The sequence below is a fragment of the Centipeda flueggei ATCC 43531 genome (assembly GCF_000160695.1).
In the GTDB taxonomy this organism is placed as follows: Bacteria; Bacillota; Negativicutes; order Selenomonadales; family Selenomonadaceae; genus Centipeda; species Centipeda flueggei.
Genome location: NZ_GG694006.1, coordinates 484,203 through 529,640 on the forward strand (window position 1 = coordinate 484,203; position 45,438 = coordinate 529,640).

Below are 45,438 nucleotides of genomic sequence, written 5' to 3' on the forward strand. Positions count from 1 at the left end.
CTCGGCGAGAGTTTCCTCTGCCTCGTGCCCCTGCATCATATCCTTGTCGGACAAATCTTTTGGTATCTTTGCCACAGCAAACCTCCTCCTGCCGTCCGTGGCACATAACACATCGAGAAAAAGAATGCGCTACTTGATTTTGCTCCACGTATCCTTCAGCCCGACGATGCGGTTGAACACTATATGATCCGGCGTAGTATCCGGGTCAACAACAAAGTAACCGACGCGCAGGAACTGATAGCGCATCCCTGCCGCTGTGAGACGGACGCTCGGCTCCACCTTCGCGTCTGTCAGCACCTCAAGTGAGTGCGGGTTGAGCGCCGCAATGAAGTCTGCCGGCTCCTCCTCGCCCTCCTCTGCCGTACGCAGTAGGCTGTCATAGAGGCGCACCTCCGCTGTGAGTGCATGCTCTGCCGCGACCCACTGGATCGTCCCCTTCACCTTGCGGTTCGCCGCCGTACCGCCGCTCCGCGTCTCTGGATCATAGGTACAGCGCAGCTCCGTGATCTCGCCCGCCGCATCCTTTACGACTTCCTCACAGCGGATAATATAGGCGTGCTTGAGGCGCACCTCGCCGCCCGGCTTCAGGCGGAAGAATTTCTTCGGCGCATCCTCCATAAAGTCTTCGCGGTCGATGTAGAGTTCGCGCCCAAAGGGCACATATCGCCGTCCTCCGTGCGTCGGGCTGTTCTCGGCGAGCAGATACTCCGTCTCGCCCTCAAGATAGTTCGTGATGACAAGTTTCAAGGGACGCAGCACCGCCATAATGCGCGGCGCGTTGTGGTTCAGCTCATCGCGTACACAGTGCTCAAGCATGGCGCTGTCCACCGTGCTGTTACTCTTGGCGACGCCGATCTCCTCGCAAAAGGCACGGATGGCTGCGGGCGGATAGCCGCGCCGCCGCATCCCCGAGATGGTCGGCATACGCGGATCGTCCCACCCGCGCACATGCCCCTCCTCAACGAGCTGGCGCAGCTTGCGCTTGCTCGTGATCGCGCCCGAGAGATTCAGACGTGCGAACTCGATCTGACGCGGCCGCTCCCCCGCAGGGAAGCCCAGTGACGTGAGCAGCCAGTCGTAGAACGGGCGATGCTCCTCGAACTCCAGCGTGCAGAGCGAGTACGTAATGCCCTCAATCGCATCCGAGAGCGGGTGGGCAAAGTCATACATCGGATAGATACACCACGCATCGCCCGTCCGATGATGAGACACATGGGCAATACGGTAGATCACGGGGTCGCGCATGACGAGATTCGGCGACGCCATGTCGATCTTGGCGCGCAAAACGCGTGCTCCGTCCGGAAACTCACCCGCACGCATACGCGTGAAGAGATCCAGATTCTCCTCGATCGAGCGCCCGCGGCACGAACTTTCCTTGCCCGGCTCGGTCAGCGTACCGCGATAGGCCCGGATCTCCTCCGCCGTGAGATCATCCACATAGGCAAGCCCCTTCTTAATCAGCTCGACTGCATATTCATACAGCCGCTCGAAATAGTCCGAGGCATAGAACCGCCGATCGCCCCACGAGAAGCCGAGCCAGCGGATGTCCTCCTGAATGGAGTCCACATACTCGACGTCCTCCTTCGTCGGGTTCGTATCGTCAAAGCGCAGATTGCAGAGACCATTGTAATCCTCAGCAACACCGAAGTTAAGGCAGATGGACTTTGCGTGTCCGATGTGCAGATAGCCGTTCGGCTCGGGCGGAAACCGCGTATGGATCCCCTCCGCATGTCGTCCCGCACGCAGATCTTCGTCGATGATATTTCGGATAAAATTTGATGTCTTTACATCCGCCATGTTCCTATCCCTCTGTCCGTATAATTCCATATCAATCGTTCTGTGCGCAGTACCGATCGATGTAAGCGCGCAGCTTTGCTACGCCCTCGGCAATCCCCGCCTGCGCAGGAAGGCTCGCAATAAAAGTGTCCACATAGCCACGTTCTACAATGCGGCGCAGCGTCCACATAAAGTTGATATCGTAAATCCACATGAGACGTACGATCTTGCGGTCTCCATTCGTACGCAGACGGTAGTAGTCCGCCTGTCGTCCTGCGGCAAAGTCCGCCACGAAATCGGGGCTGACCTCCTGCGCTGCGTCCGACGGGACGAAGTTCGGTGCCTTCTCCGCGCCCTCCGGCGTGAGGAACGGGAGGAGAACGCGATAGATGTCAAGCTTGTCCGCATCACGGATCACCTTGGCAAAAAACAGCTTGCGCTCATCTCTGGTCGGAGCAATTTCCTTTTTGTTGTGATATTTGATCGCAAAACGCACCGCCTCTGCATCCACATCGCTAAGCGGCGCGAGGATATTCTCCTCTGCGAGTACCTTCAGTCCGAGTTCCGCATGATCCTCCGACGCAGCATCGTTGAACGTCCGATAGCGGGCATACTGCCGAAACCGTCCAACATCGTGAAAGAGTCCGATGATCTCAGCAATAGCCATATCGTGCGCATGGCATCCAAGATGCTTGGCAAGTGCGCGGGCATGTGCCGTCACATAGCCGGTATGAATCTCCTTGAGCTGAATGCCGCGCATGACCTCGGGGTCATTCGTTCGGAAGGAACGCATATAGGAGACCATCCAGCGGTGCATCTCCGTCAGCATATCCTGCATCTGCGTTCTTCCTTTCACGTACACACCCCCAATCAGCCCTTTGCCGGTGCAGTATAGGCATCGTCAAAATCCGTTGCGACAAGCGTCGCCTGCACCTTTTCCTCCATATCATCCTGCACAACCAATCCTGCAATGATATTCACGGCAGGATGCGTCTGCGTATGGACATAGTGCACAGCCTCGTCCACATCGCACAGACTCATCTTTGGTCCTCCCGTAAGGTTGAGCACAACACCGCGTGCTCCTGTGATATCACGGTCAATCAAAGGGCTTTCAATGGCACGCTGCACTGCCTTTTGGGGTGTCTCATCCGTGCCGATGGCGAGCAGCGTGTCGCTGGATGTCCCTTGGCGGAATATCGTCATTACATCGGCAAAATCGACATTGATGACGCCTGTCGTCAGAATCAGCTCCGCCACGCAGCCAACGGTCTGGCGCAGGACTTCATCGGCAAGAGCAAAGGCGTCGATAAAAGACATCTTGCGATTCGGTGCGATTTTCAAAAGATTGTCATTGCGGATCGTAATGAACGCATCGGTCAGCTCCTGCATACAGGCAATTCCTGCCTGTGCCGTCTGCATCTTGCGCGGCATTTCAAAGTGAAACGGCGTCGTCACCACGCCGATGGAGAGGATCCCCATATCGTGTGCGATCTCTGCCACGACAGGTGCCGCCCCTGTTCCGAGTCCGCCGCCCATCGTCGCCGTAATAATGACAAGATCCGTTCCATCCAGCATCTTTCGGATGGCTCTTTCCTCATTGCGCGCCGCCTGCTCACCGATCTCGACGCGGCCGCCTGTGCCGCGTCCCTGTGTCAGTCTCTCCCCGATAGGCAGCACCGTAATCCCCTGCTTGCTCAGTGTGTTGAGCTGACGCAAATCAGAATTGATGCTGATGAGCATCATGTCAAGATCATAGTTCTCGCGCACATTGGACAGGATGTTGCCCCCGCCGCCGCCCACACCAACGACCTTGATCGAAATTTTGGGTTTGATGATTCCCTCGGTCGGCATATCACACCTCCTTATTGATCGCACTCTTTCGGTGTTGTCTGTGCCATAAAAGCACCACACAGCAGCAGCATACAGCCAAGCAGCTGTGCCATGCTCATCGCTTCATCGAGCACCGCCCATCCTGCCGCAGCGGCAAAGACAGCCTCCATCGACATGAGAATTGCCGCCTGTGTCGGTTCGACATACGACTGTCCCAGAATCTGACACGTATAGGCAACACCACAGGAAAGAATCCCCGCATAGGCAATCGGGAGTACCGCAGCAAAAAGTGCCTCCCATGTACAGGACTCAAAGAGTACGGCAAGCAGCGCACTGCCAAGCGTACAGATCAGCATCTCCATAAGGCACAGCTCGATGGCATCCACCATCTGCGCAAAACGGTCAATGAGCAGAATCTGCGCCATCCAGAAGAACGCACAGATAAAGACAAGCACATCGCCCCGGTTCAGCGTCGTTTCCCCGTAGGCGGAAAGAAAGTACACCCCTAGAAAAGCAAGCAATGCCCCGCCCCACTGCAGCCGTCCGATACGGCGTCCGAGAAGAACGGCGGCAAGCGGCACGAGTACGATGTAGAGCGTCGTGATAAACGCCGTCTTACCCGCTGTCGTCGAGAGGAGCGCCACCTGCTGCAGCGTCACGCCGACAAACATCGCCAGCCCGACGGGAATCCCGGCGCGAAAGCCCGAATGGAACGTGCCCGCGCGCCGCTGCGCCTTACGCTGTCCGCGATAGAGCAGCCAGAGCGCCGTCATGAACAGGGTCCCGAGGGCAAAGCGCGCTGCTGCATAGGTATAGGGACCAAGCCCCTCCATCCCGAGAATCTGTGCGACGAACGTCGTCCCCCAGAAGAAAGCCGCCGCCAGCAGCATCAAACTCCCACGCAGGCGCATCCTAGAGCACCTTTGACAGGAAGCTGCGCGTACGCTCCTCCTGCGGATGCTCGAACACCTCGCGCGGTGCCCCCGACTCAATGATGCGTCCCTCGTCCACGAAGAGCAGGCGGTCGCCTACCTCACGGGCAAAGCCCATCTCATGTGTCACAATAACCATCGTCATGCCCTCGTTAGCGAGGGCACGCATGACATCGAGCACCTCGCCGACCATCTCGGGATCGAGTGCCGACGTCGGCTCATCGAAGAGCATCACCTTCGGGTGCATCGCGAGAGCACGCGCGATGGCAACACGCTGCTGCTGACCGCCCGAGAGATTGTCGGGATAGGCATCCGCCTTCTCCGCCAGCCCCACGCGTGCCAGCAGCTCACGCGCCGTTTTCTCAGCATCGGCGCGTGCGATATGCTTTACCTTCATCGGGGCGAGCATGATGTTGTCGAGCACCGTCATGTGCGGGAACAGGTTGAACCGCTGGAACACCATGCCGACCTCTTCACGCACTTTATTGATGTTTGCCTCGCCCGAAAGTGTGATGCCGTCGATGGTGACCTCGCCCGCCGTCGGCTCCTCGAGATGATTCATGCAGCGTAAAAGCGTGCTCTTGCCGGAGCCGGACGGACCAATGATGACAACGACCTCCTTCTCCGCAATGGAGAGATCAATGCCCTTCAGCACCTCATCCGCGCCGAACGACTTACGCAGTTCTTTAATCTCAATCATGGACGCGGCACCTCCGTTCCAGATACGCGACAAAGCGCGAGATCGTCAGCGTCATCACGAGGTAGATCACGGCGACGCTCATCCAGATTTCAAACGACCCGTAAGTCTTCGCGATAATGAGCTGCCCGCGCCGCGTCAGCTCCTCAAAGCCGATGACGGAGACAAGGGACGAATCCTTCAGCATCGCAATAAACTCGTTGCCGAGCGGCGGAATGACGCGCTTGAACGCCTGCGGCACAATGATGTAGCGCATGGTCTGCAGCCACGTCATACCAAGTGAGCGCCCAGCCTCCATCTGCCCCTCATCGACCGACTGTATCCCCGCACGAAAAATCTCCGCCACGTACGCGCCGGAGTTGATGCCGCAGGCGGAGATCGCTGCGATGAACGGATCGATGCGCTGCCCCGTGATCACAGGAAGGGCAAAGTAAAAGAGGAAAATCTGCACGAGCAGCGGCGTGCCGCGGAAGAACTCCACATAGACCTCCGCCAGCATCCGCAGCGGGCGCAGATGCGAGATGCGCGCCACGCCCACGATCAGACCGATCACAAAACCGATCGCTGTCGAGAGCACCGTGATCTGAATCGTCACTCCAGCACCGACAAGCAGGAGCGGGAACGAATTAACCACGAGATTCATATCGAAATTCATAAACTCATCCATTCCGTCAATAGTACGACGGCATAAACAGCCGTCTTAAGGAAGCATTGATCAATTCAGCGCCATCATCTTGACGCATCTTGTTTGCCCGCACGTCGGCGAAATATCCTCCACAGAGCACCATTCTGCCTCCGTTTTTCCACCGCGTTCGGACGAAAAACCTGCGCCAATCTGACGACCTTCATTTTATCAGTGATTCCTTAAATATTATATTTCAATCCCCCTGCGCTGTCAATAAATTCACGCTCTTTACAGCTGTTGTATTACGTTAATTCACATTCCCAAATCTCACGGCACATTTCTCTGTTTTTGTCCCATTCATTGTAAGGTTCACTCTTCGTTCGATGAAATCCAAATTTATCATAAAGATGGCGTGCAGGCTTTAAGAGATCGAGTGTCCCCAGAAAGAGCTGGCGGTAGCCTTTTCCGCGGCAAAAAGAAATCGCCTCCGCCAGCAGACGATTTCCAAGCCCATGTCCCTGCACATCCATATCTACGCCGAGCCAACGCAGCTGTGCCCGATTCGCTCCCTTTTTGATGACTGCGATATCACCGACCATCTTCCCATCCAGTTCGGCAATCCACATCTGACTGCCCTCCACGTCATCGTAGAGCTCCGCCATCCCGCGCAGCATCTCCTGTTCATAAAATCCGTTAAAGCCATACTGACGCTTATAGAGCTCATATTGAAAATAACAGACCTTGCTTGGATCTCCCGGCTGATAGGTACGAAGCATGATGTCACTTGCCATCTTCTCATCCCCTTTTTATTTGAATAGATAAACTAAATTTCCCCCATAAGCACACGAAAGATGCTGCTTATGGGGGACTGGGGTCGTTTACAAGTCAATATTGACCCATGGATATATGGTTACAGCTTCTTGGACAATGCCTCGATGTTGTCCGACATAGCCTTTGCCTCCTCAACCGAGGCACTGATCTCCTTCATGTTCGCCGCCTGATTCTCAATCAGTCCGTTGATGGACTTAATGCGCTCGGCGATATGACTTGCGGCCTTCTCCATGGATTCGAGTGCCTCGAAGATCTTGCTTGCGGCATCGCGGCTGCTGTCGGCAAGTTTTCTGACCTCCTCCGCCACAACGGAGAAGCCGCGCCCTGCCTCGCCCGCGCGTGCCGCCTCGATAGAGGCATTCAGTGAGAGAAGGTTCGTCTGTTTTGAGATCGTCATAACGAGCTCGGACATCTTGAGCGTGTTCTCCGTCTGTCCGCGCGTATCCTCTGCAGCCTTCGTGATCTCCTCCTGTACGTTTGAGATCTCCATCGTGCGCTCCATCGTCCGGCTCACGCTCTCCGTGATCGTATCAATCGACGCATACAGGCTGCTGAGCATCGTCTCAAGCTCGCCGTAGAACTTTTCCTTCTTTTGTGCGGTCTGATCCAGCACCTCCGATTTCCGCTTTTCCTCGTCGATATCGACAAAGACACCGATGATCTCCTCCGGATGCCCGCTCTTGTCGCGTACAACATTGCCGGACGCATGGTACCAACGATAGCTGCCGTCATGAACTTTGAGACGATAGTCTGCATTGTACTGCGTATGGCCCGTGAGATCCCGAATGCAGGCGTTGAAGGAGGAAAACGTTCCATCCACATCGTCCGGATGCAGACGCGAGCTCCACGACTCGATTGTGTTTGGGAAGTCCGACGCGTCACGGAAGCCGATCATACGGCGGAACTCATCCGACCAGATTGCATAGGCAATGCTGAAATCTGGATTGATCTTCATGTACCACATACCGGATTTGATTGCCTCGTTGACCGTACGCAGACGAAAGCGCTGATACTCAAGCTCCTCGTTCACACAGTCGATCAGTGCATTCAGCTCTGCGGCGTATGGTTCGCTGTCATGCAGCTTTGAGAACAGCTCATTCTTCTCATGCCCCGCAATAATCCCCTGAATCTTCCCTGCAAAATCCTGTGTATCACCGGCAGCGGCACTATTCTTGTCCAACATTGCATTCCCTCCCAAAAGCATTACGCCCCATATTAGTTTTATTGTACCATACCCCTCCATATATGCAAGCCCTAATGCGTACACATATAAAAATTCCCTCGGACATTTTTTGCCCGAGGGAATTTTCACCAATCGTATGCTGTCAGAACTGATAGCGCACGCCGATTTCGGCATAGCGTGCCGGCTGAGGATAACGAGTCCCGCTGTAGGAGGAGTATGCCTGATTCGTTGCATTGCGTAGACGCGCATAGATCGTCCCACCATCTGCGAAGTCATACCCCGCGTTTAACTCAAATGCTGCATAGCGGCTGCGCCCATAGTACTGCTTGGACAGGCCACTTGCCATCGTGCCGAGGACATTCACGTGCCAGCGGCTATTGTTGTAGTGCACGCCGATGCGCCCGCCATTCGGCTGATTGTTGTTGTTAAGATAGCGTGATGCAGCATCATTGCTGCCTCGGGCTTCAATTCCTGTATAAGAATAACCGAGATCGTAACTCCAGTTCGCATTGACCCTCTTCTTAAAGAGAATCTCCATGCCGCGCTTCTTCTCATGCGCAATATTAGCGACATGACTTGTAAGAGTCAGGGAATCATAGTACCAATGAATCGCATCACTTAGCTTCGACTGGAAGAAGTCCACACTAAGAGAAGTACGCGCATCGAAGTTGTGGGATATGCCAAGCGACTCCGTATGCCCGCTCTCCGGACGAAGGTCTGGATTGCCATACATACTCCACCCAATATTGTTATAAAACAAATCATCTGCCGTCGGAGCCTTGTAGACACGTCCCCATGAGGCGTAGACGCGCGTCTTCTCATCCGCATTGTAGTTCACAGCAACTTTGGGTGAACTGTGTGAGCCGAATCTGCTGTGATGGTCGAGACGTACGCCCGGTACGAGTACCCACTTATCCCCGAGACGGATCGTATCCTGCACATAGACCGCCTTATTCGTGATCTTCTTATTGCTATACCCGCCATTGGCAACATTTGTCGAATGACTCGTACGCCACTCCAGTCCTGCTGCAAGCGTGTGATCCTTGCCCAGCTTCCAGCTGTTCTGATACTCGCCTCCCTGCACGCGTGTATCGTATTTCCCGCTGAAGTCCACGGACTTAAAATTGCCATAGCAGCGCAGATACCCCGGCGTTCCCGTCCCCTCCTTGAAATTATAGGAGGCAGATACCGTATTATAAATTGCATCATGATGCGACGAAGGAAGAAAATTATAATAGGAATTTGCATCAATCGTCCGGTGCAGTACCGAGAGTGTTAGCGATTGACGCGGATCGATCCGATGATCAAGGCGCAGAGAAAGGCTGTTGTTCGCATAGTCGCTGCTTGGCATCCGATGCGTCTTTCCATCCGTCCCCTTATACCTCATGTAGCTGCTGCGGTCAAGCCCCGCTGTGAGCTGCCAGCTGAGCTTCTCTGCGGTTCCCATATGTGAAAGTTCATAGCTGTGCGAGCCCCACGACCCTGTACGCAGGTCCAGCTCTGTCTCGTTCTTCACGGCACGCTTCGTGATGATGTTGACGACCCCGCCGACGGCATCTGAGCCATAGAGCGCCGAGCCGCCGCCCTTGACAACCTCAATGCGCTTGATATCCTTCACCGATGGGATCATACGAAGGTCGACACCGGCACGTCCGTTCACAACGCCCTGATCGTTGTTCAGACGCACACCGTCTACCATGACGACAACACGATCATCACCGTTTAGGCGCACATACTCCTCCCCGCTTGCACGATCAACAACAACGCCGTTGACGTGTTCGAGGGCTTCTGAGGCACTCCGATAGTGGTTCTGCTCGATCTCCTGTGCCGTAATGACCGCAACGTTCGCCGGTGCCTGACGCACGCTCAGCGGTGTCCGCGTCGCGGTGACGACGGTCTCTCCCAGTGAATGCTCATCCGCAGGTTCGCCTGTATCTGAAGCGAACGCATGTGCCCCGCCTAGAGACATCATACCCAAGGTCAGTGCGGCTGTCACAGGCATGCAAAGATGTTTTTTCATTGAAAAATTCCTCCTATAGCGCATGGAAGCACCGGTCATTTCAACAGTATCCCAATGCTCTGCGCTGAACACGCACATTCTGCATAAACGTTTCACGCGAACGATGCAGGAACTCATGTACGAGCCACTGCGGCTGCAGCGTCTCCACGATGCGGCGCACCGCATCCGTACGAAACGGCTCATGCCGATCTACGTGAAGCACGTACGCCATCGCCTCCTCCCAACGCAGTGAGCGGTGCTCTCCCGCATGACTGCGCATCATCTCTCGCGTATATGTCCCCGAAAGGGACTGATGCAGGTGGATGCCATAGATTCGCCGCCCCAATTCCCCTAAATTACGACAGCGTTTCTGCACGTATGCCGCACCATCCGCCTCATCCCGCAGGTTGGGATCCGTATTCATCAGGTGCCCAACATCCAGCATAAATCCCGTATGCGGGTAATCCACCTGCTCGATCAGCCGTACGGCAAGCTGGGGTCGGCAAAAGGTCAGCCCCGGCCACCAGAGATTTTCAAAAAGCAGGGTGCAGTCTGTCGGCATCTCCGCAACAAACTGGTTGACCAGTGCAATTGCAGCTGAAATCACATCCTCATCCGAGGCGGAAAACTGCCGTGTATACATCTCCGAGGTCCGGTTATGGGCAACGTGAAAAACAACGTACTGAGGCTGACAGGCTGCTGCCTGACGCAGATTTGCCTTCCATCCTTCGATCCAATCGGCGACATGCAACGTACCGTAATAGTCACGAATATTCTCCTCACTGCCGAACTCCGCCATGAGTGCAGCACGGTCACCGCGCCAAAAATCCAGCCAGGCAGGCCAGAACATGAGGTGAACCCCCCAGATGAGCTCAGACGGGAACATCGCGCGGTTCCACGGCGCACAGAGCATAAACTCAATGCCGTCAAGATCCAGTTCCTCTATCATGGCAGGAAGGGCATCTGTATCTCCGTGAAGAATATGTTGCACATCGCAGTCCGCATTGGACAGGTTCGTCAATTCAAGCATGATCAGAACCGATAACGGCAGCTCAGGAGATAGTTGATGGGTGCCGTATGGTATTCCGCTCCTGCATGCGAAGTGCTGTCGAACCGATCCAGTACATTGTCGATGCGAAGACTGATCTCGCTGCGCTCGTCGGGTGCATAGCTCGTATTCCAAGTCGTGAGCAGATATGGCTTCGTCCTGTAGGCAGGTTTTGCAGACGGCAGCTGCACGCGTCCCGCCAAATAGGAGGCAGAAAGATCGGATGTCCATTTCCCACGCTGATAGGAAATCCCGCCCGTGAGCTGAATGCGTCCAAGGCTGCGCTCCCAACCGAGATGTTTCTTGGAGTTATTGATCTGCGGATCCTGCAGTGTCACACCCCAGCGATAGGAAAGTCCATGCGTGCCGTGAATATCATCCGAGACCTCCAGCCCAACATTACGAAACTCTTCGTTGGTATACTGGTACCTGTTCGATGGGAGCAGGCGTGCAGAGATATTGTCCCGTACGCGCATATAGAAAATGGCCGTCTTCCAGCTGTGCGTACCCTGCTTTTTCTTCCAGCCAATCTCATAGTTGACACCCTTCTGCGGATGCAGGTCAGGGGCAGCATGCTGCCGCCCATTGTCCGCATACATCTGCGAAAACGTAGGCATGACGAATGACTGCGTGATATTCAGATAGGCACTGCTGCGTGCGCCGATCTTGTGCAGCCATTGTGCAGATGCACTGAGGTTGTGGTAATTCTGATTGCGCGCTGCTCCCGTCGTCCATGTTTCACGCAGTCCGAAGATCCCTGTGTTGCGCGCATCAAAACGCTGCTCCCACTGTCCGAAAAGGGCCCAGTTACTGCGTGCATATCGTGCGGAAAATGCCGAAGCATTTGTTGGCAGTGCCGCATAGATCTCGTGAGCAAGATCCATGCCGACGACAGCGGATGCTTTTGCATGCGGCTTCCATGTGCGCTGCACATCGAGTCCATACATCGTATTCTTTTCGCGCGTATGATAGGGCGCATTCGGCGTATGGATAAATGGATTGTCTCGAAACTGAACGACCCCCGCATAATCCAGCGTCCCTGTATTGAAGAAAAGATTCGCTTTCCACGCACGATCGTGATAATTCAGCTGGGTAATGTACTGTTTTGTCTCATACTTGCGCCGATTGATCGGTGTACCTGCATGAAGCCCATAGGGATTTGAGTGGCCTGTATCGACAAAGGTAACGGTACGGGCATATGTCCCCTCCGTCTCATAACAGCCGAACTGAAAGTCCATGCGCGGGCTGATGTGATAGGTCAGCCCCGTATTGCGCTTGATGATGTCGCTGATATCCGTACGCGCTGTCCCGTGAAAATTGGGAACGGCATAGTCCGTATCAGTAACTCCATCTCTGCGCCCCCATTTGTCTGCATTATAGTAAAATCCAAAACGTTCATCACCGACAGAGATGCCATAGCTGCGCTGACCGTAGTTGCCGAAGCCCGCATGCACCTCATTGGGCAGGGTTTTCTTCGTGATGATGTTGACGACGCCGCTCACTGCATCACTGCCATAGAGCACAGAACCGCTCCCCTTGACCACCTCGACGCGCTCAATGCTGCCCGTGGGGATCTGATCCAGGTTGTACTTGCCGCGCCATGCAATCGGATTGCCGTTCATAAGAACGAGAACACCGCCCTTGAGACCGCGCATGTTCAGCTCATTGGTCATACTTCCCATGGCCGCGCCATTCGGGCCAAAGGATGTATACGCAAACCCATTGACCTTAGCCAGGACATCAGATGCCGTTACCGCCCCGCTCCGTTCGATATCGTCGGCCGTGATCGTCACCGTCGCAGCAGGAACATCAACATCACGTTTTTCTGTCCGCGTCGCCGTCACCACAGTCTCGCCGGCACTGTGCATCGTAACATCCTCAGCAGCAGGAGTCACCACATCCGCCGCATAGACCTGCCCCGCCTGTGCGGAGAACAGTACTGCCGTCACCAGCATTCTCTTGTTCCATATCTGCATCGCCATCCTCCTTTTACCAGGACAGTCACCAATACGAATATTTCCATCTCCTCATCAAGTCAGCCGGAAATGAAAAGTCCACGGAAAAACGCCTCTGCGTCCGTTGTCGCCCGGATTAAACTGGAATCGGTACCCCGCCGCAATCGCCGCTCGATCCATCGCCGTATACCCCGAGGAGGATGTGAGCTGGACAGACTCGACCGAACCGTCGGCAGCAACGAGTATCTTGACACTGACCGAGCCTTCGATATCATCTTCGATAAGCTCAGGGGGGTACTCGGGTTTTGCCTCTGCCCGCAGGCTTGCCGCCACACGCTCGGCCGGCGGGGCGGGCGGTGCAGACGTTCCATTCGTCTCTCCGCCGCCCGCAGTGCCCGCCGCGCTCCCATTCGTTGTTCCTGCAGCATCGCCTTTACCGTTTGAATTGCCTGTCGGTGCGCTGCTGCCGCTTGCCGCCGTTCCATCCGTCCGCAGCGCTGCCGTGGGATTCGTCTGTGCCGCTGTCTCCTGTGTCGTCTCGGGCGGCAGGGTCTTGTCCGCGATCACAACATCGCTCACCGCACTCACCGCCGCAGCGGGCGCAGCATCGCCCGCATCCGCCGCGGCAGGCCCTGCATCATAGAGTGTGACCTCCACCGGTGTCCCTGCATCCTGCGGTGCAGCAATCGAGAACAGCCCCAATGCTCCCGCTGCCAATAGGAGAATCACATGCAGTGCCAGGGACAGGCTGAGTGCCGTATATGTTCCCCTCTTTTCCTCCATTACCGTATCCATTTCACCCCTCCAGTTTCACACGATGCCGCAGCAGATACAAGAAATACGGTGTGCCGATAAACGCCGTCATGATGCCGACGCGAATCTCCATCCCCGTGATGAGAATTCGCCCGACAGAGTCACAAAGCACAAGAAACACTGCCCCCGCGAGAAGGCTCGCAGGAAGCAGACGCCGATGATCGGGTCCGACAATGAGACGCATCATATGCGGCACAACGAGTCCGACAAAGCCGATATTGCCGCTGATACAGACCCCCGTTGCTGTAGTGAGTGCCGCAAGCACGAGAAACAGCAGGCGAAACGGCGTCACGGACATCCCCGCCGTAAGCGCCTCCACATCACCGAATGCAAGGAGGTTCAGATGCCGCGCAAGAAGCAGCATCACCGATGCACCAATTCCAATGGGCGCAATGCCCAAGAGGACGTGATCCCAGCGGCGATAGTCGAGCCCGCCAATCGTCCAGAAGAGATACTGCTGCATCTTCTGCTCATTGACAACCGTGAGAATGGCCGCCGTACACGCGGCAAGGAACATCCCCACCACGACGCCCGAGAGAAGCAGCGTCATAACGGGAATCCGCCCGTGGCGCATGGAGAGTGATACCGTCAGCCCCACCGCGAGCATTGCTCCGACAAAGGCAAAGGCTGGGAGCAGCAGCACACTCGATGCGCTGATCCCGATGCCGATGGCAAGCACGGCACCGACTGATGCACCGCTCGATACGCCAATGATGCCGGGATCGGCGAGCGGATTGCTGAAGATCCCCTGAAGCACTGCACCCGAGATGCCAAGCCCCGCACCGACTAAGAGTCCGACGATGGTGCGCGGCAAACGGATGTGCAGAAGCACTGCCTCCTGCTCCGGTGTGAGGATGACGTGCGGAAGAACTGGAAGCCCAACAGCATGAGCGAAAAACGCGACGACACATTCCACGCTGATGTCATACTGTCCTGAACACAGTGACAGAATAATGACGGCAAGAAGTGCCGCCAAAAGTACGACAAAGACCATACCGTTCTTCACTCTGGCACCTCCCCCTCTGCTGAAGTACCGAGGATGATCTGAAGCAGTGCCGTTTTCTCCGCACTGCTTCCGCCCGCCTCTGTATAAACCTCCGTATGATGCGTCAGCGGGTTCTCGGCAACCCGCACGGGAGCCCTGTACGCTCGTGTCAGGAGGGCATCTGTCAGCACATCACGCGGCGCACCGTCCGCGAGAAGTTCACCGCCTCCGATGAGGAGCAGGCGCGAACAAAACCGCGCCGCGAGACTCAGCTCGTGCGCAACGAGAAGCACCGTCTTTCCTGCCCTGCACAGTTCACGGCAAAAGCGGAAGATCTCCTCCTGATAGATCACATCGAGTCCCGTCGCCGGCTCATCGAGAAAGAGCACGGGCGTCTGCTGGGCAAGCACCTTTGCGAGCAGGACGCGCTGACGCTGCCCGCCCGACATCGCATGGAGCGGCTGATCAGCAAGTGCTGCAACGCCCGTATACGCCATGCACGCTGCTGCGATGGCACGATCTTCCTCCTTTTCCTGCTGCCACCACGAGAGGTAGGGATAACGCCCCGCCAGTACGACATCCTGCGCCGTATAGTCGAAAGTAATTTCTCCGCCCTGCCGAAGATATGCCGCCCGTCGTGCAAAGTCACGCGGTGAGAGCAGACCGATCGGCAGTCCCATCAGTGTCACATCCCCTGCGAGCGGCGGCAGAATGCCGCGCATGGTCTTCAGCAGGGTGCTTTTCCCAGCGCCGTTTGGTCCAATCAGTCCGATGATCTCCCCTGCCCTCACAGAGAAGGATACATCGTCGAGAATCACCTTGCCGCGATACCCGGCATAAAGGTTTTCGACGCGAATGATTTCCTCCAACATCGTTCCCTCGCTGTTCAGTCCACTGCCGAGAGGTGCTCATCTGTGGACTGCTGAAATGCGTCACCGTAGACACGGTATGCAATCTCCTGCACGCCAAAGACGAAGTCCTGCGAACAGTTGTAAATGTATCCCTCGAAGGGCTCCGCAAACGCCTTATTGCGGATTGCCTTCATCGTCTGCAGCGACGGATCATCCAGATACTCTTTGCGAAACGCATCGACATCGTACTTTCCGTTGTCGTTGTAAGTCGGCAAAAAGAGGATATCCGGATTGATCTGCACGAGCTGTTCCTTCGTCATGATGTTAAAATCCCGAATTCCCAGCTCTGCACGTCCATTGATGACCCCCGCATAGTGACACGCCTCATCAAAGCTGCTCCCGAGCCCGCCGTACCCCTTCATGATTGAGATGAGCACCACGCGCTTACGATCTTCCTGCGGAATCCGATCCACCTTCTCCGCAATTGCAGTGAGCTTGTCGTTCATCATGATCTGCAGGCGTGCACCACGCTCCGGAACCCCCGCCGCTGCTGCGAGCAGCGTGATCGTCTCACGGATTTCCGCGAGATTCTTGGCCCCCTTGCAGACGACCACTTTCAGTCCCGCCTCGCGCAGAGACGGCACAATGGAGAGGTCCCCCCAATCCGGTACAACGACGAGATCCGGCTGCAGTGCCATGATCTCCTCCACTGTCGGATTTCCAATACGATTTGGAACGGCTTTTACGAGTTTCGTCACATTCGAGCTCACAGGATCATCGAGCAGCTGGTTCACCGCCGCCATGCGCTCTGGTTCAACCAGGCCGAGCATCACTTCGTCCGTACTCATCGAAAGTGTCAGGATGTGCTGCGGCGGCGCAGGAAAATCAACGGCTGTCCCCTCTGCATCCGTAACTGTGTATGCGGCGTTTTTCTCCGCCGTATTGTTCGGCTCACTGCATGCCGTGAGCAGCACGCTCAATACACATAGGAGAGCAGCCATCAACCTTTTTTGAAACAACAGCGATCTTCCCTTCCATCAATTTCATATGAATTATAGCATAAATATTGTTTGCTATTTATTCTATGAGATTAAATTTTTTCTGTAGAATATGTCCATTCCATAGTGTCTCCTCGATGTGGCGCGCTCCGCGCAGTCCCATAAATGGAGCATCCGAAAGGTGCAGGGCATCCTGCACGGGATAGGCTGCGGGAAAATACGCCGCCGTGCGCGGGTTGATGTGTGCGGACTCGTTGCTGCTGCCGATCAGAAGCCCCCCATCCAACCCGTTGAGGAGCTCCCGGATGCGCACGACATCCGTCTCACCGAGGATCTCATCTGCAATCGGAGCTGCTGTCGGCACGCCCTCAGCGTCCGCCGCAACGGCGAGATGACAGACATCTGCCCACTCCGTACGCAGTGCCTGCGCGATCCCCCAAGCCGTGGAGCGGGGGGCGCGGATGAGTGCCGTCTCATAGCGGAGTTCTCCCCAAAGGCTTTTGCACTCGTTGATGCGCAGGAAGTCCTCGCGTGTAACGCGCGTGATCTCCTCTTCCGCAGCATCGGCACGGGGGGCGGGCAGCACACGTCCGATCTCTGCAAGCCACTTCCGCGTTCCCGCGCGGCCGTAGGGAGGCAGAGGTGCAATGCAGGGCATGCCGCAGATCTCCGCAAGCAGACGGGCGGCACCGCCCCCGAGTTCGTCATGCACTACAATATTCAGCGATGCCTGCGTCAGACCGCTCAGATCTGCAGCGGACATATCACATCCCAGAACGGCATTCACACGGTATCCCGCCAGTGCAAGGAACCGCATGAGTTCGTGCGCGTCGTTCTCCCCGTTGTAGTAGGCACTCGTCATGCCGATGAGATTGACGGCATTCGCCTGCCCCGCACGCTGCTCAGGCAGAAATGCCGAAAGCACGGCACACGCGGCCTTATCCCAACCATCGGCAAAACTCCCTGAGAGACCGCTGCTGTCCAGCACGGCGACCGGACAGGAGAGCCCTGCCCCGCGCGCAATCGCCTCAATATCGTCACCGATGAGACCCGCTGCACAGCTGCTGATGATCGCGAGCAGCGGAGGCGGCTCCGCCGCATAGGGTGCGAGTGCCTCACTCAGATACTCCTCTGCGCCGAATACAATCGCATCATTATCCAGCTGCGTGCAGATCATACGGTGTGAGATCGTGCTTTGGCTGTGCTCAATATGCCGCATCGCAAAGAAATAGCACCAGAGAGGTCCGTTGACGACAATGACAGCATCCCGCAGCCCTGCAAAAAAGGCCGATGCGCCTGCAAGCGCACAGGTATCCGTGCACATACAGACATCGTCGAAGGATTTCTCCCGCTCACCCATAGATCAGCCTTCCTCTGCTCTCATGCCGGTGCAGTATCTGCCGCATATCGTCCAGCAGACGACGCTCCATCGACCATCCGACCGACGGCAGCAGTGCGAGGAAAAGCTGGCGCAGCTTCGCATCAACGAGTTCATGTGTTGTGAGGACGAAGTTTGCCGCATGCAGCATCTCATCCGCTGCCGCATCCCCCTCGTAATAGATGGGGACATCGGTCAGACACCGCAGTGCCTCCTCCATCACTTCACGCCGTGCGGGCATAAAACAGTCCAGCAGCACGATTCCGGACAGCGCAACGCCGGCCTTGTTCAGCAGGCGCAGGATGATTTCCGGCTGAAACCATGTAAGGTCGCGGCCAATCGCAAGCCCGCATCTGCGCCCCGCGAGATCAGCGCGCGCCTTCTCGACAACTGCGGAAAAGGATGCCTCCTCTGATGCGATGGCACGCTCTGCCGCCTCCTCTCGGTGACAGAGCGCGCCGACACGGCGCAGCCAGATCTTTGTCTCCTCCGCGCCGACGGCATAGACATCGGCGAGATACGGTGTGCCGAAACGCTCATGCATATGCTCTGCAAGCTCCGCCAGCTGCCCCTGCTTCTCGTCATCCATCCGGCGTCCGAGGAGAATGATGAGCTCCGCCTCCGGCACCGCCTGCATCTCATCGAGCGCGAGATACGACGGGAACTGCGCCGTCACCTTGAGATCGAGCAGGGCAAGCAGCCGCCGCAGCTCCTTCGCATATTCTCCGTGCATTCCCCCGCAGTCACCGAGGAGGGCAACGGTTCCCGGCTTTCGCTCTGCGGGGTGCATGAAGCGGTCCACGAGCGCACGCGCAGCATCGAGATACCCCGCATAGTACTCCCCATCGAGGAAGCCATGCGCAGACACCGCCATAACGGGAATCCCGAGCTCCGTCTCCATCTCCTCCGCGATCGCCTTCGTATCATCACCGATCACGCCGCTGACGCAGGAGTTTGCGATGAATACGGCCTGCGGGTGATACTTCTCTGCGGCAAAGCGAATGCACTCCCGCAGTCGGTCCTCGCCGCCGAAAATCGCCTCGCTCTCGCCAAGGCCGCTCGTCAGGAGCGGCACGGGAGAGAGACGTACGGAGGTCCCCGCTGCCGTCAGCCGGTGAAAGCTGCTCACATCCATGCCGTGCGCAATATGCGCGCACGGACGCGGGCTGTGAAAGACAACGAGTGCCCCCCGCACGAAGGACAGCGCGCGCCAGACACCCGGCATGCTGCAGCTGCAGTTCGTCCGGCGGACGCCGACCCGCTTGACCTCAATCCCCATAGCGCTCCACCATGTCCTCAAGCTCCTCGAACTCCATCGGCGTCGGAACGGTCAGCATCTCATTCGTATCGATCGCCTGCGCGAGTGCCGTATAGTGCTGCGCCTGCTCCGAATCCGGCGCATAGGCGATGAGCGTCTGCCGATGAATCTCTGCCTCATGCACAGCGCGCGACCGCGGAATGTAGGTAATGAGCTGCGTGCCGATACGCGCAGCAAATGCCTCGAGCAGCTCTCGCTCGCGCAGGACATCCCTGCCGTTGCCGATGATGCCGCCGAGCTTCACCGCACCGCGCTCGGCAAAACGGCGCACGCCCTTTGCTATATTGTTCGCCGCATAGAGCGACATGAGCTCACCCGAGGAAACAATGTATATCTCTGAGGCATAACCCTCACGGATGGGCACGGCAAAGCCGCCGCAGACCACATCGCCGAGGACATCATAGAGAACGACATCGAGGTCATCAAACGCATGCAGTGCCTTGAGGCGCTCGAGCGCCACGATAATCCCGCGCCCCGCGCAGCCGACGCCGGGATCCGGCCCACCGGCCTCAATGCAGCGAATGCCGCTGAATCCCTCATGCACGAGATCTGCGAGCGTCAGCGCCGCTCCCTTTTTCTCCCGCTCCAGATCGAGGATCGTGGAGGGTGCAATACGACCGAGCAGAAGGCGCGTCGAATCATTCTTCGGATCACAGCCGATCTGGCAGACGCGCCGTCCCATGCGGGAGAACGCGGCGGATACATTTGCGGCTGTCGTGGACTTGCCGATGCCGCCCTTGCCGTAGAAGGCAATTTTTTTCATAGGATCACCTTATTCCACAGCCGTAAGAAACTCATGCCGTGACTGTTTGAACTCGTCGCCGTAGAGAATCCACGCCGTCTCCTGAATACCATACACAATGTTCTGCGAGAGATTGTAAACGTAGCGCGCCCACGGATGTCCGATCTGGCGCTCCCGCACGGCAGTCATCTGCGCGAGCGAAGGGTCCTCCAGATACTGACGTCCGTAATTCTCCTCATTGGTCGCGCCATCTTCATAGCTTGGGAAAAAGAGATAGTCTGGATTCGCTGCGACGAGCTGCTCCTTCGTCATCTCCTGCCCCATGCGGTTGCCTGCCGCCGCCTTGGCGTTGATCGAATCCGTACAGCGGCAAAGCTCGTCAAAGGTACAGCCTGCGCCGCCGTAGTTCACCATGATGGAGATGAGTGCAATGCTCCTATGCTTCTTCTCCTCCGGAACCTCTGCCACCTTCGCACGGATCTCGGCGAGCTTTTCCTCCATCATGCCGACGAGTTTCTCCCCGCGCTCCACTTCGCCGATAGCCGCTGCATAGAGTCGGATATTATCGTGAATATCCTCTATTGTCGCAGCGGACTTGCAGACGAGAACCGGCACGTTCAGCTCGCGGATGGCATCGATGTTCTCACGCGGCATCCACGGCGTCACGACGACGAGATCCGGATGCAGCGCCGCAATCTGCTCGGCTGACGGACTGCGGGGGATGACCGTCAGAATCCGGTCACACACCCACGGAATATTCGTATGTTCCCGATCGGCGAGAGATTCATTGATCGCCGCCATGCGCTCCGGCTCCACAAGGCCAAGCATCAGCTCATCCGTACCAGCACTGACGGTCAGGATCCGCTGCGGCTTATGCGCGATCGTGATGACCGTGCCCTCCACATCCGTAACCTGATAACCCCCTCCCTGGTTATTGGAAAGGTCAACGCAGCCCGTGAGAAAGCATACGGTGAGAATCGCTATGAAAAAGGACATGAGTTGATTTTTGCAGCTCATACGGTCCCCTCCGAACGCTCCTCGAGATCGCCCTCAATGGAAAGATAGAGACTGCGCACCTCTGCAAGAGTTTCCTCGGATGTGTTCCACAAGCCGCGCTGCTGTGCCTCGAGCAGTGTCTCCGCCATGCGGTGAAGCGCCCACGGATTGACATCCTGCATCCACTCCTGCATGCCCGCGTCCAGCACATATTTGCGCGCGTAGCCCTCATACATCCAATCCTTCATCACGCCGCTTGTCGCATCCCATTGATAGCTGTGCGCAAGATAGTTCGCGAGATCAGAGGCACCCTTATAGCCGTGCTCCTTCATTCCCTCGATGAACTTCGGATTCATCGCTTCCCCGCGGAAAAGACGCACCGCCTCCTCCTCAACAGTCCGCACGACGATGCGCTGGCGATCACTCGAATCGCCCGTGTAGGAACGTGGAGCCTTGCCCGTCAGTGCCCGCACGGTCGCGATCATGCCGCCGTGGTAGGCGTTGTAGTCATCCGAGCTGAACATATGTGTCTCACGCGTATCCTCGTTCTTGACCGTGACATCGAGCCCCGCCATACGGCGCTGAAATACCTCGGGATCATAACCGCGTGCGAAGCCGTCACCGCCGTATGCGGTTCCCGAGAACCGCGTATAGACCGCCGCCAGATCGTCGAGCGTCTCCCATGCCTTCGATTCGAGCAGGTCACCGATGCCCGCACCATACGCACCCGGCGGGTCGCCAAAGATGCGTACGGAGGCGCGTTCCCATGCACTCTCCCGCGCCTCCCCCTGCTCCTCGAGCCAAGCGGTATCTGCGAGAACGTGCTTGCGCACATAGTTCTCCTCGTCGCTCTCATCGAGATCGCGCACCATGCGCACTGCCTCATCGACCCAATGCACCGCATTCGGAACGGCATCGCGAAACAGTCCGCTGATGCGTGCCGTCACATCGATACGAGGCCGCTTCAGCTCCGCGATGGGGATGACCTCGAGACCGCAGACACGCTGCGAGGGACGCAGCCATATGGGGCGCACCCCCATGAGGTAGAAGAGTTCTGCGATGCACTGCCCGTGGCTGCGCATATTCGAACCCGCCCAGAAGACAATCCCGACCGCCTCCGGATAGCGACCCTCGTCGCTGATATACTGCTCTATGAGGGCATCACCGAGCTGTTTTCCGTACTCCCAAGCAGCAGGCGTCGGCATACAGCGCGGGTCGAGGCCGTAGAAATTCCGCCCCGTCGGAAGCACATCCACGCCGTTTGTCGTCGGTGCGCCTGCAGGGCTTGGCTCAATGTATCTGCCGGTGAGCGCGCGCAGCGTCTCCGTAATTTCCCCCTCTGTACGGCGCAGGCGCGGCACCATATCCTCCACAATCTCGTGCAGCGCATGGGAAAATGATGCACGCGCCTCCGCATAGGCAGCGGCAATCCTGGGAAGTACCATTGCCTGCTCGATAGCCTCCGGTGCATAGTCATGTTCGGCAAGGAAGGAGATGAGCGCTCGCATCTCTGCCTCGACCGCATCCAGCTTCCTGCCATAGGTCATCCCATCTGCCGTCATGCGCTCGCTGTGCGTGAGGAGCTCCTCATAGTCATAGCCTGCCTGCGCGGCGAGCAGGCGAACAAGGGAGTTCTCCCCACCGTGCTCCATGCGCACGAGAGCGCACAGGAAGTCGATCAGCCCCTCGCCCTCAGGCGCACGGCCAAGAATGTGCAGGCCCGTGCGGATCTGCATATTCTTGATGTCTGTCACATAGTTGTGGAGGCGCGCCGTATAATCGTCGAAGTCATCGCCCTCATCAATCTCATCCTCAAAATGACAGGCACCCGCCTTTTCACGGACGATATCCTGCACAGCCTCGATATTGTCCGGCTGCGCCGCACGGAAGTGGACGTACTCATCGAGAGCCTGCTCGAGCTCTTCGAGTTCCTCGAATCCTCCTGCCAGCTGCATCGGCGGGGAGAGATGGCTGATGAGGCACGCCGCACCGCGGCGTTTTGCCTGAATCCCCTCCCCAACGATCGTGATCCAGTAGGGATAGACGTCCGGCAGATCGCCCAGCGACACATCCGGGTAGCAGGTATCGGACAGGCCGGTGCTCTTCCCCGGTAGCCACTCCAGCGATCCGTGTGTTCCGACGTGGATCACGGCATCCGCCTTCCAGATATCGCGCAGCCAGTGATAGTACCCGATGTAGTGATGCGTCGGTGCAGCATCGGGCGAATGCAGGAGCTTCCCCGGATCCTCACCAAACCCGCGCGGCGGCTGCACCGTGATGAACAGATTCCCGTTCAGCGTGCCCGGGATGAGCAGTGTCCCGTCATAGCTCAAAACGTCGCCGGGTTCATCACCCCAGTCTCGCACGAGCTGCGACCGCACCTGCGCGGGCAGCTCCGTGAAAAATGCGCGGTACTGCTCTGCCGTCAGCTGCCCATCGGCAGCTTTTGCCTGTTCCACGCTCATAAAGCGGCGGTCATTTGTCGCGTGATCCGTCAGCAGCTTCATAAACGCCTTGCTGCTCTCCGGAATCTCATCCATGACATAGCCTGCGGCACGCATCGCCATGAGCAGACGGAGCACGCTCTCCGGCGAATCAAGCCCCGCAGCGCTTCCGATGTTTGCATTCGTCGGCGGATAATTGTGGAAAACAATGGCAATCTTCTTCTCCGCGTTCGGCTTATGCCGCAGCGCCGCCCACTTGCGTGCCTTGCACGCGATCCGCTCCATGCGCTCATCGAGGGCTGCATAGCTGACCTCACCGCTTTCGTCGCGCACCTTCGCTGCAATCGGTACGGCATGGATCACGCCGTCAAACTCCGGCATGGCGACGCTCATCGAGACCTCCATAGGATCAAGTCCCGCCGGAGAGCGCTCCCACTCCTCCTTTTCTGCAAGCACCGTATACGCCTCAAGAATGGGCACGCCGAGTTCATAGAGGTCCTCAATGCACGTGCCGCCTGCCTTGATGGAGAACTTCATCGTACTGATGATCACGTCGACAAGGGGCTCTCCATCCCTGCAGAAATACTTGCGGATCGCATCCATCAGCGTCGGCGACTCTACGCGTTCGTCACGATAGGAATTGGAAAACACAGCGACCGCGTTCATCCCCTCCGCCTCGATTGCACGAACGAGCGCAGTATGGTACGTGAAGTCCCCCGTAATCCATTCCGAACGGTAAAAGATCATCCCGACCGTCGGACGCCCTTCCTCGTAATGCGAGGCGAGATATCCCGCGATGTCCTCGGGATCCCCCGTCCAGTCCGGATGATAGACGCCGTTCCACGCGAGCGGACGCGGCGGCTCTGCTGTGCAGGCAAGCCCTCCGAACTCTCTGCCGAGCCAGTAAAAAAGATTGCGCATATTCTCCTCGCCGTCATAGCGAAAATATGCCCATGCCGTCTGAATCTGCTCCTCCGAGAATCCATATGTCACCTTATCATGATTGGCATTGTCCACGACGATCAGGTGCGGCGTCCGATTCCTCTGCAAATTGCGTGACGCCTTTTTCAAGAAGTCATTGTCCAGCCCTGTGCCCATCCAGAGAAAGAGATGAAGATCCGCATCTGCGCGCACCTCAGACCAGTCTGCCGCAGCATCTGCAGGACGGATACATACTGCAGGGTCTTCAAGAGCACTTATGCAGCGCCGAGCCAGTACACGGACACGCAGAATATTTGTATAGAGTGCAATCTTCATCTATTCTGACTCCTTGTCTTTGCAGATGCTACCTCTGCATGCTGCGGGATGCGCGGACAATCTCGAGAACCCCCTCGGCTGAGAGCTGTTCCAACGTATAATAACGCGCCTCCATACGGCGGGCGATCTCCGGTGCAGCTCCAACCCGCGGCACGCCGCGCTCTGTATCAAGAACAAGCGTGAGCGCCTGCGTGCCTGCGATCTCTTCCGCTGCACGCAGGGCACGCTGTACGCCGTCATCTCCGTCCCGCGCCGTATTCGTTCGCCCGTCCGTAATCAGGATGAGTACCGTTTTCTCGCTGCCTCTGCGTTCCAGTTCACGCAGCGTTTGCACAGCGCAGGCGAGCCCCTCGGCAAGCGGCGTCCGTCCGCCCGTCGGCAGGTCGCGCAGCTGCTTTTCCGCCAGCTCCACACTGCGCGTCATCGGCAGGAGCGTCTCCGCACGATCCCGCCGAAAGGCAATCAGCCCCACACAGTCGCGCTTTTGATATGCCTCCTGCAGGAGGGCAAGGATTGCACCCTTCACCATCCTCATGCGTTCGCGTGCTCCCATCGAACCGCTCGCATCGACGAGAAAAAGAATATTTGCCGCCGCGCGTTTCGCACGCACCCAAACGCGCACATCCTCAGGACGGATCACAACCGTCTGCGTCCGCTGGCGCGCGCGCTGATACGGGGCTGCCGCACGCAGCGTAGCAGAGAGTGCGAGATCGAGACGGGCACCTGAATGCGGCAGTTCCGTGCGCAGGCAGCGGCCGTCCGCCGTATGCGTCTGAACGATGTCGCGCTTTCCGCTCTTTCTGCCCTGGGCACGCATCGTCATGGAGAGGAGCGAGAGCCGCGCCATGACGTTCTCAAGCGGGGCTGCGACACGATCGTCTCCATCCTCATGCGCTTCCTCCGGCGGGGACGGATCGTCCGCCCCGTCCTGAGGCGCATTCTGGGATTCGTTCTCCGACGAGGCTCCATGAGGACTCTCCGCTCCTCCGTCATCCTGCGGAGGAGGTGCTTCCTGCGGCTCATCCGGCATGTCATTCCCGCCCTGCTCCGGGGCATTCCCAGCATCGGGCGGCGGCTGCTGTTCCTCCTGCGGGCGGCTCATCCGATGCACGAGCACGAACTCCGCAGCTTCCTCCACATCCGCAGGCATGACGAACGATCTTCCTGCGAGCGCTGCAGTCGCACACGCCGCCTCGATGAGATAAATCTCCGCATGGTTGCCGACACAACATGCGCGCGCAGCACAGGCTGCCGCAAAGCGGAGAATGGCAGACGGGACCTCTACGCGCGGCAGCAATGCGCGGGCACGGCTGATCATCGCTCCGAATGCCTCCTCCTGCGCAGCATAGGAAGCACGAAAGGATGCCGGATCGCGCTCGTATGCGAGTACACGTGCGGCGATCTCGCTCCGCTGCGCCGCATCCCCCTCCTCCTCCATCGTCACAAACATGCCGAAAGAATCCAGCAGAGCGGGGCGAAGCGTACCCTCTGCAGGATCCATCGTACCGACAGGCGTATAGGAAACCTCCTCGATGAACGACAGCCCGTCCCGTTCGAGGCGAAAAGAACCATCTCCCGCACATTTCAGGACCGTGGACAGAATATCCTCACGCAGGAGGTTGGCCTCGTCCATATAGAGAAATGTATTGCGTGCACGGTGCAGCAGGCCGTGCCGCAGGCGCCGCTTGCCTTTTTGCAGGGCCGTCTCCATGTCGATTGTGCCGAAGATCATATCCTCCGACGCTCCGAGCGGCAGTTCCGTAATTTTTCCGGCTGGTGTAAACGGTGCTGCCGCACGGACGAGAACGGATTTTGCCGTGCCCCGCGTGCCGGAGATCAGGAGGCCTCCCGCTCGCGGGTTGATGAGCGCGATCGAAAGTGCGCGCCGTGCGTGCTCCTGCCCGACAACGGCAGTCAGCGGATAACGCGGAGTATCCAAGTTTTTCCTCCGAAAAGCTATTTATGCACGTTCTCCCAAGATCGCATCCACCGCACTCCAGTCGACCGCCCCCTCCTCGAACGGGCGGCGGCGCATACGGTGTGCGAGGACGAGGCGGCTGACGCACTGCAGATCCTCTGCCGTCACCGCCATGTGTCCTGCAAGCGCTGCATGAGCAATGCCTGCCTTGATCAGCGTAATATCCGCACGGTGTCCGTCGACGCCGAGCGTCAGCGAGATCTGAGCTGCATAGCCGAGGATTTCATCCGGCACCGCCACGTGGGCGACACGCGCACGCGCCGCAGTGATCTGTTCGCGCAGCTCCTGCTGGGCGCCTGCATAGGTCTCAGCAAAGGCATCGGGATCGCGCTCATAGGCAATCCTGCGGCGAATCACCTCAACGCGCGTCTCGGCTTCACATTCGCCTGCAACGGTCACGGAGAGCGCAAAACGATCGAGGAGCTGCGGGCGGATGTCCCCCTCCTCCGGATTCATCGTCCCAACGAGAACGAAGCGCGCCGGATGGGCATAGGAGATGCCCTCACGCTCCACGGTATTGACGCCCATCGCCGCAGAGTCGAGCAGAATGTCGACGATATGATCCTCGAGCAGATTGATCTCATCTACATAGAGGATATTGCGGTTTGCCGCCGCCAAAATGCCCGGCTCGAACTCCTTGCGCCCGTGCTGAATCGCTGCCTCCATGTCGAGCGTTCCGACCACACGATCCTCCGTCGCGCTGACGGGCAGTTCCACCACGCGCATCGGAATTTCCTCTGCCGTGAGCTCTTCTCCAAATTCCCGCCTTGCACGGCAGGCATCACAGTACAGATCCGGCAGCGACGGATCACAGTGACAGGCACAGCCAGTCACCGCCCGCAAATCCGGCAGGAGTGCCGCAGCAGCACGGACAGCAGTGGATTTCGCCGTCCCTTTCTCGCCCTTGATCAGCACACCGCCAAGCGACGGCATAACAATGCTGAGAAGGAGTGCTGTCTTCATCTCCTCCTGTCCGACGATCGCAGCAAAAGGATAGGCTGCCCTCTTCTCCATTCACATGTCCTTTCTGGAAATGGCACTGCCCCAACAATGCTCTTATGGTATCCGCTCCGTCTCTCCATGATATGTCATGAGGCCGCTGTATCACACCGGCCATTTCCCTCATGCTGCTCACTGTCCGGCATTCTGCTCCTATGCCATGCTCTTCATCAAACGATCTTTCATCCTCCTGACGCCATCATAGCAGATCGTTTCAGTGCACAATCTGCTGCAGCAGCGGCAGAACGAGGAGAGGCTATCCGCCCGAGGATTGCAGGATAAATGGCAGACCGCCTGCACGAGCAAGATCAATGGCACGTCGCGCTGTCTCCCATGTCATTGTGTGTTGTTCCTGTCCTGCAGCACAGCAGTATCGGCAGGCCATGTTACACGCTCCTGTAAGGCTCAGCACAAGCATCTGCAAGGGCATCACTCCCATTTTCCTAGTGATTCACGTCTGCAAAACGTTCAGGATAAACGGCACGTGCCAGCGCATAGACGCCGTTTACGGCATTCTGGGACGCACTGTAACGGTAGTAGTCCGGCACGACATAGAGATGATTTTCCTGCACCGCCTTCACATGGAGAAACAACGGATCACGGTGAAGTTTGTCGCGAAACTCCTCTGTCGTTTTCCCCTCCGCACTCCACGTTGGAAGGAGGAATACATCGGGGTTGAGCGCGACCACCTGCTCCATTGAGACGGACGTCTCTGCCGTCAGCCCGACCATCGCAGCGCCGTTGCGCAGGGACGCATGACGGCACATATCGTCAAACAGCCCATCCTTGCGCCCAAACACACCGCTGAACGCGAACGCAACGACAATGGGGCGTTTTTCCTCGGGGATGTCTCCGACACGCCGCTCCACATCAGCAAGAAGAGCACGTTTCTCCGCGATGAGGGCCGCGGCATTCTCCTCCTGACCGATCATCTGCCCTATCGTTTCAATGTGGGCAAAGATGCCGTCGATGCGTTTCGGCGTATGGAAGACAAAGACGGAAATCCCAAGATCACGCAGACTATCTGCCAGCTCCTTCGGTACTCCGTCCGTTACAAGGACAAGATCGGGATCAAGTGCGAGCACGCTCTCAGGACTTTTATCCTTGATCTTGACCGAAACCGCCTGTGCCGCTTCGGTCATCGAACACAGTCCCGGATCATCTGCATACGAAGTGAGTGCTGCGATCTGTTCAGGCGAGGCAAGGGAAAGCAGGATTTCATCCGTGCTCAGTCCCAGCGAAACGATATGGTGCGGCCTCTCTCTGAGAACAATCTCCGTTCCATCATCATCCACACCGCGATAGAACGCATCCTTCTCTGTCGGCACATGCGCTCCGCTGCCACAGCCTGCAGCAAGGAGAAGCAGTACAGTGGCAAGGAGAAGTGCACAGAACACCCTCTTAGAATACATGGCTGTAAGTCAGACGGAAGTTACGCGGCAGGTCAAGATTGCCGTACCGATTGGAATAATTCCTACGGTTCAGCAGATTGTAGAGCCCGAACGTCAATGTATCAGACCTCCCTGCCGTATAGATCACATTCATGTTAAGCTGCAGCTTATCGGGTGTATCCTGCGGCGTACCGCTGCTCGGGCTCGGCTTATAATACTCGCGATCGCCGAGATACTTGAAATTCAAATTTCCCTGCCACTTTGCCTTCTCATAATCGATGCGGATAAGACCTTCAAGGCGGCCCGCATCCTGTGTCCATCCCGTTCCGCTATTGGGCGTTTTTATCTGCGGATTCGACACAGAACCGCCAAGCGTAAATCTCCACATGCTGTTAATGTTGCGCGTGTACTCAACTTCGACCCCCAAATTACGGAAATCACCCACATTGGTCGCGTAATAACTCAATGTCACGGGATCCCATTTCCAACCGATTTTATTCTTCATTGCCATGTGATAGACGGCTGCCTTCCACGTATCCTTGCCGCGGCGCATCTTCACCCCCGTTTCATACGTCCACCCGCGCTCAGGCTTTAGCCCTGTCGGATTGAATGCCGGGTACTTAAAGCTGTCATCGACCGTCGGCATCTGGAACGCTTTTCCAATATTCGTATACCATGCCGTATTGCGGTCAAACCTATACTCTGTCTGAATCTGCGGCAAAAGTACGCGCTGATCTTTCTCAGGATCGTTGATGAGCTCGCCACGCAGCCCGAGCGTCACGTTAAACTTCGATGTAAGCTGCTTGGAATAAGATGTGTAGAGTGAGTTGCTTATCCGTGCAGCACTGCGGCTGTAATGAGGAACATCTGCCGCCTCACGTTGGTAAGAATAGCCAAATACCAGAGAATCTTGTCCCATGTGCCAATTCTTTTGTACATCAAGAACTTGCCCGTTCAGTGTGGCATTACTGGCAACCTTTCGATGTGCTACAGAATCATAACCATCGACCTTGCGGTAATTATATCCAAGAACAGCGCGAATGCCATTCTCTTTGCCCTGATAGACGAGGCTGGCTGTATGGCGGTAATCGTTATAGCGATACTCATAGCGCGTAGCCGATGGTATCCCGGAGGGCAGATATTTTCGTCCTCCCCGCGTAATGTCCCCTTCCATGTAGTTGTAGTTCAGCGTCAGCTCATCCGTCATTTTCGCGATAATACCCACACGACTTTTCTTCCCTTTGCCAACCCACCAGTCAATCAAAGATACTCTGCCCACACCAAAATCATTCGAATGGGGACGATCCTTTGTCCACTCACGACTGACATCAATGATGATGCGATCACCTGCATATGTCGCTTCACTTTTTTTGAACTGATTGCCGAGGGTCTGATTGAGTGTAAATTGCGATTCTCCCTCCTTCGGCCGCTTCAGGATGATATTGACCACACCGCCCATCGCTTCCGCACCGTAAAGTGTCGATGCCGCCCCCTTGACAATCTCGATCCGCTCGACCATCGACGCAGGTATCCCCTCCGTACTCGGATAGTTTTTGAGATTCATTGGTACACCGTTCACCATGACAAGCGTACCGCGGTCATAGCCACGCAGGCTGAGCCGGCCGGCAGAGAAGCCGAAATCCTGCCCTGCCTCACCGTAAGAGGTACTCGTCGAGCCGATCTGCTGATCAATCGCCTCGAATACGTTGCGATAGCCTGCCTTTTCAATATCCTTTGCCGTAATGATCGTTGTCGTCGCCGGGGTATCAATATCACGCTTCACACGTCGCTGTGCCGTCACCACCGTCTCGCCGAGGCCATGTGTATCTGCTTCAACGGCGGGATCGGCTCCCGGCTGCTCTTCTGCATGCCCTGCAGCGGTAAAGCTCATTTCAGCCAGTGCCATGCATGCAGCTGCTGCCAGCTGCTTCCTGTGTTTCATTGTTCTTTGTCCCCTTTCTCCATCCTGCGCCGATGAACTTGCACGTAAAACGAGATGATACGCATAAAAAAACCTCCTGCATGCGCAGAAGGGGTACACAAAAAAGGATCACAACGGCATCAGAAGACGCGCAGAAATCCCCATCCCTATCACTCGCAGGTCAAACGGCGATTGTCAATCAGGCAGTTCTCCTGGCTCCAGTTCCTCGCGCACCTGCGCCTTCCCGAGAGAAATCTCTCAGTGACGGAGACAATGGCTCCATGCAGGGTTGCTCACTGATACAGTGGCGTGACCGCTCCGGCTTGATGGGAAAATACGTTTCCTTACCGGATTCTCTATTATATCTCTGCAAACTGTCAAACGACCTGGCAGTTCGCGCCGATACCTGATCCACTTCATATAAAGTTTTCATAAAACGCATTTATAGTAACATTGGAAGAATCGCTTGTCAATACGACAAAGGGATATTTTACGAATCATCTCAATACGCTGGGATTTTTCCGAGTCTATTTTTCCAGCAAATAGAGATAGTCCCCATAGCCCTCCTCCTCCATGTCCTCCTTCGGGATGAACCGCAGGGACGCACTGTTGATGCAGTAGCGCAGCCCACCCGTTGCGGCGGGGCCATCGTCAAATACATGCCCGAGATGCGCGCCGCTGTTCGCCGCCGTAACCTCGGTACGCACCATGCCGTGCGAGCGATCTTCCTGCTCTGCAATCAGCGCCGCATCGATCGGACGTGAGAACGCCGGCCAGCCGCAGCCCGAGTCATATTTATCCGTGGAGACAAAAAGCGGCTCGCCCGTCGTGATGTCACAGTAGATACCCGCACGGAACTCGTGATCGTATTCGTTGCGGAAGGGCGGCTCTGTCGCCTTCTCCTGGGTAACGGCGTACTGCAGATCCGTGAGACGTTCTCTGAGTTCAGCCTTTGTCGGCTTTTCATCATGACGCACGTTTTTCTTCTCCCCCATCGGTTCGGCTTCCGCACGTTTCTCACGCATCGCAGCGATGAGCGCAGGGGAGATATGGCAGTAACCGTTGGGATGCTTCTCGAGATACTCCTGATGATCGTCTTCTGCACGATAAAAGTTCACGATCGGTCCCATCTCGACAGCCGTCTTCTGACCGAGACGATTCTGCAGTGCGTCCAACGACGCACGGATGATCGATGCATCCTTGCCGCCGTCTGCCTTCACATAGTAAATGCCCGAACGATACTGCCGCCCGACGTCGTTGCCCTGCCGATCGACTGCCGTCGGGTCGATGGAGTCGTAAAATGCGGTCAGAAGCTGATCGAGCGAAATGATGTGCGGGTCATAGATAACGTGAACCGCCTCCGCATGCCCGCTGCCGCTGCATACCTCCGCATAGGAAGGATGGGCACTCATGCCGTTTGCATAGCCGCACTCTGCAGAGACAACGCCCGGCACCAGACTGAGGTAGAGTTCCGTCCCCCAGAAGCAGCCGCCGGCGAGATAGATCTCCTTCTGTCCTGCGGCAGCTTTGTTCTCCTGCACGATCTCACGCGGCATCTCACTCGACGACGATGCGGGTGCACCGCAGCCGCCGATGCAGCTGAGCAGGACAAAGGCACAGATACCGCGCAGCAGTAATGCATTCATGATAATCTCCTTTCAGCAAGAATCAAAGATTACGGCTTGATCTCACTTGCCGGAGGGAGCTGCCAGTCGATGGGCGTCTCCCCCACACGCGTGAGGAAGTCGTTGACACGCGAGAATGGATGACTGCCGAAGAAGCCGCGGTGCGCTGAGAGGGGGCTCGGATGCGGCGACTCGACGATGAGATGGCGCGGATTCGTGATCAGGCTGCGTTTCTTCCGTGCAGGACTGCCCCAGAGGATGAAGGCGAGCGGTTTCTCACGTGCCCCGAGGAGGCGAATGATGGTATCAGTGAATCGCTCCCACCCGTGTCCCGCGTGTGATGCCGCCGCATGAGCGCGCACGGTAAGAACGGTGTTGAGGAGGAGCACGCCCTGCCGCGCCCACGGGATGAGACAGCCGTGATCAGGCGGGACGATCCCGAGATCGTCCTGCATCTCCTTGTAGATATTCAGCAGCGACGGCGGCGGATCAACGCCGACCTGCACGGAAAATGACAGCCCATGCGCCTGTCCGTCTCCATGGTAGGGATCCTGACCAAGAATGACGACCTTCGTATCGGCAAAGCTTGTGTAGTGCAGTGCATTAAAGATCGAATACATATCGGGGTACACACGCCGTGTACGGTACTCCTCAATGAGGAATGCGCGCAGTTCACGATAGTAGGGCTGCGCCATCTCATCCGCAAGGAGTTCCTGCCAATCGTTTTGGAAAATTGCCTTTGCCATGCTAAACTCTCTCGTAAACTTCAAATATACAGTCTTGCCCTGCGCTGCTGCTCGTCATGGAAAATCCATCCAGCGAAGGAAAAAAGACATCTGCATCGTAGCTGCCCAAAAGGCGCGTCACATACGCCCGCCATACATACGGCAGAAGCAGGCGGTAGCATGCTGCGCCGCCGATCACAAAGATCGGACGCGCCTCCTCTGCCGTCAGGCGCCCCAGAAGACGCCAGAGTGCCAAGATGTCGGCTGCTGCATAGAATCCGTCCGTCTCCTGCATCGTTCGTGAGAGGACGATATTCATACGCCCCACGAGCGGACGCCTCCCCGGCAGACTCTCCATCGTACGCCGTCCCATAACGACGATGCCGCCCATCGTCATACGGCGAAAATGTGCCATATCCTCGGGGCAGTCGGTGAGCAGATGCCCCGCCCGACCGATACCGCCCGCATCATCCACTGCTGCGATGAGTTCGAGCGGATACGGGGCAGATACTTCGGGGGCACGCACAATCCCCGACGCATCCGCCTCCTCCCGCCATGCGGAAATTGGTCTGCCGTCAACGCAGAGCGTCGGTGCAATCTCCGCCAGCGGAACGAGCACAAAGGCGCGCTCCGTCAGATAGGGATGCGGCAGAGTCAGCCGCTTCTGTGCAGACGTGACGCCGTCCACATAGAGCAGATCGAGATCTATCGTACGTGCGCCCCAATGCTCATGCCGCACGCGTCCGAGTTCCCGTTCGATGCACTGCATCGCCGCGAGCAGTTCCTCGAGCGTACGGTCAAACGTGATGCGCGCGGCGGCATTCAAAAAAGGAGGCTGATCTGTCTTGCCCCATGGCGGCGTCTCATAAAATGCAGAGACACGCTCCACACGAATGCTGTCCTGTTCCGACAGCCGCCGCAGTGCCGCGCGTATCGTCTCACCGCGTTCGCCGAGATTCGCCCCAAGCCCGATATACGCTGTCCGTACCATCACTGTCCCCTGTCCCGTGTGATGGAGATCCCGACATCCGCAAAGATACCCGCGATCGGCGCAGCAGGTTTATGCACGGTGAGCGTAATGGAATGGACCCGAGGGAATGCCGCAAGAATCTGTGCCGCAGCATCCTCCGCAAGGGTCTCAAGCAACGCCTTCGGTGCTCCCTCGATCACCCGACGTATCAGCTCATAGACCTCAGCGTAGTTCACGGTGTTCCGAAGATCGTCCGTCTCCCCTGCCGCACGCAGATCAAGCCCCAGCTCCACATCCGCCTCGAACGACTGCGGCACTTCCCGCTCATGAGGAAGGACACCATGACAAGCCATAAACCGCATACCGTGCAGAAAAATACGATCCATCCTACGCCCCCAATATTGCATCCGTCATGCGGCACATTCGCGCAATCGGCTTCACATCATGCACGCGCACAATGGATGCACCGCGCAGAATACCAAGGACGCACGCCGCCCCCGTCGCCTCCATGCGTTCCGTGACGGGCAGACCAAGCGCCGCCCCGATAAAGCTTTTGCGGCTCGCACCGAGCAGCACGGGATAGTCTGTCCCATCATAGGAGATAAGCTCGTCCATGCGCCGAAGAACGTGCATATTCTGCTCTGCCGTCTTGCCGAAGCCGATGCCGGGGTCGAGGATGAGATTGTCCCGTGCCAGTCCTGCCGCATCCGCCGCTGCAAAGGAACGCGTGAAAAAATCCCGCATTGCTTCGATGATGTCTCCCGCGTATACCGTTCCGTTCTGATTGTGCATCACGACGACGGGCGCATGCATCTCTGCCGCCGCATGCGCCATCGCCCCCGGCTCCTCGGCGTACTGAAGCCCCCATATATCATTCAGGAGATGCGCGCCCGCACGCAGTGCCGCGCGTGCCGTCTCCGCCTTGAACGTATCCACGGAAACGGGCACGGGGCATGCGGGCAAAACGGCTTCGAGGAACGGCAGCAGCCGCTCCGTCTCCTCCGCCGCGCTCATCGGCACAAAGCCGGGACGGCTGGACTCCGCCCCGACGTCGATGATGTCCGCCCCGTCCCGCACCATCTCCTCCATGTGGCGGAGCGCATCGTCGCGCGTGTTCCACTTGCCGCCGTCAGAAAACGAGTCCGGCGTCACGTTCAGAATCCCCATGACAAGCGTTCGCCCGCCAAGGGTCAGTTCCTTCCCGTCAGCAAAGCGATAGTGTCGATTCGCCGTCATCCTGTGCTCCTCTCTCCATCCCAAGCATCGTCCATGCCTGCATCCGTGATGCTGCATCCGTGCGAAATATGCCGCAGGACGCCGACGTCGTTGTCTGTGCACCGTGTGCTCGTGCGCCGCGCATCATCATGCAGAGCTGCTGCGCATCGAGGACGACAAGCACGCCTTCCGCCCCAAGTCCGCACTCGATCTCACGCGCGATGTCCCCCGTCAGCCGTTCCTGCAGCTGAGGACGGCGCGCCATCGACGCGACCAGCCGCGCAAATACGCCAAAGCCCGCCACGTGGCCCGCATGGGGCTGGTAGACGATGTGCGCCGTGCCGAAGAACGGCAGCAAATGATGCTCACACATCGAATAAAATGGAATGGCGCGTACGGCAACGAGGCCGTCCGTCTCCTCCGTCAGGACATCCGCCCAAAGTTCCGCCGTATCTTCATGCAGCCCCGCAAAGAGTTCCGCATAGAGCTGTGCGGCACGCTGCGGCGTCTCCTCCATCCCCTGCGCCGCAGTATCTACGCCAAGTGCTGTGAGAAATTCACGCATGGCGCGTACGGCGCGCGGAAGATCCGCCGCGTACTCTGTCTCCATCTCCGTCCCCCCGTTTCCTGCCGGCCTTTACCCACGCCGCAATCGCCGCCGTATCGTGCGGCGTCGTACGGCAGCAGCCGCCGATGATGCGAGCCCCCGCCGCTGCGTATTCCCGCGACCGTGCGCCAAAATCCTCCGCCGCACCGCGCCACACCCGTGCCGCCGCATCATAGTACTCACCGGAGTTCGGATAGACGACGATGGGCTTATCGGTCTCCTGCCGAATCATTCGGATCAGACCGCTCACATACTGCGGTGCTGTGCAGTTCACACCGATTGCTGCTGCCTCGGGCACGGCATCGAGCACACGAGCACATTCCGCAATCTCCGTCCCGTCGCTGATGTGCGCACCGTCTCGGCAGGAGAACGAGAAATACGCGGGGATACGGATCCCCTCAGCCCGCAGTGAGCGGACGATGGCGCATGCCTCATGGAGGCACGGCAGGGTCTCACAGGCGAGAAGATCGGGCGCAGCGGAGGCGAGAATCCGCAGCCGCTGTGCATGAAACGCTGTAAGCGCGTCCTCCTCCACGTCATAGTCACCGCGATACTCTGAGCCGTCGGCAAGATATGCTCCGTATGGACCGACAGACGCTGCCACGAGCGGCACAGCAGTGCCAGTGCTGCGCTCTGCCCGATAGAGGCCGCGTGCCTCCTGCGCCAGCCGCACGGAGCGGCGCAGCAGTTCTGCTGCCTCCTCCGCTGTAAAGCCGCGCTGCATAAAGCCGTCGACGGTCGCCTGATAGCTTGCACTCGTCAGGACATCTGCGCCCGCACGCAAATAGTCCAGATGGATGTCACGCACGAGGTCAGGGCGTTCAAAGAGAGCCTTTGCCGACCAGAGCGGATCGTCCACAGAAAAGCCGCGCGCCTCCAGCTCCGTTGCCAGTGCCCCGTCAAGGACGAGCACATCCTGCGCCGCAAGCCGCACCTCTAAGACATTCATCCCATCCCTCCAGGCCAAAAAATGCCCCCCTGCACGCGGGACACAGCCCATGCGGCAGGAGAGCGAGAGATGTGGTCACTTCAGCAGGCCATGCTTACGCAGTGCCGCATCGAGCTGTGCCGCATGGACCGGCTCCATCTCCGAAAGCGGCATGCGCAGAGGTCCCGCATCATAGCCGAGGCGGCACATCGCCGTTTTGACGGGGATGGGGTTGACCTCACAGAAGAGCGCATCGATAAGATCTGCATAGTCGATCTGCATCTTTGCCGCCGTGCGCACATCACCGTCAAAATAATGCTGACATATATCGTGTGCCGCGCGCGGCGCAACATTCGACAGCACGGAGATCACACCCGAACCGCCGAGCGACAGAATCGGCACAATCTGGTCATCGTTGCCGGAGTAGACCGCAAAATCATCGCCCGTCGCGGCGCGCAGACGCAGGATCGCCGTGAGATCGCCGCTCGCCTCCTTCACGCCGACGATGCGGGGATGCTGCGAAAGCTTTGCATACGTCTCCGTCTTAATACCGACACCCGTACGCGACGGCACATTGTAGAGAATTGCCGGAATGCCGACGCTGTCCGCAATCTTCATATAGTGGGCAACGAGACCATTCTGCGTGCATTTATTGTAGTACGGCGTGACGAGGAGGAGCGCATCGGCGCCGACCTTTTCGGCATACTGCGACAGCTCGATCGCATAGGATGTCTCATTCGAGCCCGTACCTGCAACAACGGGAATGCGCCCGCCCACCTTCTCCACAGTATAGCGAATTGCCTCGCGATGCTCTGCATCTGTCATCGTCGCGGACTCGCCTGTCGTCCCCGTGATGACGATGGCATCCGTCCCGCCCGCAATCTGATCCTCAATGATGCGTCCAAGCTCGTTGTAGTTGACCCCAGTCTCCGTAAACGGCGTAATAATGGCAACGCCCGCACCGCGAAAAATCTCTTTCCTCATGGCAAGCTCCCCCTTTATTTATTCTGTCATCATTATCCCACGTGCCGCGCGAAAAGTCAAAAGCTTTGTTGATCTGTCACATCCGCAGCGCAGGCCGCACCGCATCAAAGAGAACGGCATTTTCGCGGATCTTCTCCTCTCCGCCGAGCACACAGCGCACATTCGCCTGCATTGCATCCGCAACGAGCGGTGCAAGCGCACGGATGTCCGCCTGCTGTGCTGTGAGAATCTCATCGCGCGCACGCTGGCGATCCTCCTGCGTGATGCCGCGCAGATGGAACGTTGCGGCAATATCCCCTTTCATCTGCGGCGTCATCGGCGCATCCACGCCGCTCATCGTGCCGATGATGAATTTATCCATCTCACGGTCGGACACATCAAACGTGCGCACATAGTCCGCCGTCTCATCGAGCACATCCAGCGTCTCGGCGAGGTTCGGGTCACGGTAGGAAGAAAACACCATGAAGCCGTTGCGGTTGAACTGCGTCATCGCACCGTAGGCTCCGCCCTGCACACGGATGCGTGTCCAGAAATAGTCGTAGCGGAGCAGTGTTTCGAGCACGCGCATCGTCCCCGTGTAGCGATAGCCCAGCTTGAGGAAATTCGCCCCCTTTGCCACGTACTGCACGCGGCTCTGCGTCGTCAGTCCCTCGTTGCGTGCGCAGATGTTCCACGTGTACGGCGCAGGCGGGAACACTGCCGCAGAGAGCGTGTCCCTGAACGCGGCGAGCTGCTCTGCCGTCTCATCATACATGGAGGCGGGTGCCGTCACACTGAGGATCAGATCATTGCGGTTAAAGATCTGCGGCAGGATGCGTGCAAATGCCGCCTGCATCTTCGCATGATCCGCGTCAAAGTTCTCCTTGAATGCAGAGAGAAAATCGTGGAACGGCAGTCCGCCGACCTCCGCATAGGCGCCCGCCGGTGTCAGGTAGGCAGCAATGCGTGAGGCGACAACCTGATTTGCCGCACGCTGGAGCGAGAGCTCCATGCCCGTCTTCTCCTCATCGACCAGCTCGCGGATACGCTTGCTGCCCGAGAAGTCGCTCGTGCCGATGATCTCCGTGAGGAGCTCAAACAGGCGCGGCAGATTCCCGCGCAGCACCTTGGCGCGCAGCTTGAAGCGCGGCATGAGTGAGTCCGCCTCACCCGCACGCGTATAGGCGACAATGTCCGCTCCGATGCCGCCCGTATAGAGACTGCGCAGCATGGCAAGCTCCGCATAGCCGTGCGCCGCCGTATCGACCGCACCAAACATCTCTGCGAGCAGATACGCATACGGCAGATCCTCCTGTGCAACCGCCGCCATCGGGAAGTAGAAATTCAGATAGACAATGCCGTTCGTCTCGAGATCCGAAAAGAGCACCTTCGTCCCCGCGAGATCGCGCACCTCGAGCGGCAGACGCTCCGCATCCTTGCGAATGTCCGACCGTGCAAGGATAGGGATCGAGCGCAGTGCCTCCTCCGTGTCAGGAGCCTCCTGCGCCGCCTTCAGCGCCGTACAGGAGCGCATAACCTCCGCAACCTCGTCTGCACTCATCGCAGCCTTCTTCTCCGCCAGCTCCGCCGCCTGGACTGCCGCCCGTTCCGCACCGAGCGTACGGCTCGGCGCGAGTGTCACGAGAGCGGCGTGCGGATTGTCGAGGAACGCCTCGCGAATCAGCTGCTCGAAGTAGCCGTCCTTGAGTCCTTTTTTGAGCGCGGCAAGAGTATCCTCATAGCGCAGATAGTCCTCAGGCGCACCGCCGTAGAGCCACGTCTTCATCAGACGAATTCCGTAGATCAGTCCCTTGGGTGATGAGCCGAAGTCCGACTCGCGCAGACGGAACTCAAGCGTATTGAGCGATGCCTGTACGAGCTGATGATTGAGTCCCCCATCCGCGAGCTGCGTCAGCGTCTCCCGCACAACCCGTGCGAACTCCTCCGCGCGCGCCGTCTCCGACTTGCTGACCACGATGCTGAAGAACGGCTGAAGGATGTCACTCTCGTAGTTCGAATCCACATCGCGTCCGAGCCCCGCGTCGATGAGCGCCTGCCGCAGCGGCGCGCCCTGCATCCGCAGCAGCGCATGGTCGAGAATCTGCAGTGCCATGACACGCTTCATATCCGACGTATCGCCGATCACCCAGCTAAGCGAAAGAAAGGCATTCTCTGCGAGCGGCTCCTCCGCGCCGATGGGATAGAAATGATCCTTGCGGACGCACGCCGGGAATGCAGACTGACGATCAATGCGCGACGGCACGGGAATGCGGTCAAAATGCGAGAGGTAGGCACGGTCGAGATACGCCAGCTTCTCCTCAATGTCGAGATTGCCATAGAGATAGATATAGCTGTTGGACGGATGATAGTAGCGCGCATGAAACGCGAGGAACTGCTCCTGCGTCAGCGCGGGAATCGCCTCGGGATCGCCGCCCGACTCATAGCCATATGTTGTATCGGGATAGAGTGCCGCCATGATGCGGCTGCCGAGGAGATCATCCGGCGCGGAGAGCGCGCCCTTCATCTCATTGTAGACCACTCCGCTGTACGTCAGCGGCGCGTCTGTATTTTCAAGCTCGTAGTGCCACCCCTCCTGCATGAGCACCTGCGGATTCTCACGCATTGCCGGGTAAAACACTGCATCCAGATAGACATCCATCAGATTTTGGAAATCGCGGTCGTTGCGGCTTGCCACAGGGTACATCGTCTTATCGGGGAACGTCATCGCATTGAGGAACGTATTGAGCGAGCCCTTCACAAGCTCCACGAACGGCTCCTTCAGCGGATACTTGCGCGAGCCGCAGAGCACGGAGTGCTCCACGATATGCGCCACCCCCGTATCATCGACCGGCGGCGTACGGAAGCTGATCGAAAACACCTTGTTGTCGTCCGCCGTCTCTAAAAAGAACAGCTGCGCTCCCGTCTTCTCATGCACAAACGTGCGTGCCGTTCCCTCTGCCTCTGTAATCTGCTCCGAGCGAAGCAGACGAAACCCGTGAATCACATCATCTATTTTCATCAAACGTATCCTCCTTATCGTTACGCCTGCCATTATACCATAGAGAGGGAGATTCTCAAAACAAAAGGACTGTCGATACGACAGCCCAACAAGGGAAATATGAATAAATGCCTCTAAATCTCAAACCGGCGGAAACGCCTTCTCCGGGTACATCTCCTGTGCATTGGCATCATAGCGTCCGATACCGAGAAAAACGCCGTCCGCATAGACACGATAAAGCCCTGCAGCGAGAGGGCGCCGTTCCGTGGTTGAGAGCCCGCTGTAAAACGCCTTGACACGCTGCTGTGTCAGCTCGTAGCATGGGAGCGACAGGGCGCGGTCTGCCGCGCAGACCGCATCCTCCCCCGCCTCTGCGAGTTCCTCGGGCGTATAGGCATCCGCGAGGGTAAACGCGCCGACGCGGCTGCGCAGAAGGAAGCGCATCGTCGCGGGCAGATGCAGTCCCGCACCGATGTCGGCGCAGAGGGACCGGATATAGGTCCCCTTGGAGCAGTCCACGTCGATGCGGATGCGCTGCCGCACGGCATCGATGTGCAGGAGCTCCAATCGGTGAATGGTGACCTTGCGCGGCGGGATATCCACTGCTCGTCCCTGCCGCACAAGATCGGCGGCACGCTTCCCGCCGACCTTGATCGCCGAGTAGGCGGGCGGGCGCTGCGTGATGCACCCGCGAAAGCGTGCGAGCACCGCCTCAATCTCCTCCGCCGCCGGCAGAACGGGGTGCTCTGAGCGCTCCGTTACCATCCCGTAGACATCCCCCGTGTCCGTCGCATAGCCAAAGGCGATCTCGGCACGGTAGGACTTATCCGCCCCCTCAAGGTACTCCACGAGCCGCGCAGCGCGCCCAAGGGCGATGGGGAGAATCCCTGCCGCCGCGGGATCGAGCGTCCCTGCATGACCGACACGTTTCTGGTGAAAGATGCGCCGCACGACATCGACGACATCGTGCGAGGACATCCCCGTCGGCTTCAGTACATTGATGAATCCGTCCACGATTTACGCGTTCAGCTCCTCCCCGATGGCATCGAGGATCGCCGTACGAGCCTCGGCAAACGGCGCGTGGATCGTGCATCCCGCTGCACGGATATGTCCGCCGCCGTCGAATTTCTGCGCGATGCGCGAGACGTTCGTCCCCTTTGAGCGCATACTGATGCGGTAGGTATCCTTTTCCAGCCACTTCATAAAGAATACAATCTGTGTCCCCTCGATCACGCGCAGCTCGTCAAGCAGTCCCTCCGTCGTCGTGACCTCGCGTGCCCGTTCTTCGTCGATAAAGACAGCGGCAACCCTGCCGTCAAAGAACATCTCGAGGTTTCGGATGGCTCTGACCTGTGCCATCACTTCATCGTATGACTTCATCTCCATCGCTGCGGAAACGATATTCGGCTTCACGCCGATCTCAAGGAGATCCGCCGCCGCGCGCATCGTATGCGGCGTCGTATTGGAGAATCGGAAAAAGCCCGTATCCGTCGCCATTCCCGTATAAAGGCAGACCGCCGCATCGAGCATCGGCATGACGCCGAGGATGCGAACAAGGTCATAAACTATCTCACAGGTAGCGGCAGCTTTAGGGTTCAGACAGAGATGCTCCGCCTTCTCATCATTCGTCACATGATGATCAATATTAAGCAGATGAACGGCATCCACAACGGATACCGACGCCCCCGTCCTGCCGAGTTCAACATCGCAGACGACAAGCAGGTCAGCGGTATAACGCTGACTCTCTATGGGACGCTCAATTTGGTCAACGCCCGGCAGAATGCTGAAAATTCGGGGAATCTCATCGTCAATCAGGATACGAACTTCTTTCCCCTGTGCACGCAGGACGTGCATGAGTCCAAGCGTCGATCCGATGGCATCCCCATCGGGACGGATATGCGAAGTGAGAACGACAGTCTGCGCATCGCGGAGCATCTGCGCCGCAGCATCCATGGTGATCTTCATACGTCCTCCTTTTTCTCCTGTGGCTGATCCTCATGGATTTCATTGAGCAGCCGCTGTATGTGATCACTATAGTTCAGCGACGTATCGAGCGCAAAGCTGATCTCCGGCGTAAAGCGGAGACGGATGCGCTTGCCGATCTCGCGCCGTACAAAGCCGAGCGAGCTGTTAAGCCCGTTCAGCGTATCGCGCGCCTTCTTCTCATCCCCCATGACACTGACGTAGATCTTCGCCTCACGCAGATCCTCCGTGCACGCGACCGAGGTGACCGTCACAAAACCAATACGGGGATCTTTCAATTCGTTAAAAATAATATCGCTGATTTCCTGTTTCATCAGCTCCTGAACCTTTTCCACACGAACCTTACTCAAGGCCTGTTCCTCCTATGGATAAACGGCAAGGATTCCCCGCCGCCGCTCAGACAAAAGAGCGCAGCCCACCATCCGCCGATATGACAGGCGGTAGACTGCACTGTTATGACTATTCTTCTTCGGTGTGTTCTTCTGCTTTGGCAGCGGCAGCAGCAGCCTGTTCCTCACGCTTTTGTTCTGCCGCTTTGTTTGCCTCAGCAATGGAGGTCTCAATTTCCTCCATCGTATATGCCTCGATGATGTCACCCTCGGCAAAGTCACGGAAGTCGACAATCGAGATCCCGCACTCATAGCCGGCGGCAACTTCCTTCACCTCATCCTTGAAGCGGCGCAGCGAGTCGATCTCTCCGTCGAACAGTTCGACATTGTCGCGCAGGATACGGATCTTGGAGTTGTTGCTGATCTTGCCCTCTAGAACGTATGAGCCCGCGACCAGTGCCTTGGAGAATCGCATGACCTGACGAATCTCGACGCGTCCCTGAATGACTTCCTTGTACTTCGGCTTCAGCATGCCGCTCATCGCATCCTTGACATCGTTGAGCGCATCGTAGATGACACGGTAGGTACGGATGTCAACGTCCTCCGTATCGGCAAGACGCCGTGCGTTCGCATCGGGACGCACATTGAACGCAATGACGATCGCCTGCGATGCAGAAGCGAGCATGATATCAGACTCGCTGACCGCACCGACGCCCGAATGCACGATATTCACGCGCACTTCATCGTTCTTGTTGAGCCCAAGGAGTGCCGAGTTCAGCGCCTCGACCGAGCCCTGTACATCCGCCTTGACGAGGATGTTGAGATCCTTGATGTCACCTTCCTGAATCTGCTGGAAGAGAGCATCGAGCGAGACGCTCTTCGATTTGATGAGATCGCGGCGCTGATTGCCAAGACGCGCCTCAGCAATAGAACGTGCCTGCTTCTCATCGACGGCAGCAAGGATGTCGCCTGCCGAGGGAACATCGTTGAGACCGAGGATCTCAACCGGCATCGACGGGCCTGCCTTCTTAACGTTGTCGCCGCGGTCGTTGATCATCGCACGCACGTGCCCATACGCCGTGCCGACGACGATGGAGTCACCGATGCGCAGCGTACCGCTCTGGACAAGCACCGTCGCCACGGAACCGCGTCCTTTGTCAAGTTTTGCTTCGATGATGACACCGCGTGCTTCACGGTTCGGATTTGCCTTCAGCTCCTCAACCTCGGCGACGAGAAGGATATTCTCGAGGAGATCATCGATGCCCGTGTGCTGCTTTGCTGAGACAGGCACCATGATGGTATCACCGCCGTATTCTTCAGCAATGAGACCATATTCCATGAGTTCCTGCTTGACACGCTCGGGATTCGCCCCAGGCTTATCGATCTTGTTGATGGCAATGATGATTGGCACATGCGCCGACTTCGCATGATCGATTGCCTCGATGGTCTGCGGCATTACGCCGTCGTCTGCCGCAACCACGAGGATCGCGACATCCGTAATCTGCGCGCCGCGTGCGCGCATCGCCGTGAACGCCTCATGTCCCGGCGTATCGAGGAAGACGATCTTCTTTCCTTTGCAGACGACCTGATAGGCACCAATGTGCTGTGTGATGCCGCCCGCCTCATGCGTACTGACCGAGGTATTGCGGATGGCGTCGAGCAGCGACGTTTTGCCGTGATCGACGTGACCCATGACCGTAACGACTGGCGGACGCTCCTTCAGCGACTTTGGATCGTCCACGATCTCAGGGATCAGCGTCGGATCGATATCCGGCGGCAGTTCCTCGGTGGTGACACCGAATTCCCCTGCGACAAGTGTTGCCGTATCAAAATCGATCTCCTGATTGATGCTCGCCATGACACCCATGAGCATAAGCTTCTTGATGATATCCGATGCAGTATAGCTCATCTTGGACGCAAGATCCTTGACGGCAATCGTCTCCGGCAGTTTGATGTGTTTCGGCCGCGCGATCTCCGCCTTAGCTGCGGGCGCAGGAGCAGCGGTACGTCCCTTGCGTCCCTTGCGTACACCGCCGCGGCTTCGGTCATTCTGGCGCAGATCGCTGCGCTCCTCACGGTCACGACGCGCACCGCCGCGCCCGCCGCGCCCGCGGTCCGATCCCGCGCCGCCTTCATTACTGCGTCCGC

The 45,438-nt window shown here is 57.7% G+C and carries 38 protein-coding genes, 1 pseudogene and 1 riboswitch (1 of these 40 cut by a window edge); all 39 genes and pseudogenes read right to left on the reverse strand.

Annotated features, from left to right (window positions below; translation table 11 throughout):
• Positions 1-75: the 5' portion of a hypothetical protein gene (locus tag HMPREF0908_RS02345; RefSeq protein ID WP_039980991.1), read on the reverse strand. It extends 222 nt beyond the left edge of the window; the window shows 75 of its 297 coding nt (coding positions 1-75); it begins with the start codon at positions 73-75; the stop codon falls past the left edge of the window.
• A gap of 54 nt (positions 76-129) precedes the next feature.
• Positions 130-1,797, reverse strand: a complete 1,668-nt coding sequence (locus tag HMPREF0908_RS02350; RefSeq protein ID WP_040572347.1) for a glutamine--tRNA ligase/YqeY domain fusion protein — start codon at positions 1,795-1,797, stop codon at positions 130-132.
• Between the two features lie 31 nt (positions 1,798-1,828).
• Positions 1,829-2,614, reverse strand: a complete 786-nt coding sequence (locus HMPREF0908_RS02355) for an HD domain-containing protein (RefSeq protein WP_006689825.1) — start codon at positions 2,612-2,614, stop codon at positions 1,829-1,831.
• Between the two features lie 32 nt (positions 2,615-2,646).
• Positions 2,647-3,627 (reverse strand): cell division protein FtsZ, encoded by a 981-nt coding sequence (locus tag HMPREF0908_RS02360; protein WP_006689826.1) that lies wholly within the window; start codon positions 3,625-3,627, stop codon positions 2,647-2,649.
• A gap of 11 nt (positions 3,628-3,638) precedes the next feature.
• On the reverse strand, positions 3,639-4,517 hold the full coding sequence (locus tag HMPREF0908_RS02365; protein ID WP_006689827.1) for a DMT family transporter: 879 nt from the start codon (positions 4,515-4,517) through the stop codon (positions 3,639-3,641).
• A 1-nt stretch (position 4,518) separates the two neighbouring features.
• The gene (locus HMPREF0908_RS02370; protein ID WP_006689828.1) at positions 4,519-5,238 is read right to left on the reverse strand and encodes an amino acid ABC transporter ATP-binding protein; all 720 of its coding nucleotides are present in this window, start codon (positions 5,236-5,238) and stop codon (positions 4,519-4,521) included.
• The gene (locus HMPREF0908_RS02375) at positions 5,231-5,890 is read right to left on the reverse strand and encodes an amino acid ABC transporter permease (protein WP_198145302.1); all 660 of its coding nucleotides are present in this window, start codon (positions 5,888-5,890) and stop codon (positions 5,231-5,233) included. Before HMPREF0908_RS02375 ends, HMPREF0908_RS02370 begins: the two co-directional genes overlap by 8 nt.
• Before the next feature lie 272 nt (positions 5,891-6,162).
• Positions 6,163-6,651 (reverse strand): GNAT family N-acetyltransferase, encoded by a 489-nt coding sequence (locus tag HMPREF0908_RS02380; RefSeq protein WP_006689830.1) that lies wholly within the window; start codon positions 6,649-6,651, stop codon positions 6,163-6,165.
• Positions 6,652-6,770: 119 nt separating this feature from the next.
• The gene (locus HMPREF0908_RS02385) at positions 6,771-7,874 is read right to left on the reverse strand and encodes a methyl-accepting chemotaxis protein (RefSeq protein ID WP_040572348.1); all 1,104 of its coding nucleotides are present in this window, start codon (positions 7,872-7,874) and stop codon (positions 6,771-6,773) included.
• 142 nt (positions 7,875-8,016) lie between these two features.
• Entirely contained in the window at positions 8,017-9,894 is a 1,878-nt protein-coding gene (locus HMPREF0908_RS02390) for a TonB-dependent receptor plug domain-containing protein (protein ID WP_006689832.1), read from the reverse strand.
• 40 nt (positions 9,895-9,934) lie between these two features.
• Positions 9,935-10,903, reverse strand: coding sequence for a TIM barrel protein (locus tag HMPREF0908_RS02395; protein WP_006689833.1), 969 nt, complete (start codon positions 10,901-10,903; stop codon positions 9,935-9,937).
• Positions 10,904-10,905: 2 nt separating this feature from the next.
• Complete coding sequence (locus HMPREF0908_RS02400) at positions 10,906-12,903, reverse strand: TonB-dependent receptor plug domain-containing protein (RefSeq protein ID WP_006689834.1); 1,998 nt, start codon at positions 12,901-12,903, stop codon at positions 10,906-10,908.
• Positions 12,904-12,951: 48 nt separating this feature from the next.
• Positions 12,952-13,671 carry an energy transducer TonB gene (locus HMPREF0908_RS02405; protein WP_006689835.1) on the reverse strand — a complete coding sequence of 240 codons (720 nt, stop codon included), beginning with the start codon at positions 13,669-13,671 and terminating at the stop codon, positions 12,952-12,954.
• 1 nt (position 13,672) lies between these two features.
• Positions 13,673-14,683: a FecCD family ABC transporter permease gene (locus HMPREF0908_RS02410; protein WP_040572495.1), complete on the reverse strand. Its 1,011-nt coding sequence runs from the start codon at positions 14,681-14,683 to the stop codon at positions 13,673-13,675.
• 8 nt (positions 14,684-14,691) lie between these two features.
• On the reverse strand, positions 14,692-15,546 hold the full coding sequence (locus HMPREF0908_RS02415) for an ABC transporter ATP-binding protein (protein ID WP_006689837.1): 855 nt from the start codon (positions 15,544-15,546) through the stop codon (positions 14,692-14,694).
• A gap of 14 nt (positions 15,547-15,560) precedes the next feature.
• The gene (locus HMPREF0908_RS02420; RefSeq protein ID WP_006689838.1) at positions 15,561-16,526 is read right to left on the reverse strand and encodes an ABC transporter substrate-binding protein; all 966 of its coding nucleotides are present in this window, start codon (positions 16,524-16,526) and stop codon (positions 15,561-15,563) included.
• Between the two features lie 76 nt (positions 16,527-16,602).
• A complete protein-coding gene (locus tag HMPREF0908_RS02425; RefSeq protein WP_006689839.1) occupies positions 16,603-17,883 on the reverse strand; it encodes a nitrogenase component 1 in 1,281 nt (426 codons plus the stop codon).
• Positions 17,876-19,180: a nitrogenase component 1 gene (locus HMPREF0908_RS02430; protein ID WP_006689840.1), complete on the reverse strand. Its 1,305-nt coding sequence runs from the start codon at positions 19,178-19,180 to the stop codon at positions 17,876-17,878. Before HMPREF0908_RS02430 ends, HMPREF0908_RS02425 begins: the two co-directional genes overlap by 8 nt.
• A complete protein-coding gene (locus HMPREF0908_RS02435; RefSeq protein WP_006689841.1) occupies positions 19,170-19,982 on the reverse strand; it encodes a nucleotide-binding protein in 813 nt (270 codons plus the stop codon). Before HMPREF0908_RS02435 ends, HMPREF0908_RS02430 begins: the two co-directional genes overlap by 11 nt.
• Positions 19,983-19,991: 9 nt before the next feature.
• Entirely contained in the window at positions 19,992-20,978 is a 987-nt protein-coding gene (locus HMPREF0908_RS02440; protein WP_006689842.1) for an ABC transporter substrate-binding protein, read from the reverse strand.
• Positions 20,975-24,658, reverse strand: a complete 3,684-nt coding sequence (gene cobN / locus HMPREF0908_RS02445) for a cobaltochelatase subunit CobN (RefSeq protein ID WP_006689843.1) — start codon at positions 24,656-24,658, stop codon at positions 20,975-20,977. The genes HMPREF0908_RS02440 and cobN overlap by 4 nt, the downstream gene beginning before the upstream one ends.
• A 28-nt stretch (positions 24,659-24,686) precedes the next feature.
• On the reverse strand, positions 24,687-26,597 hold the full coding sequence (locus HMPREF0908_RS02450; protein ID WP_006689844.1) for a VWA domain-containing protein: 1,911 nt from the start codon (positions 26,595-26,597) through the stop codon (positions 24,687-24,689).
• 21 nt (positions 26,598-26,618) lie between these two features.
• Positions 26,619-27,650 (reverse strand): magnesium chelatase ATPase subunit I, encoded by a 1,032-nt coding sequence (locus tag HMPREF0908_RS02455; protein WP_006689845.1) that lies wholly within the window; start codon positions 27,648-27,650, stop codon positions 26,619-26,621.
• A gap of 244 nt (positions 27,651-27,894) precedes the next feature.
• Positions 27,895-28,065: pseudogene (locus HMPREF0908_RS11180) on the reverse strand (radical SAM/SPASM domain-containing protein); the annotation flags it as partial.
• A gap of 13 nt (positions 28,066-28,078) precedes the next feature.
• Complete coding sequence (locus tag HMPREF0908_RS02460) at positions 28,079-29,047, reverse strand: ABC transporter substrate-binding protein (RefSeq protein WP_006689848.1); 969 nt, start codon at positions 29,045-29,047, stop codon at positions 28,079-28,081.
• Positions 29,037-30,968: a TonB-dependent receptor plug domain-containing protein gene (locus HMPREF0908_RS02465; RefSeq protein ID WP_006689849.1), complete on the reverse strand. Its 1,932-nt coding sequence runs from the start codon at positions 30,966-30,968 to the stop codon at positions 29,037-29,039. The genes HMPREF0908_RS02460 and HMPREF0908_RS02465 overlap by 11 nt, the downstream gene beginning before the upstream one ends.
• A 164-nt stretch (positions 30,969-31,132) precedes the next feature.
• Positions 31,133-31,372: riboswitch (cobalamin riboswitch) on the reverse strand.
• Between the two features lie 102 nt (positions 31,373-31,474).
• Complete coding sequence (gene msrB / locus HMPREF0908_RS02470; protein WP_006689850.1) at positions 31,475-32,593, reverse strand: peptide-methionine (R)-S-oxide reductase MsrB; 1,119 nt, start codon at positions 32,591-32,593, stop codon at positions 31,475-31,477.
• Between the two features lie 29 nt (positions 32,594-32,622).
• Positions 32,623-33,318, reverse strand: a complete 696-nt coding sequence (locus HMPREF0908_RS02475; RefSeq protein WP_006689851.1) for a uracil-DNA glycosylase — start codon at positions 33,316-33,318, stop codon at positions 32,623-32,625.
• Between the two features lies 1 nt (position 33,319).
• Entirely contained in the window at positions 33,320-34,288 is a 969-nt protein-coding gene (gene folK, locus HMPREF0908_RS02480; protein WP_006689852.1) for a 2-amino-4-hydroxy-6-hydroxymethyldihydropteridine diphosphokinase, read from the reverse strand.
• Positions 34,288-34,653: a dihydroneopterin aldolase gene (gene folB / locus HMPREF0908_RS02485; protein WP_006689853.1), complete on the reverse strand. Its 366-nt coding sequence runs from the start codon at positions 34,651-34,653 to the stop codon at positions 34,288-34,290. Before folB ends, folK begins: the two co-directional genes overlap by 1 nt.
• 1 nt (position 34,654) lies before the next feature.
• The gene (gene folP / locus HMPREF0908_RS02490; protein WP_006689854.1) at positions 34,655-35,503 is read right to left on the reverse strand and encodes a dihydropteroate synthase; all 849 of its coding nucleotides are present in this window, start codon (positions 35,501-35,503) and stop codon (positions 34,655-34,657) included.
• Positions 35,472-36,092, reverse strand: a complete 621-nt coding sequence (gene folE / locus HMPREF0908_RS02495) for a GTP cyclohydrolase I (protein WP_040572349.1) — start codon at positions 36,090-36,092, stop codon at positions 35,472-35,474. The genes folP and folE overlap by 32 nt, the downstream gene beginning before the upstream one ends.
• Positions 36,040-37,038, reverse strand: a complete 999-nt coding sequence (mmuM, locus tag HMPREF0908_RS02500) for a homocysteine S-methyltransferase (protein ID WP_040572350.1) — start codon at positions 37,036-37,038, stop codon at positions 36,040-36,042. The genes folE and mmuM overlap by 53 nt, the downstream gene beginning before the upstream one ends.
• A gap of 75 nt (positions 37,039-37,113) precedes the next feature.
• Entirely contained in the window at positions 37,114-38,001 is an 888-nt protein-coding gene (dapA, locus tag HMPREF0908_RS02505; protein ID WP_006689857.1) for a 4-hydroxy-tetrahydrodipicolinate synthase, read from the reverse strand.
• 76 nt (positions 38,002-38,077) lie between these two features.
• Positions 38,078-40,999: an insulinase family protein gene (locus HMPREF0908_RS02510; protein ID WP_040572351.1), complete on the reverse strand. Its 2,922-nt coding sequence runs from the start codon at positions 40,997-40,999 to the stop codon at positions 38,078-38,080.
• A gap of 120 nt (positions 41,000-41,119) precedes the next feature.
• The gene (truB, locus tag HMPREF0908_RS02515; RefSeq protein ID WP_006689859.1) at positions 41,120-41,992 is read right to left on the reverse strand and encodes a tRNA pseudouridine(55) synthase TruB; all 873 of its coding nucleotides are present in this window, start codon (positions 41,990-41,992) and stop codon (positions 41,120-41,122) included.
• A 3-nt stretch (positions 41,993-41,995) separates the two neighbouring features.
• The gene (locus HMPREF0908_RS02520; protein WP_006689860.1) at positions 41,996-42,943 is read right to left on the reverse strand and encodes a DHH family phosphoesterase; all 948 of its coding nucleotides are present in this window, start codon (positions 42,941-42,943) and stop codon (positions 41,996-41,998) included.
• Positions 42,940-43,311: a 30S ribosome-binding factor RbfA gene (gene rbfA / locus HMPREF0908_RS02525; protein ID WP_040572352.1), complete on the reverse strand. Its 372-nt coding sequence runs from the start codon at positions 43,309-43,311 to the stop codon at positions 42,940-42,942. The genes HMPREF0908_RS02520 and rbfA overlap by 4 nt, the downstream gene beginning before the upstream one ends.
• A 109-nt stretch (positions 43,312-43,420) precedes the next feature.
• On the reverse strand, positions 43,421-45,438 hold a 2,018-nt coding region (gene infB / locus HMPREF0908_RS02530; RefSeq protein WP_006689862.1), incomplete at its 5' end, for a translation initiation factor IF-2.

What these genes read in the sequence shown, in the direction of transcription:
- HMPREF0908_RS02385 (WP_040572348.1), bottom strand. Translation starts at nt 7,874, where the DNA reads ATGTTGGACAAGAATAGTGCCGCTGCCGGTGATACACAGGATTTTGCA.
- HMPREF0908_RS02395 (WP_006689833.1), bottom strand. Translation starts at nt 10,903, where the DNA reads ATGCTTGAATTGACGAACCTGTCCAATGCGGACTGCGATGTGCAACAT.
- HMPREF0908_RS02420 (WP_006689838.1), bottom strand. Translation starts at nt 16,526, where the DNA reads ATGGCTGCTCTCCTATGTGTATTGAGCGTGCTGCTCACGGCATGCAGT.
- HMPREF0908_RS02440 (WP_006689842.1), bottom strand. Translation starts at nt 20,978, where the DNA reads ATGAGCTGCAAAAATCAACTCATGTCCTTTTTCATAGCGATTCTCACC.
- HMPREF0908_RS02415 (WP_006689837.1), bottom strand. Translation starts at nt 15,546, where the DNA reads ATGTTGGAGGAAATCATTCGCGTCGAAAACCTTTATGCCGGGTATCGC.
- HMPREF0908_RS02380 (WP_006689830.1), bottom strand. Translation starts at nt 6,651, where the DNA reads ATGGCAAGTGACATCATGCTTCGTACCTATCAGCCGGGAGATCCAAGC.
- HMPREF0908_RS02520 (WP_006689860.1), bottom strand. Translation starts at nt 42,943, where the DNA reads ATGAAGATCACCATGGATGCTGCGGCGCAGATGCTCCGCGATGCGCAG.
- HMPREF0908_RS02465 (WP_006689849.1), bottom strand. Translation starts at nt 30,968, where the DNA reads ATGAAACACAGGAAGCAGCTGGCAGCAGCTGCATGCATGGCACTGGCT.
- msrB (WP_006689850.1), bottom strand. Translation starts at nt 32,593, where the DNA reads ATGAATGCATTACTGCTGCGCGGTATCTGTGCCTTTGTCCTGCTCAGC.
- dapA (WP_006689857.1), bottom strand. Translation starts at nt 38,001, where the DNA reads ATGAGGAAAGAGATTTTTCGCGGTGCGGGCGTTGCCATTATTACGCCG.
- HMPREF0908_RS02410 (WP_040572495.1), bottom strand. Translation starts at nt 14,683, where the DNA reads ATGGTCTTTGTCGTACTTTTGGCGGCACTTCTTGCCGTCATTATTCTG.
- HMPREF0908_RS02370 (WP_006689828.1), bottom strand. Translation starts at nt 5,238, where the DNA reads ATGATTGAGATTAAAGAACTGCGTAAGTCGTTCGGCGCGGATGAGGTG.
- folE (WP_040572349.1), bottom strand. Translation starts at nt 36,092, where the DNA reads ATGGAGACAGAGTACGCGGCGGATCTTCCGCGCGCCGTACGCGCCATG.
- folP (WP_006689854.1), bottom strand. Translation starts at nt 35,503, where the DNA reads ATGACGGCGAATCGACACTATCGCTTTGCTGACGGGAAGGAACTGACC.
- cobN (WP_006689843.1), bottom strand. Translation starts at nt 24,658, where the DNA reads ATGAAGATTGCACTCTATACAAATATTCTGCGTGTCCGTGTACTGGCT.
- HMPREF0908_RS02390 (WP_006689832.1), bottom strand. Translation starts at nt 9,894, where the DNA reads ATGAAAAAACATCTTTGCATGCCTGTGACAGCCGCACTGACCTTGGGT.
- folB (WP_006689853.1), bottom strand. Translation starts at nt 34,653, where the DNA reads ATGGATCGTATTTTTCTGCACGGTATGCGGTTTATGGCTTGTCATGGT.
- HMPREF0908_RS02405 (WP_006689835.1), bottom strand. Translation starts at nt 13,671, where the DNA reads ATGGATACGGTAATGGAGGAAAAGAGGGGAACATATACGGCACTCAGC.
- HMPREF0908_RS02475 (WP_006689851.1), bottom strand. Translation starts at nt 33,318, where the DNA reads ATGGCAAAGGCAATTTTCCAAAACGATTGGCAGGAACTCCTTGCGGAT.
- HMPREF0908_RS02455 (WP_006689845.1), bottom strand. Translation starts at nt 27,650, where the DNA reads ATGGAGAAGAGGGCAGCCTATCCTTTTGCTGCGATCGTCGGACAGGAG.
- HMPREF0908_RS02375 (WP_198145302.1), bottom strand. Translation starts at nt 5,890, where the DNA reads ATGAATTTCGATATGAATCTCGTGGTTAATTCGTTCCCGCTCCTGCTT.
- HMPREF0908_RS02365 (WP_006689827.1), bottom strand. Translation starts at nt 4,517, where the DNA reads ATGCGCCTGCGTGGGAGTTTGATGCTGCTGGCGGCGGCTTTCTTCTGG.
- HMPREF0908_RS02425 (WP_006689839.1), bottom strand. Translation starts at nt 17,883, where the DNA reads ATGGGTGAGCGGGAGAAATCCTTCGACGATGTCTGTATGTGCACGGAT.
- HMPREF0908_RS02435 (WP_006689841.1), bottom strand. Translation starts at nt 19,982, where the DNA reads ATGAAAAAAATTGCCTTCTACGGCAAGGGCGGCATCGGCAAGTCCACG.
- mmuM (WP_040572350.1), bottom strand. Translation starts at nt 37,038, where the DNA reads ATGAATGTCTTAGAGGTGCGGCTTGCGGCGCAGGATGTGCTCGTCCTT.
- folK (WP_006689852.1), bottom strand. Translation starts at nt 34,288, where the DNA reads ATGGTACGGACAGCGTATATCGGGCTTGGGGCGAATCTCGGCGAACGC.
- HMPREF0908_RS02510 (WP_040572351.1), bottom strand. Translation starts at nt 40,999, where the DNA reads ATGAAAATAGATGATGTGATTCACGGGTTTCGTCTGCTTCGCTCGGAG.
- HMPREF0908_RS02400 (WP_006689834.1), bottom strand. Translation starts at nt 12,903, where the DNA reads ATGGCGATGCAGATATGGAACAAGAGAATGCTGGTGACGGCAGTACTG.
- HMPREF0908_RS02355 (WP_006689825.1), bottom strand. Translation starts at nt 2,614, where the DNA reads ATGCAGGATATGCTGACGGAGATGCACCGCTGGATGGTCTCCTATATG.
- HMPREF0908_RS02350 (WP_040572347.1), bottom strand. Translation starts at nt 1,797, where the DNA reads ATGGCGGATGTAAAGACATCAAATTTTATCCGAAATATCATCGACGAA.
- HMPREF0908_RS02460 (WP_006689848.1), bottom strand. Translation starts at nt 29,047, where the DNA reads ATGTATTCTAAGAGGGTGTTCTGTGCACTTCTCCTTGCCACTGTACTG.
- HMPREF0908_RS02360 (WP_006689826.1), bottom strand. Translation starts at nt 3,627, where the DNA reads ATGCCGACCGAGGGAATCATCAAACCCAAAATTTCGATCAAGGTCGTT.
- HMPREF0908_RS02430 (WP_006689840.1), bottom strand. Translation starts at nt 19,180, where the DNA reads ATGGGGATTGAGGTCAAGCGGGTCGGCGTCCGCCGGACGAACTGCAGC.